Source organism: Escherichia sp. MOD1-EC5189 (genome assembly GCF_002966045.1).
In the GTDB taxonomy this organism is placed as follows: Bacteria; Pseudomonadota; Gammaproteobacteria; order Enterobacterales; family Enterobacteriaceae; genus Escherichia; species Escherichia coli_F.
Map to the genome: position 1 here is coordinate 1 of NZ_PTRX01000022.1, position 57,671 is coordinate 57,671.

At 51.9% G+C, this 57,671-nt stretch carries 54 protein-coding genes (1 of these 54 running past the window's edge); 18 read left to right on the top strand and 36 right to left on the bottom strand.

From position 1 onward, the window contains the following. Positions 1–293: 293 nt before the first annotated feature. Entirely contained in the window at positions 294–869 is a 576-nt protein-coding gene (gene gmhB / locus ATB02_RS17920; RefSeq protein WP_001140175.1) for a D-glycero-beta-D-manno-heptose 1,7-bisphosphate 7-phosphatase, read from the bottom strand. Positions 870–1,056: 187 nt separating this feature from the next. Here gmhB and metN point away from each other — a divergent pair, with 187 nt between their 5' ends. From metN to ATB02_RS17955, 7 genes are all read left to right on the top strand, one after another. Beyond that, positions 1,057–2,088 (top strand): methionine ABC transporter ATP-binding protein MetN, encoded by a 1,032-nt coding sequence (gene metN / locus ATB02_RS17925; protein WP_000593991.1) that lies wholly within the window; start codon positions 1,057–1,059, stop codon positions 2,086–2,088. Beyond that, positions 2,081–2,734, top strand: coding sequence for a methionine ABC transporter permease MetI (locus tag ATB02_RS17930; RefSeq protein ID WP_001294600.1), 654 nt, complete (start codon positions 2,081–2,083; stop codon positions 2,732–2,734). The genes metN and ATB02_RS17930 overlap by 8 nt, the downstream gene beginning before the upstream one ends. A gap of 39 nt (positions 2,735–2,773) precedes the next feature. Beyond that, positions 2,774–3,589: a methionine ABC transporter substrate-binding lipoprotein MetQ gene (metQ, locus tag ATB02_RS17935; protein ID WP_000874226.1), complete on the top strand. Its 816-nt coding sequence runs from the start codon at positions 2,774–2,776 to the stop codon at positions 3,587–3,589. Positions 3,590–3,706: 117 nt separating this feature from the next. Continuing rightward, the gene (rcsF, locus tag ATB02_RS17940) at positions 3,707–4,111 is read left to right on the top strand and encodes an Rcs stress response system protein RcsF (protein ID WP_001202329.1); all 405 of its coding nucleotides are present in this window, start codon (positions 3,707–3,709) and stop codon (positions 4,109–4,111) included. After that, positions 4,108–4,815 carry a tRNA (N6-threonylcarbamoyladenosine(37)-N6)-methyltransferase TrmO gene (tsaA, locus tag ATB02_RS17945; protein WP_024224770.1) on the top strand — a complete coding sequence of 236 codons (708 nt, stop codon included), beginning with the start codon at positions 4,108–4,110 and terminating at the stop codon, positions 4,813–4,815. Before rcsF ends, tsaA begins: the two co-directional genes overlap by 4 nt. Before the next feature lie 110 nt (positions 4,816–4,925). Continuing rightward, complete coding sequence (gene proS, locus ATB02_RS17950) at positions 4,926–6,644, top strand: proline--tRNA ligase (protein ID WP_105272011.1); 1,719 nt, start codon at positions 4,926–4,928, stop codon at positions 6,642–6,644. A gap of 52 nt (positions 6,645–6,696) precedes the next feature. Then, positions 6,697–7,521 carry a YaeF family permuted papain-like enzyme gene (locus tag ATB02_RS17955; RefSeq protein ID WP_105272012.1) on the top strand — a complete coding sequence of 275 codons (825 nt, stop codon included), beginning with the start codon at positions 6,697–6,699 and terminating at the stop codon, positions 7,519–7,521. A 155-nt stretch (positions 7,522–7,676) separates the two neighbouring features. Here ATB02_RS17955 and nlpE read toward each other — a convergent pair whose 3' ends face one another. The 3 genes from nlpE to ATB02_RS17970 are packed head-to-tail and all read right to left on the bottom strand — an operon-like array spanning position 7,677 to position 9,365. After that, positions 7,677–8,387, bottom strand: coding sequence for an envelope stress response activation lipoprotein NlpE (nlpE, locus tag ATB02_RS17960; RefSeq protein ID WP_105272013.1), 711 nt, complete (start codon positions 8,385–8,387; stop codon positions 7,677–7,679). 13 nt (positions 8,388–8,400) lie between these two features. After that, positions 8,401–8,823 carry an alternative ribosome rescue aminoacyl-tRNA hydrolase ArfB gene (arfB, locus tag ATB02_RS17965; protein WP_105272014.1) on the bottom strand — a complete coding sequence of 141 codons (423 nt, stop codon included), beginning with the start codon at positions 8,821–8,823 and terminating at the stop codon, positions 8,401–8,403. After that, positions 8,820–9,365 carry a YaeQ family protein gene (locus tag ATB02_RS17970; protein ID WP_105272015.1) on the bottom strand — a complete coding sequence of 182 codons (546 nt, stop codon included), beginning with the start codon at positions 9,363–9,365 and terminating at the stop codon, positions 8,820–8,822. Before ATB02_RS17970 ends, arfB begins: the two co-directional genes overlap by 4 nt. 165 nt (positions 9,366–9,530) lie before the next feature. On the opposite strand from ATB02_RS17970, the gene ATB02_RS17975 reads away from it, so the two are divergent. Both ATB02_RS17975 and rof read left to right on the top strand, forming a co-directional pair. Further along, positions 9,531–9,731 (top strand): YaeP family protein, encoded by a 201-nt coding sequence (locus ATB02_RS17975; protein ID WP_000417058.1) that lies wholly within the window; start codon positions 9,531–9,533, stop codon positions 9,729–9,731. After that, entirely contained in the window at positions 9,718–9,978 is a 261-nt protein-coding gene (rof, locus tag ATB02_RS17980; RefSeq protein WP_000062318.1) for a Rho-binding antiterminator, read from the top strand. Before ATB02_RS17975 ends, rof begins: the two co-directional genes overlap by 14 nt. Positions 9,979–10,026: 48 nt before the next feature. Here rof and tilS read toward each other — a convergent pair whose 3' ends face one another. The 20 genes from tilS to rpsB all read right to left on the bottom strand — a co-directional run bounded on the left by tilS (position 10,027) and on the right by rpsB (position 33,781). Next, positions 10,027–11,325, bottom strand: coding sequence for a tRNA lysidine(34) synthetase TilS (gene tilS / locus ATB02_RS17985; protein WP_105272016.1), 1,299 nt, complete (start codon positions 11,323–11,325; stop codon positions 10,027–10,029). A gap of 64 nt (positions 11,326–11,389) precedes the next feature. Continuing rightward, positions 11,390–11,779: a VOC family protein gene (locus tag ATB02_RS17990; RefSeq protein WP_000901098.1), complete on the bottom strand. Its 390-nt coding sequence runs from the start codon at positions 11,777–11,779 to the stop codon at positions 11,390–11,392. Between the two features lie 56 nt (positions 11,780–11,835). Next, positions 11,836–13,977 carry a lysine decarboxylase LdcC gene (ldcC, locus tag ATB02_RS17995; protein ID WP_105272017.1) on the bottom strand — a complete coding sequence of 714 codons (2,142 nt, stop codon included), beginning with the start codon at positions 13,975–13,977 and terminating at the stop codon, positions 11,836–11,838. A gap of 97 nt (positions 13,978–14,074) precedes the next feature. Continuing rightward, positions 14,075–15,034, bottom strand: a complete 960-nt coding sequence (gene accA, locus ATB02_RS18000) for an acetyl-CoA carboxylase carboxyl transferase subunit alpha (RefSeq protein ID WP_000055746.1) — start codon at positions 15,032–15,034, stop codon at positions 14,075–14,077. A 12-nt stretch (positions 15,035–15,046) separates the two neighbouring features. Next, positions 15,047–18,529, bottom strand: a complete 3,483-nt coding sequence (dnaE, locus tag ATB02_RS18005) for a DNA polymerase III subunit alpha (protein ID WP_001294736.1) — start codon at positions 18,527–18,529, stop codon at positions 15,047–15,049. Between the two features lie 36 nt (positions 18,530–18,565). Next, positions 18,566–19,162, bottom strand: coding sequence for a ribonuclease HII (gene rnhB / locus ATB02_RS18010; RefSeq protein ID WP_000569424.1), 597 nt, complete (start codon positions 19,160–19,162; stop codon positions 18,566–18,568). Continuing rightward, positions 19,159–20,307: a lipid-A-disaccharide synthase gene (lpxB, locus tag ATB02_RS18015; RefSeq protein ID WP_032183243.1), complete on the bottom strand. Its 1,149-nt coding sequence runs from the start codon at positions 20,305–20,307 to the stop codon at positions 19,159–19,161. The genes rnhB and lpxB overlap by 4 nt, the downstream gene beginning before the upstream one ends. Further along, positions 20,307–21,095, bottom strand: a complete 789-nt coding sequence (gene lpxA, locus ATB02_RS18020; RefSeq protein WP_000565958.1) for an acyl-ACP--UDP-N-acetylglucosamine O-acyltransferase — start codon at positions 21,093–21,095, stop codon at positions 20,307–20,309. The genes lpxB and lpxA overlap by 1 nt, the downstream gene beginning before the upstream one ends. Positions 21,096–21,098: 3 nt before the next feature. Then, positions 21,099–21,554 carry a 3-hydroxyacyl-ACP dehydratase FabZ gene (gene fabZ, locus ATB02_RS18025; protein ID WP_000210739.1) on the bottom strand — a complete coding sequence of 152 codons (456 nt, stop codon included), beginning with the start codon at positions 21,552–21,554 and terminating at the stop codon, positions 21,099–21,101. 104 nt (positions 21,555–21,658) lie between these two features. Then, complete coding sequence (lpxD, locus tag ATB02_RS18030) at positions 21,659–22,684, bottom strand: UDP-3-O-(3-hydroxymyristoyl)glucosamine N-acyltransferase (RefSeq protein WP_001139282.1); 1,026 nt, start codon at positions 22,682–22,684, stop codon at positions 21,659–21,661. Between the two features lie 3 nt (positions 22,685–22,687). Then, positions 22,688–23,173: a molecular chaperone Skp gene (gene skp, locus ATB02_RS18035; RefSeq protein ID WP_000758956.1), complete on the bottom strand. Its 486-nt coding sequence runs from the start codon at positions 23,171–23,173 to the stop codon at positions 22,688–22,690. Between the two features lie 121 nt (positions 23,174–23,294). Further along, positions 23,295–25,727 (bottom strand): outer membrane protein assembly factor BamA, encoded by a 2,433-nt coding sequence (gene bamA, locus ATB02_RS18040; RefSeq protein ID WP_001240896.1) that lies wholly within the window; start codon positions 25,725–25,727, stop codon positions 23,295–23,297. Between the two features lie 29 nt (positions 25,728–25,756). Further along, positions 25,757–27,109, bottom strand: a complete 1,353-nt coding sequence (rseP, locus tag ATB02_RS18045; RefSeq protein WP_001295561.1) for a sigma E protease regulator RseP — start codon at positions 27,107–27,109, stop codon at positions 25,757–25,759. An 11-nt stretch (positions 27,110–27,120) separates the two neighbouring features. After that, positions 27,121–27,978 carry a phosphatidate cytidylyltransferase gene (gene cdsA, locus ATB02_RS18050; RefSeq protein ID WP_000922437.1) on the bottom strand — a complete coding sequence of 286 codons (858 nt, stop codon included), beginning with the start codon at positions 27,976–27,978 and terminating at the stop codon, positions 27,121–27,123. 12 nt (positions 27,979–27,990) lie between these two features. Further along, positions 27,991–28,749 (bottom strand): (2E,6E)-farnesyl-diphosphate-specific ditrans,polycis-undecaprenyl-diphosphate synthase, encoded by a 759-nt coding sequence (ispU, locus tag ATB02_RS18055; protein ID WP_001295562.1) that lies wholly within the window; start codon positions 28,747–28,749, stop codon positions 27,991–27,993. Positions 28,750–28,937: 188 nt separating this feature from the next. Next, positions 28,938–30,134: a 1-deoxy-D-xylulose-5-phosphate reductoisomerase gene (gene ispC, locus ATB02_RS18060; RefSeq protein WP_032183242.1), complete on the bottom strand. Its 1,197-nt coding sequence runs from the start codon at positions 30,132–30,134 to the stop codon at positions 28,938–28,940. A gap of 91 nt (positions 30,135–30,225) precedes the next feature. After that, on the bottom strand, positions 30,226–30,783 hold the full coding sequence (frr, locus tag ATB02_RS18065) for a ribosome recycling factor (RefSeq protein WP_000622418.1): 558 nt from the start codon (positions 30,781–30,783) through the stop codon (positions 30,226–30,228). A gap of 291 nt (positions 30,784–31,074) precedes the next feature. Beyond that, a complete protein-coding gene (pyrH, locus tag ATB02_RS18070) occupies positions 31,075–31,800 on the bottom strand; it encodes a UMP kinase (protein WP_000224573.1) in 726 nt (241 codons plus the stop codon). Positions 31,801–31,946: 146 nt separating this feature from the next. After that, a complete protein-coding gene (tsf, locus tag ATB02_RS18075) occupies positions 31,947–32,798 on the bottom strand; it encodes a translation elongation factor Ts (RefSeq protein ID WP_000818114.1) in 852 nt (283 codons plus the stop codon). A gap of 257 nt (positions 32,799–33,055) precedes the next feature. Further along, positions 33,056–33,781: a 30S ribosomal protein S2 gene (rpsB, locus tag ATB02_RS18085; RefSeq protein ID WP_000246882.1), complete on the bottom strand. Its 726-nt coding sequence runs from the start codon at positions 33,779–33,781 to the stop codon at positions 33,056–33,058. A 367-nt stretch (positions 33,782–34,148) separates the two neighbouring features. Between rpsB and map the strand changes: the two genes are divergently transcribed. The 5 genes from map to ATB02_RS18115 all read left to right on the top strand — a co-directional run bounded on the left by map (position 34,149) and on the right by ATB02_RS18115 (position 39,946). Beyond that, a complete protein-coding gene (map, locus tag ATB02_RS18095; protein WP_001018199.1) occupies positions 34,149–34,943 on the top strand; it encodes a type I methionyl aminopeptidase in 795 nt (264 codons plus the stop codon). Between the two features lie 61 nt (positions 34,944–35,004). Beyond that, positions 35,005–37,677, top strand: coding sequence for a bifunctional uridylyltransferase/uridylyl-removing protein GlnD (gene glnD / locus ATB02_RS18100; protein WP_105272018.1), 2,673 nt, complete (start codon positions 35,005–35,007; stop codon positions 37,675–37,677). A gap of 30 nt (positions 37,678–37,707) precedes the next feature. Beyond that, positions 37,708–38,532 (top strand): 2,3,4,5-tetrahydropyridine-2,6-dicarboxylate N-succinyltransferase, encoded by an 825-nt coding sequence (dapD, locus tag ATB02_RS18105; RefSeq protein ID WP_001186656.1) that lies wholly within the window; start codon positions 37,708–37,710, stop codon positions 38,530–38,532. Positions 38,533–38,585: 53 nt separating this feature from the next. Then, positions 38,586–39,398: a phosphodiesterase YaeI gene (yaeI, locus tag ATB02_RS18110; protein WP_105272019.1), complete on the top strand. Its 813-nt coding sequence runs from the start codon at positions 38,586–38,588 to the stop codon at positions 39,396–39,398. 161 nt (positions 39,399–39,559) lie between these two features. Beyond that, positions 39,560–39,946, top strand: coding sequence for a DUF3461 family protein (locus ATB02_RS18115; RefSeq protein WP_000272188.1), 387 nt, complete (start codon positions 39,560–39,562; stop codon positions 39,944–39,946). Positions 39,947–39,999: 53 nt separating this feature from the next. Here the strand turns inward: ATB02_RS18115 and cdaR are convergent, their stop codons facing one another. From cdaR to dgt, 3 genes are all read right to left on the bottom strand, one after another. Continuing rightward, a complete protein-coding gene (cdaR, locus tag ATB02_RS18120; protein ID WP_097445074.1) occupies positions 40,000–41,157 on the bottom strand; it encodes a DNA-binding transcriptional regulator CdaR in 1,158 nt (385 codons plus the stop codon). Between the two features lie 154 nt (positions 41,158–41,311). After that, positions 41,312–42,736, bottom strand: coding sequence for a serine endoprotease DegP (gene degP, locus ATB02_RS18125; RefSeq protein ID WP_000753942.1), 1,425 nt, complete (start codon positions 42,734–42,736; stop codon positions 41,312–41,314). Between the two features lie 129 nt (positions 42,737–42,865). Next, entirely contained in the window at positions 42,866–44,383 is a 1,518-nt protein-coding gene (dgt, locus tag ATB02_RS18135) for a dGTPase (RefSeq protein WP_105272020.1), read from the bottom strand. An 83-nt stretch (positions 44,384–44,466) separates the two neighbouring features. On the opposite strand from dgt, the gene mtnN reads away from it, so the two are divergent. The 3 genes from mtnN to ATB02_RS18150 are packed head-to-tail and all read left to right on the top strand — an operon-like array spanning position 44,467 to position 46,619. Then, complete coding sequence (gene mtnN, locus ATB02_RS18140) at positions 44,467–45,165, top strand: 5'-methylthioadenosine/S-adenosylhomocysteine nucleosidase (protein ID WP_000689844.1); 699 nt, start codon at positions 44,467–44,469, stop codon at positions 45,163–45,165. After that, positions 45,158–45,958, top strand: a complete 801-nt coding sequence (gene btuF / locus ATB02_RS18145) for a vitamin B12 ABC transporter substrate-binding protein BtuF (RefSeq protein WP_001306218.1) — start codon at positions 45,158–45,160, stop codon at positions 45,956–45,958. Before mtnN ends, btuF begins: the two co-directional genes overlap by 8 nt. 37 nt (positions 45,959–45,995) lie before the next feature. Then, positions 45,996–46,619 (top strand): TRIC cation channel family protein, encoded by a 624-nt coding sequence (locus tag ATB02_RS18150; RefSeq protein ID WP_000964221.1) that lies wholly within the window; start codon positions 45,996–45,998, stop codon positions 46,617–46,619. Between the two features lie 46 nt (positions 46,620–46,665). Here ATB02_RS18150 and erpA read toward each other — a convergent pair whose 3' ends face one another. From erpA to yadX, 4 genes are read right to left on the bottom strand one after another with little or no spacing between them, the layout of a single operon-like run. Further along, positions 46,666–47,010 carry an iron-sulfur cluster insertion protein ErpA gene (erpA, locus tag ATB02_RS18155; RefSeq protein ID WP_001295564.1) on the bottom strand — a complete coding sequence of 115 codons (345 nt, stop codon included), beginning with the start codon at positions 47,008–47,010 and terminating at the stop codon, positions 46,666–46,668. Next, on the bottom strand, positions 47,003–47,068 hold the full coding sequence (yadW, locus tag ATB02_RS26170; protein ID WP_120795373.1) for a small protein YadW: 66 nt from the start codon (positions 47,066–47,068) through the stop codon (positions 47,003–47,005). The genes erpA and yadW overlap by 8 nt, the downstream gene beginning before the upstream one ends. Positions 47,069–47,091: 23 nt before the next feature. Beyond that, positions 47,092–48,513 (bottom strand): H(+)/Cl(-) exchange transporter ClcA, encoded by a 1,422-nt coding sequence (gene clcA / locus ATB02_RS18160; protein ID WP_000845394.1) that lies wholly within the window; start codon positions 48,511–48,513, stop codon positions 47,092–47,094. Positions 48,514–48,524: 11 nt separating this feature from the next. Then, a complete protein-coding gene (gene yadX, locus ATB02_RS26730) occupies positions 48,525–48,572 on the bottom strand; it encodes a protein YadX (RefSeq protein WP_211180485.1) in 48 nt (15 codons plus the stop codon). A 165-nt stretch (positions 48,573–48,737) separates the two neighbouring features. Between yadX and hemL the strand changes: the two genes are divergently transcribed. Next, positions 48,738–50,018, top strand: a complete 1,281-nt coding sequence (hemL, locus tag ATB02_RS18165) for a glutamate-1-semialdehyde 2,1-aminomutase (RefSeq protein ID WP_032302414.1) — start codon at positions 48,738–48,740, stop codon at positions 50,016–50,018. 157 nt (positions 50,019–50,175) lie between these two features. Here hemL and fhuB read toward each other — a convergent pair whose 3' ends face one another. The 5 genes from fhuB to mrcB all read right to left on the bottom strand — a co-directional run. Continuing rightward, complete coding sequence (gene fhuB, locus ATB02_RS18170) at positions 50,176–52,158, bottom strand: Fe(3+)-hydroxamate ABC transporter permease FhuB (protein WP_105272021.1); 1,983 nt, start codon at positions 52,156–52,158, stop codon at positions 50,176–50,178. Continuing rightward, a complete protein-coding gene (gene fhuD, locus ATB02_RS18175) occupies positions 52,155–53,045 on the bottom strand; it encodes a Fe(3+)-hydroxamate ABC transporter substrate-binding protein FhuD (protein WP_105272022.1) in 891 nt (296 codons plus the stop codon). The genes fhuB and fhuD overlap by 4 nt, the downstream gene beginning before the upstream one ends. Continuing rightward, the gene (gene fhuC / locus ATB02_RS18180; RefSeq protein WP_105272023.1) at positions 53,045–53,842 is read right to left on the bottom strand and encodes a Fe3+-hydroxamate ABC transporter ATP-binding protein FhuC; all 798 of its coding nucleotides are present in this window, start codon (positions 53,840–53,842) and stop codon (positions 53,045–53,047) included. The genes fhuD and fhuC overlap by 1 nt, the downstream gene beginning before the upstream one ends. Positions 53,843–53,892: 50 nt before the next feature. Continuing rightward, positions 53,893–56,082, bottom strand: a complete 2,190-nt coding sequence (gene fhuA / locus ATB02_RS18185) for a ferrichrome porin FhuA (RefSeq protein ID WP_046082495.1) — start codon at positions 56,080–56,082, stop codon at positions 53,893–53,895. Positions 56,083–56,301: 219 nt separating this feature from the next. Next, a protein-coding gene (gene mrcB, locus ATB02_RS18190) for a bifunctional glycosyl transferase/transpeptidase (protein ID WP_105272024.1) crosses the window boundary here: on the bottom strand, positions 56,302–57,671 show its 3' portion. 1,165 nt of this gene lie beyond the right edge of the window; 1,370 of the gene's 2,535 nt are visible here — the last part of the coding sequence; its start codon lies off the right edge, out of view — the gene reads right to left on this strand; it ends in the stop codon at positions 56,302–56,304.

The following is a 57,671-nucleotide window of genomic DNA, read 5'->3' on the forward strand; positions in this document are numbered from 1 at the left end:
TTTTTCGTCTTGCGACGTTAAGAATCCGTATCTTCGAGTGCCCACACAGATTGTCTGATAAATTGTTAAAGAGCAGTTGCGACGCGGCTTTCAGCTCACTGTCGCGAGGTGGCGTATATTACGCTTTCCTCTTTCAGAGTCAACCCTGAATTTCAGGATTTTTCTCTTCAACCGAACCGGCTGTTTGTGTGAAGTGATTCACATCCGCCGTGTCGATGGAGGCGCATTATAGGGAGTCGTTTCAGGAAGACAAGCGGAAAAATGCATTTTTATTTCAACCGCTCATCTTTTAATCATTGCGCCGGTTTTTGCTGCTTTTTTATCGCTTGCGGCAGATCTGCCAGGCTATTTAACACCCAATCTGCTGCATTTTCGGCTTCAGGCGTAATAGGTTTCCCTGTACGCACCAGCACTTTTGTTCCCACGTTCGCCGCAGCCGCAGCCTGCATATCTTCTAATTTATCGCCCACCATATAAGAAGCAGCCATATCAATATGTAAATAATCGCGTGCTGACAAAAGCATCCCCGGATGTGGTTTGCGGCAATCGCAGACCTGGCGAAACTCTTCAACACTACCCTGCGGATGATGCGGGCAATAATAGATGCCATCCAGATCGACATCGCGGTCCGCCAGCGACCAGTCCATCCACTCGGTCAGCGTTTCAAACTGTGCTTCAGTAAATTTACCGCGAGCAATGCCAGACTGGTTGGTTACTACCACCAGCGCAAAGCCCATTTTTTTTAGCTCGCGCATGGCGTCAATGACACCGTCGATAAATTCAAAGTTGTCGATCTCATGGACATAGCCGTGATCGACATTAATGGTGCCATCACGGTCAAGAAAAATTGCGGGTACGCTCTTCGCCACCTTTTATAGCTCCTTAATAAGGCATGTGACGCTAGTATCGCATGTTTCGACCTGCAAGAAAGTGCTCTTCGCATAAACCTGATTGATTTAGACGTCTGGATGCCTTAACATCCATTTCATTGACGGCTTTGACCGTTTCAGGCATTCGAAATGCCACGACTAACTTAATGACGATAATAAATAATCAATGATAAAACTTTCGAATATCACCAAAGTGTTCCACCAGGGCACCCGCACCATCCAGGCGTTGAACAACGTCAGCCTGCATGTGCCAGCTGGACAAATTTATGGCGTTATCGGTGCCTCAGGCGCGGGTAAAAGTACGCTTATCCGTTGTGTAAACCTGCTGGAGCGCCCAACCGAGGGTAGCGTGCTGGTCGATGGTCAGGAACTGACCACGCTGTCAGAATCCGAGTTGACCAAAGCTCGCCGCCAGATTGGTATGATTTTCCAGCATTTTAACCTGCTCTCTTCGCGCACTGTTTTTGGCAACGTGGCACTGCCGCTGGAGCTGGACAACACGCCGAAAGACGAGATTAAACGTCGCGTGACAGAATTACTGTCATTGGTTGGTCTTGGCGATAAGCATGATAGTTACCCGTCTAACCTTTCCGGTGGGCAGAAACAACGTGTGGCGATTGCCCGTGCGTTAGCCAGCAATCCCAAAGTATTGCTGTGTGATGAGGCCACCAGCGCGCTGGACCCGGCAACAACACGTTCTATTCTCGAACTGCTGAAAGACATCAATCGTCGTCTGGGTTTGACGATTCTGTTGATCACCCACGAAATGGACGTTGTGAAGCGCATTTGTGATTGCGTGGCGGTGATCAGTAATGGCGAGTTGATCGAGCAGGACACGGTAAGTGAAGTGTTCTCGCATCCGAAAACGCCGCTGGCACAGAAGTTTATTCAGTCGACCCTGCATCTGGATATCCCGGAAGATTATCAGGAACGTCTGCAAGCGGAACCATTCGCTGACTGCGTGCCGATGCTGCGTCTGGAGTTTACCGGTCAATCGGTCGATGCCCCGCTGCTTTCTGAAACCGCGCGTCGTTTCAACGTCAACAACAACATTATTAGTGCGCAGATGGATTACGCCGGTGGCGTTAAGTTCGGCATCATGCTGACTGAAATGCACGGCACACAACAAGATACGCAAGCCGCCATTGCCTGGCTGCAGGAACACCATGTAAAAGTAGAGGTACTGGGTTATGTCTGAGCCGATGATGTGGCTGCTGGTTCGTGGCGTATGGGAAACGCTGGCAATGACCTTCGTATCCGGTTTTTTTGGTTTTGTGATTGGCCTGCCGGTTGGCGTCCTGCTTTATGTCACGCGTCCGGGGCAAATTATTGCTAACGCGAAGCTGTATCGTACCGTTTCTGCGATTGTGAACATTTTCCGATCCATCCCGTTCATTATCTTGCTGGTATGGATGATTCCGTTTACTCGCGTTATTGTCGGTACATCGATTGGTTTGCAAGCAGCGATTGTTCCGCTGACAGTTGGTGCAGCACCGTTTATTGCCCGTATGGTCGAGAACGCTCTGCTGGAGATCCCAACCGGGTTAATTGAAGCTTCCCGCGCAATGGGTGCCACGCCAATGCAGATCGTCCGTAAAGTGCTGTTACCGGAGGCGTTGCCAGGTCTGGTGAATGCAGCAACTATCACCCTGATTACTCTGGTCGGTTATTCCGCAATGGGTGGCGCAGTCGGTGCCGGTGGTTTGGGTCAGATTGGCTATCAGTATGGCTACATCGGTTACAACGCGACGGTGATGAATACGGTACTGGTATTGCTGGTCATTCTGGTTTATTTAATTCAGTTCGCAGGCGACCGCATCGTCCGGGCTGTCACTCGCAAGTAACGTTCAACACAACATAAATAATTGAAGAAGGAATAAGGTATGGCGTTCAAATTCAAAACCTTTGCGGCAGTGGGAGCCCTGATTGGATCACTGGCACTGGTAGGCTGCGGTCAGGATGAAAAAGATCCAAACCACATTAAAGTCGGCGTGATTGTTGGTGCCGAACAGCAGGTTGCAGAAGTCGCGCAGAAAGTCGCGAAAGACAAATATGGCCTGGACGTTGAGCTGGTCACCTTCAACGACTATGTTCTGCCAAACGAAGCATTGAGCAAAGGCGATATCGACGCCAACGCCTTCCAGCATAAACCGTACCTTGATCAGCAACTGAAAGATCGTGGCTACAAACTGGTCGCAGTAGGCAACACGTTTGTGTATCCGATTGCCGGTTACTCCAAGAAAATCAAATCGCTGGATGAACTGCAGGATGGTTCGCAGGTTGCCGTGCCAAACGACCCGACTAACCTTGGTCGTTCACTGCTGCTGCTGCAAAAAGTGGGCTTGATCAAACTGAAAGATGGCGTTGGCCTGTTGCCAACAGTTCTTGATGTTGTTGAGAACCCAAAAAACCTGAAAATTGTTGAGCTGGAAGCACCGCAGCTGCCGCGCTCTCTGGACGATGCGCAAATCGCTCTGGCGGTTATCAACACCACCTATGCCAGCCAGATTGGCCTGACTCCGGCGAAAGACGGTATCTTTGTCGAAGATAAAGAGTCTCCGTACGTAAACCTGATCGTGACGCGTGAAGATAATAAAGACGCAGAGAACGTGAAGAAATTCGTCCAGGCTTATCAGTCTGACGAAGTTTACGAAGCAGCAAACAAAGTGTTTAACGGTGGCGCTGTTAAAGGCTGGTAATTTTTAGGCTGTTTCCACAATTTGTAATATCATTCAGGACGGGCGCTTGCCCGTCTTGTCATTTTTACAAGCTCCTGATTCAATATTGACGTTTTGATCATACATTGAGGAAATACTATGCGTGCTTTACCGATCTGTTTAGTAGCACTCATGCTAAGCGGCTGTTCCATGTTAAGCAGATCCCCTGTCGAACCCGTTCAAAGCACTGCACCCCAGCCGAAAGCGGAGCCTGCAAAACCGAAAGCGCCGCGCGCCACGCCGGTCCGAATCTATACCAATGCAGAAGAATTAGTCGGCAAACCGTTCCGCGATCTCGGTGAAGTCAGTGGCGATTCTTGCCAGGCCTCCAATCAGGACTCTCCGCCGAGCATTCCAACCGCACGTAAGCGGATGCAAATCAACGCCTCGAAAATGAAGGCCAATGCGGTATTACTGCATAGCTGCGAAGTCACCAGCGGTACGCCAGGCTGCTATCGTCAGGCTGTATGTATCGGTTCTGCGCTTAACATTACGGCGAAATGAGCAGTTTCCAGTTCGAGCAAATAGGCGTTATTCGCTCGCCCTATAAAGAAAAATTCGCCGTTCCGCGCCAGCCAGGTCTGGTAAAAAGCGCCAACGGTGAACTGCATCTCATTGCTCCCTACAACCAGGCCGACGCCGTTCGCGGCCTGGAAGCGTTTAGCCATTTATGGATCCTTTTTGTCTTTCATCAAACAATGGAAGGCGGCTGGCGTCCGACTGTGCGTCCACCGCGCCTCGGCGGTAACGCCAGAATGGGCGTTTTCGCCACACGCTCTACTTTCCGCCCTAACCCGATTGGTATGTCGCTGGTAGAGCTGAAGGAAGTTATTTGTCATAAAGATAGCGTGATTCTGAAGCTCGGCAGTCTGGATCTGGTCGATGGTACGCCGGTGGTAGATATCAAACCGTATCTTCCCTTTGCCGAATCGCTTCCTGATGCCAGTGCCAGCTATGCGCAAAGTGCACCAGCGGCAGAGATGGCGGTGAGTTTTACCTTAGAGGTCGAAAAGCAGCTTTTGACATTGGAGAAGCGCTATCCGCAGTTAACGCTGTTTATCCGCGAAGTACTGGCGCAGGACCCGCGTCCAGCCTATCGTAAAGGTGAGGAAACGGGCAAAACCTATGCCGTCTGGCTGCATAATTTTAACGTTCGCTGGCGCGTCACCGACGCTGGTTTTGAAGTCTTTGCGCTGGAACCGCGTTAAATTCGCGCCCTTCTCTTTTGACATTTCTTTTGCACTGGTAAACTAAATCACTTTTTTTGTCCCAGGCTCGCCTTGAGCCTGCTCTACCTTCCAACTGGAACCGTAACAACATGCGTACTAGCCAATACCTGCTCTCCACTCTTAAGGAGACACCTGCCGACGCCGAGGTGATCAGCCATCAGCTGATGTTACGCGCCGGGATGATCCGCAAGCTGGCCTCCGGGTTATACACCTGGCTGCCGACCGGCGTGCGCGTTCTGAAAAAAGTCGAAAACATCGTGCGTGAAGAGATGAACAACGCCGGTGCGATCGAGGTGTTAATGCCGGTGGTTCAGCCATCTGAACTGTGGCAAGAGAGTGGTCGTTGGGAACAGTATGGCCCGGAATTGCTGCGTATTGCTGACCGTGGTGACCGTCCGTTCGTACTTGGCCCAACTCATGAAGAAGTGATTACCGACCTGATTCGTAACGAGCTGAGCTCTTACAAACAGCTGCCGCTGAACTTCTATCAGATCCAGACCAAGTTCCGTGATGAAGTGCGCCCGCGTTTCGGCGTCATGCGTTCCCGCGAATTCCTGATGAAAGATGCTTACTCTTTCCATACCTCTCAGGAATCCCTGCAGGAAACCTACGATGCAATGTATGCGGCCTACAGCAAAATCTTCAGCCGCATGGGGCTGGATTTCCGCGCCGTACAGGCCGACACCGGTTCTATCGGCGGTAGCGCCTCTCACGAATTCCAGGTGCTGGCGCAGAGCGGTGAAGACGATGTGGTCTTCTCCGACACCTCTGACTATGCAGCGAACATTGAGCTGGCAGAAGCTATCGCGCCGAAAGAACCGCGCGCTGCTGCTACCCAGGAAATGACGCTGGTTGATACGCCGAACGCGAAAACCATCGCGGAACTGGTTGAACAGTTCAATCTGCCGATTGAGAAAACGGTGAAGACTCTGCTGGTTAAAGCGGTTGAAGGCAGTAGCTTCCCGCTGGTTGCGCTGCTGGTGCGTGGTGACCACGAGCTGAACGAAGTTAAAGCAGAAAAACTGCCGCAGGTTGCAAGCCCGCTGACTTTCGCGACTGAAGAAGAAATTCGTGCCGTGGTTAAAGCCGGTCCGGGTTCACTGGGTCCGGTAAACATGCCGATTCCGGTAGTAATTGACCGTACTGTTGCGGCGATGAGTGATTTTGCTGCTGGTGCTAACATCGATGGCAAACACTACTTCGGTATCAACTGGGATCGCGATGTCGCAACCCCGGAAGTTGCGGATATCCGTAACGTAGTGGCTGGCGATCCAAGCCCGGATGGACAGGGTACGCTGCTGATCAAACGTGGTATCGAAGTCGGTCACATCTTCCAGCTGGGTACTAAGTACTCCGAAGCACTTAAAGCCTCCGTTCAGGGTGAAGATGGCCGTAATCAGATCTTGACTATGGGTTGCTACGGTATCGGCGTAACGCGCGTAGTAGCGGCGGCAATTGAGCAGAACTACGACGAACGCGGCATCGTATGGCCTGACGCTATCGCACCTTTCCAGGTGGCGATTCTGCCGATGAACATGCACAAATCCTTCCGCGTACAGGACCTGGCTGAGAAACTGTATAGCGAACTGCGCGCACAGGGTATCGAAGTGCTGCTGGATGACCGCAAAGAACGTCCGGGCGTGATGTTTGCTGACATGGAACTGATCGGTATTCCGCACACTATCGTGTTGGGCGACCGTAACCTCGACAACGACGATATCGAATACAAATACCGTCGTAACGGTGAGAAACAGTTAATTAAGACCGGTGACATCGTCGATTATCTGGTGAAACAGATTAAAGGCTGATGCCAGAAAGGGTCCTGAATTTCAGGACCCTTTTTTACATGGATTGTATAAAATGGATAAACCAAAGGCGCACTGGTGCCTGCTTCTCCCCTGCTTTCTTTCACTTTCGGCCTGTACCGTTGATATCAGCCAGCCAGACTCATCAGCCACAGCGGTAGATGCCGAGGCAAAAACATGGGCAGTCAAATTCCAGCATCAAAGCTCTTTCACCGAACAATCAATAAAAGAAATAACAGAACCTGATCTCAAACCCGGCGATTTACTGTTCTCCTCAAGCCTCGGGGTAACCTCATTTGGGATTCGCGTCTTCAGCACTTCCTCTGTGAGTCACGTTGCAATCTTTTTGGGAGATAATAACGTTGCAGAAGCGACAGGAGATGGCGTCCAGATTGTTTCCCTTAAAAAAGCGATGAAGCATAGTGATAAGCTTTTCGTCTTACGAGTTCCGGATCTTACCCCGCAACAAGCCACAGAAATTACCGCGTTTGCCAATAAAATCAAAGATAGCGGTTATAACTATCGCGGCATTGTCGAATTTATTCCATTTATGGTGACTCGTCAGATGTGCTCACTGAATCCGTTCTCCGAGGATTTTCGCCAACAGTGCGTCAGCGGCCTGGCGAAAGCGCAGTTAAGCAGTGTGAGCGAAGGAGACAAAAAGTCGTGGTTTTGTTCGGAATTTGTCACTGATGCATTTGCCAAAGCCGGACATCCGCTTACGCTGGCACAGTCTGGCTGGATTAGCCCTGCCGATCTGATGCATATGCGTACTGGCGATGTCTCTGCGTTTAAGCCAGAAACGCAATTAGAGTATGTCGGGCACTTGAAGCCAGGGATTTATATCAAAGCGGGTCGCTTCGTTGGGTTGACTCAGTGATAAAAGCCAGCCTCGTCCACAAAATACCGGATGAGGCGTGAGCGCCTTACCCGGCTTACAAAATCGTGCTAATACAAAATATTGCATTATATGCTGTAGGCCAGATAAGCGCAGCGCATCAGGCAATTTTTCGTTTGTTTCTGTCTCAAGACGGATTACTGCCCCAAACTACTGCAATCCTGGTTTGGGTAAAATTTACCTGCCGTATCGGGCACAAATACTTTGGTCGGCGCACCAGTATCCGGATTAGCCTCAAGCGTAAAGTGACCTTCTACTGACAGTAACACTGGTTTCTCGCTGTTGCCACGGGCAGCCAAATAGCCCCGTTCCAGCTCAGCGTTATTCGCTACCATGAAACGTTTTCCGGTCGCGCAATCAGTAAAGGTCGCCGCATCAGCCATATAAAAATACATGCCGCGTAGAGTCATCGGCGTCACTGGCAGGCTGGACTTTGCCGGTTCCAGTGTATAGTTGAACTGCGATTCGATCGGATTGCCTTCACGATCGAGCATCTCCAGCGCATCTCCTTTCGCCCGATAATATGACTTTTCACCTTTACTGTCGGTTAATACCAGTTTGTCAGCGGTTCGCGCCCATGTACCGTAGGAGGCGAAAGAGGAAGGTTCTTCACGAGCCCCCAGATAACGCTCATTCATCACCCATGTTCCGTCTTTTTCGAGGAACAGAGAGGTTTCGATACCTTCGCAATCAGCACACGGCAGTACGCCGCGCCAGCTTTGCGGCATCGGCTTCAGTTCAGCGGCCTGCGCCGGGGAAAGCGTATCGACTTCGGCCCGATTATTACATCCCATCAGTGTAAAGAGGCTGATTACAGCCATCGCTGTCACTATCGCTTTTTTCACCATCCATTCCTTCTTTTTATTCCCGACCGCCGCGCACTTTGCCGCGCAACGCCTTCACGCTTGATTTTTGTGCTTTCGATACCAGCCTGCGCTCTTTTGATGCGCGGGTAGGTCGTGTCGGTCGCCGGGTTTTTTGTTCTGTTGTTAATTCTTTAATCACTGCCACCAACCGTGCCAGCGCCGCTTCGCGGTTCAGTTCCTGGCTGCGATATTCCTGTGCCTTGATGACAATCACTCCATCACTGCTGATCAAATGATGGCTGGCGGCTAGCAGTCGCTCTTTGTAATACTCTGGCAGGCTGGACGCTCGAATGTCAAAACGCAGATGAATAGCCGTTGAGGTCTTATTAACATGCTGTCCGCCCGCGCCCTGTGCACGAATAGCAGTGATCTCAAACTCGCCATTGGGGATAGCAACATGTCGGGAAATCACAATCATGAAGGTTGTTGCCAGACGGTTAAGTCCACTTCCAGATTATTCTTGTCATCCGATAACCAAATCACCCCATCCTGAATCGTTGCCTGCAGCGTCATGGTACGATCGGCAAAGGCGCTCACTTTTGCCAGTTGCTCATCGTCCAGATACCAGACGGAAAGATTGGCAAACTGCGCACATTTGCTCTGATTTTGCTGCCACCAGATTTGCGCCGCCCGACTATTATAGGCAAACAGCGCCACTTCTGCGGCCTGGGTGCAGGCTTTCTTAATCCGCCGCTCATCCGGCAATCCCAGTTCAATCCACAAATCAATGCCCAGATGATCATTACGCAGCCACGCTTCCGGCTCATCATCGGCACACAAACCTCGGGTAAATTGCAGACGCTCATCGGCATATTTCAGCCACGCCAGCAGGCGCAGCATCATGCGCTCCTGTGTTTCTGAAGGATGGCGCGCCAGCGTCAGAGAGGCATCGAGAAACTGGTTGCGGTCGAGATCGGCCACATTAACCGTCGCTTTATAAATTGTCGCTTTAAGCGCCATAAGAAAACTCCTTTCGAATCAGGAGGCCATTGTAACGGAATACGTGCAGTTGCGACGCTGATATTGCAGAAATGAGTGTGGTATAGTCACCTTGCGAAACAGAGTTTATCTTCGTAGGCTTAGACTTGCATCCACGGTTAAGTCAGAGTGCTGACAGGAGGGCATGTGGAAAAATATTGTGAGTTAATACGCAAGCGGTACGCGGAAATCGCCAGCGGAGATTTAGGATACGTTCCGGACGCGCTGGGCTGCGTTTTGAAAGTGCTGAATGAAATGGCTGCCGACGATGCCCTTTCTGAGGCTGTCAGGGAAAAAGCAGCATACGCTGCGGCAAACTTACTGGTGAGCGATTATGTCAATGAATGATACGTATCAACCAATCAATTGTGATGATTACGATAATCTTGAGCTCGCCTGCCAGCATCATTTAATGCTGACACTTGAGCTGAAAGATGGCGAAAAACTGCAGGGGAAGGCCAGCGATTTAGTCTCCCGCAAAAATGTGGAATATCTGGTCGTCGAAGCTGCTGGCGAAACCCGCGAGCTACGTCTGGATAAAATTACCAGCTTTAGCCACCCGGAAATTGGTACGGTGGTGGTGAGCGAGTCCTGATTGACTTTCGCCGGATGCGACGTTTGAAGCGTCTTATCCGGCTTTCACTTAACTAAGCGTTTTCTTCCAGACAAAACTTACGCCATTCTCACCTTCGGCCACACCTTCTTGCGTCACAAATACCTCTGCCGCTGCAATCAGCGTTTCGCCATAAAACAGCAGTGGCGTGGTGTCACGCAGCCACGGCGGTACGCCCAGTTCCTGCCAGATTTTCTTTAGCTTACGTCCGCCGTTGCGCCCGACAATATGCAGCAATCCTGGCGCTTTGAAACGCACGCTGACCGCTTCGTCTGCACGCGGAGGGCGAATATCGCCTCCCGCAGTAAGTTGTACACTTCCCAGCGCCGCCGGTAATTCCAGCGGTTGTAGCCACGTCTGCCACGGCACAATGGTTTCGCTTTGCCCAGTGACGGATTTAATCCACCACAGTTGCGATTGATAGCGGCGGATTTCAAACGCCCCCAAACGTAAACAGGGGGAAGCATCTTCTCGCGCCAGCGCCACTTCCTGCCAGATCCTCACCAACGCGTCGCGGGAAGGCATCGGTGCATTCTGCCCTGCCAGCCAGCGGCGGATAATCGCCGCGCGACGGGCATCACTCATCGCCAGCATTGGCGCAATCTGCAGCGTCCCCTGCGGCGTTTGACAGTGTGCTAAATCATCTGCCAGCAGTTCATCCAGCAGGCTCTCTTGCTCAGCACAAAGTGCAGCGCTGCGGGCCGTTGCTTCGGCAAAATGCGGCCAACGCTGCTGCAATAACGGCACTACGCGCAGGCGCAGGAAGTTACGATCGTATGAGTCGTCCTGATTACTTTCGTCTTCAATCCAACGTAAACCATGCGCCAACGCCCACTGCTCCAGTTCTCCCCGTGTGCGGGCGAGCAACGGTCGGATCAGCCGCGTTCCGGCAAACTCCGAGACTTCCGCCATAGCCGAAAGCCCTGCAGGGCCGCTACCGCGTTTTAACGCCAGCAGAAACGTTTCACATTGATCGTCGAGATGTTGCGCTGTAACCAGCACTTCACCAGGTAACAGGGTACGAGCAAATGCCTGATAACGTGCCTGCCGCGCCTGAGCCTCAATACCTAGCCCCTCTTGCGCAAGTTGCACACGCTCAACCACCAGCGGCACCTGCCACTGCTGGCAGATATTTTCACAATGTTTCACCCAAGCATCAGCGTTGGCACTTAAACCGTGATGCACATGAATAGCGCGCAGGGTGACGCCCGGATTTTCCGTCCGCCACTGCACCAACTGATGCAGCAGAACGGTGGAGTCAAGCCCGCCGCTAAAGGCCACCAGAATCTGGCGTGAGATGAGAAGTTGTCTATTGAGAGTGAGTGTCATGATGGTGCGATTTTACAGTAGCAATGCCCGGCACGTTACCGGGCAAATATGGCGATGACAAGCCTTACTGCTCATACAGTTCCAACGGCAGTCCGTCCGGATCGTTAAAGAATGTGAAGCGCTTTTGCGTGTAGGGATCGACACGTATGGCTTCACATTTCACGTTATGGCTTTCAAGATGCGCCACTGCCGCATCGATATCATCAACGCTAAAAGCCAGATGACGCAGGCCGCAAGCTTCCGGTCGGCTGGGGCGCTCCGGCGGGAACGGAAATGAGAAAAGCTCAATCACATATTGCCCATTAAGCGCCAAATCCCCTTTCCACGAATCGCGCGCTTCGCGATAGACTTCGCTTTGCAGCGTGAAACCGAGAATATCGCAGTAGAAAGCTTTGCTCACCGCATAATCCGTCGCAATAATCGCAATATGATGAACTTGTTTTAAACCCAGCATAACGTCTCCTTTATTTGTTAACAGCACGTTACTCGCCCGGAAGCCGCTCTGGCAAGTTATCCCGCCATTTTTAGGACTCGTACGCGGTAAACGCCATCTTCGTCCTGTTTCGCGCCGTGAATATCCGTTTCAAAGCCGGGGTAGCGCTGGCCCACTGAACAGAGCATCAGCAGAAAATCGAGTACCGTGCGGCTCTCCTCGGTCAGCATTTCTCCAGGCATCAGTAGCGGTACGCCAGGCGGATAAGGCAGGATCATATTTGCCGATACCCTACCGACCAGTTGTTCCAGCGCAATGGTTTCTACTTCGCCTTTAATCTGTCGTTGCCATGCCTGATGTGGCGTCATGATCATCTCCGGCAAAGTATCAAATGCCCGCAACATCAAACCGGGAAGATCGTGTTTACGAATCAGCTTATGGATGCCTTGCGCCAGATCCTGAATACGCATATTGCGATAAAAATCGGGATCTTCTGCATAGAGATCGGGCAGCATATTTTTGATCCGCAGGTTGAGATCGTAAGAGCGCTTAAATTCCGTCAACCCACGCAATAATCCCATTGCTTTGGTTTTATCGATACCAATACTAAAGAGAAACAGCAGGTTATAAGGGCCGGTTTTCTCTACTACGATCCCACGTTCGTCGAGGAATTTTGCCACCAGCGCCGCCGGGATCCCCTCATCGCTCATATTGCCCTGCTCGTCCATCCCCGGTGTCAAAATAGTGACTTTAACCGGATCGAGAAACATATGATCGGCATCCGCATCGTTAAAGCCGTGCCACTGTTCGCCAGGCGCAACGGGCCAGCATTCGGCTTCATCCACCTGCGGCGGTTGCCAGATATCGAAAAACCAGCTGTCAGACTCTTCCCGCAGCCGCTGGACCTCTTTGCGAAAATGCAGCGCTCGTTCTACTGAACGGTTAATCAGCCGTTTGCCCGGATTACCACGCAGCATCGCCGCCGCTGTCTCAACCGAAGCAACAATGGGATAACTGGGCGAGGTGGTGGTATGCATCATAAAGGCTTCATTAAACGCCTCTTCGTCGTACTCACCTTTAATGTGGATCAGTGATGCCTGCGACAACGCCGCCAGCATTTTGTGGGTCGATTGCGTTTCGAAGAAAACTTTTCCTGCCACCCGATCGCCACTCATACCACTTTTGCCCTGATAGATCGGATGAAAATGAGTATACGGGACCCAGGCGGAATCGAAGTGGATCGAGGGGACATCCAGCGTCTGTTTGATCCAGTCGGTGTTGTAGAGCAAGCCATCATAGGTTGAGTTGGTGATCACCGCATGAACCGGCCATTGTGCCTGCGTGGTAGCAGCGACTTTCTCTTCGATACTGTCGCGGGTAAATTCTCGTCGCGGGATCCCACCCAGAATCCCCAACGCATTACGCGTCGGTTTCAGCCAGACCGGCACTATATCGTTCATCATCAACAGATGCGCCAGTGATTTATGGCAGTTGCGGTCAATTAACAGCGTACTGCCGGATGGCGCGGCGTACATACCCACAATTTTGTTCGACGTCGATGTTCCGTTGGTGACGATATAACTCTGTTCCGCGCCGAAAGTCCGTGCGATGTACTCTTCCGCTTCCAGATGTGGCCCGGCGTGGTCGAGCAACGAACCTAGCTCGGTTACCGAAATAGAGACGTCCGCCTTGAGGGTATTACCGCCGAAAAAATCATAAAACAGACAGCCTACCGGGCTTTTCTGATACGCGGTGCCGCCCATATGCCCCGGCGTACAAAAGGTGTACTTCCGCTCTTTGACATAAGTAAACAAGGCTTTAGTGAATGGCGGGGTAATGTTATCGAGATATTCGTTGGTGTACTGACGCATACGAATGGCGATATCTTCTGCCTGCCCCAGCGCATATTCAAAGAACCAGAGCGCCATCCGCATATCCTGCACGCTGACATCCATCGTCGAGTGAGTATTGATGAAGGCATAAAGCGGGAGATATTCATTAAGTTGATTGATATCGCTACATAAATCGAGACTGTATTCATCCCAGTCAAAAATCACGCCGCATATTCGTGGGTTGTGTTCGATAAATTTCAGCAAATCAACGCTGTTTTGTGGCCAGATAATCTGAAAACCTTGCGCCACCAGCGCCGACTCCAGTTCTTTGATGGGCTCATCTTTATAAAAGACGCCATGCGGTCCCATAATGGCAATGATATTCATGTGTTCCTCCTGGAAAATCCTTCCTTAATCATAGCCTGCTCAAACCGTGGCGATAAAAAAGGGCCACCGAAGTGACCCTTTTCAGAACATTTGCGAATTACGCGTAACCGTAGCTCATCAGGCGCTGATAACGACGATTTTTTAAATCTTCAGTGCTTAACACGTCGAGATCGGCCAGATCCGCCAGCAGCTGCGCTTTCAGAGACGCCGCCATCGCTTCCGGGTTACGGTGAGCACCACCCAGCGGTTCCGGGATGATGGAGTCAATCAGTTTCAGTTCTTTCAAACGCGGAGCGATGATCCCCATCGCTTCAGCCGCCAGCGGTGCTTTGTCGGCGCTCTTCCACAGAATGGACGCACAACCTTCCGGCGAGATAACGGAATAGGTGCTGTATTGCAGCATATTCACTTTATCGCCCACGCCAATCGCCAGTGCGCCGCCAGAACCACCTTCACCGATAACGGTGCAGATAGTCGGTACGCTAAGGCGAGACATTTCACGCAGGTTGCGTGCAATGGCTTCAGACTGACCGCGTTCTTCTGCGCCCACGCCAGGATAAGCCCCCGGGGTGTCGATAAAGGTGATGATTGGCATCTTAAAGCGTTCAGCCATTTGCATCAGACGCAGTGCTTTGCGGTAACCTTCTGGCGCTGGCATACCAAAGTTACGGCGAATTTTTTCTTTGGTTTCACGACCTTTTTGATGACCAATGATCATCACCGGACGACCATCGAGACGGGCGATACCCCCGACGATAGCTTTATCGTCTGCATACGCGCGGTCGCCAGCCAGTTCGTCAAATTCATCAAAGGCCAGACGAACGTAATCCAGGGTATAAGGACGCTGTGGATGGCGTGCCAGTTGCGCAATCTGCCATGCACCGAGATCGGCGAAGATTTTACGCGTCAGTTCTACGCTTTTTTCACGCAGACGATGCACTTCTTCATCGATATTAATATCCAGTTTCTCATCCTGGCGGCTAACCGCAGTCAGAGAATCGATTTTCGCTTCCAGCTCTGCAATCGGCTGTTCAAAATCAAGGAAATTCAGACTCATAGTATTCCTGTATTAGTCAAACTCCAGTTCCACCTGCTCCGAACCAATGAGGCCACGGAGATCGTTTAATAAACGATCGCTCGGAGAGACACGCCACGTCGCGCCAAAACGCAACCGCGCGCGTGCATCCGCCCTCTGATAGTAGAGATGTACTGGAATTGTCCCAGAGCGGTGGGGTTCCAGAGACTGACGGAGTCGGTTTAAAAGCTGGTCATCAATTTGCCTGTCCGTCAGCGAGATAGCAAGCCCGCGAGCATATTTTTCCCGGGCTTCGTCAATATCCATCACTTCGCGAGCGGTCATTTTAAGCCCACCGCTGAAGTCATCAAAGCTGACCTGTCCGCTGACGATAAGTATGCGGTCTTTTTCCAGCAATTGCTGGTATTTATCCAGGGCGTCAGTAAACAACATCACTTCCAGCCGCCCGGAACGGTCATCCAGCGTGCAGATACCGATACGATTGCCGCGCTTGGTGACCATAACCCGCGCAGCAACAACGAGCCCCGCAGCCGTGGTGACTTTACCACGTTCTGTCGGGTGCATGTCTTTCAGCCTTACGCCTCCGACATAACGCTCAATCTCTTTTAAATACTGGTTGATAGGGTGTCCCGTCAGATACAGACCTAACGTTTCACGCTCCCCATCTAACACCACCTGCTCCGGCCACGGTTGGCAACTGGCGTAGGATTGTTCAATTTGTTCCGGCTCTTCTGCCAGCACGCCGAACATATCAGCCTGACCGATGGCTTCTGCTTTCGCGTGTTGATCAGCCGCCTTTAACGCATCGCCCAGCGAGTTCATCAGCGCCGCGCGGTGTGGCCCAAGACGGTCAAACGCCCCGGACATGATCAGTTTTTCCAGCACTCGCCGGTTTAACTTTTTGGTGTCTGTACGGGCGCAGAGATCAAACAATTCACGGAAATAGCCGCCTTTATTACGGGCTTCAATGATCGCCTCAATCGGACCTTCACCTACCCCTTTGATCGCGCCAATACCATACACGATTTCGCCGTCGTCGTTGACGTGGAAATGGTAAAGACCGGAGTTTATATCTGGTGGCAGGATTTTCAGCCCCATCCGCCAGCACTCATCCACCAGGCCCACCACCTTCTCGGTGTTGTCCATATCGGCGGTCATTACTGCCGCCATAAACTCCGCTGGATAGTGCGCTTTCAGCCATAACGTTTGATATGAAACCAAAGCATAGGCCGCAGAGTGCGATTTGTTAAATCCGTAACCAGCGAATTTCTCCACCAGGTCGAAGATTTTCATCGCCAGTTCGGCGTTGATCCCGTTCTTTTCTGCGCCTTCAGCAAATACAGAACGCTGCTTGGCCATCTCTTCCGGCTTTTTCTTACCCATCGCACGACGCAGCATATCCGCGCCACCGAGGGTATAACCAGAAAGCACCTGGGCAATCTGCATGACCTGTTCCTGATACAGGATAATGCCGTAGGTTGGCTCCAGTACCGGTTTCAGGCTTTCATGCTGCCACTGCACATCCGGATAGGAGATCTCTTCGCGACCATGTTTACGGTCGATAAAGTTATCCACCATCCCTGATTGCAACGGGCCGGGGCGGAACAGTGCCACCAGTGCGATCATATCTTCGAAGCAGTCAGGTTGCAGACGTTTGATCAGGTCCTTCATGCCGCGCGATTCAAGCTGGAATACCGCCGTGGTTTCCGAGCGTTGCAGCATGTCGAAACTTTTCTTGTCATCCAGCGGGATCGCGGCGATATCCAGCGGCGGCTCGCCATTCTTCGCCCGCCGCTTGTTGATCATCTCCAGCGCCCAGTTGATGATGGTGAGCGTACGCAGGCCGAGGAAGTCGAACTTCACCAGCCCGGCGTATTCAACGTCGCTTTTATCAAACTGGGTAACCGGATGTTTGCCCTCTTCATCGCAATAAAGCGGCGCAAAATCGGTAATTTTGGTCGGCGCGATAACCACCCCACCGGCGTGCTTACCAGCGTTACGGGTGACCCCTTCCAGTTTGCGCGCCATGTCGATCAGCGCCTTAACTTCTTCATCCGCTTCGTAGATTTCCGGCAGTTGCGGCTCGGCTTCAAACGCTTTCGCCAGCGTCATCCCCGGATCTGGCGGGATCAGTTTCGAGATACGATCGACAAATCCGTACGGATGCCCCAGTACACGACCTACGTCGCGGATCACCGCTTTCGCCGCCATCGTACCGAAGGTGATGATCTGCGATACCGCATCGCGACCGTACATGTCCGCCACGTGTTCGATAACCTGGTCACGTTTCTCCATACAGAAGTCAACGTCGAAGTCAGGCATGGAGACACGTTCCGGGTTAAGGAAACGTTCGAACAGCAGGTCAAACTCCAGCGGATCGAGGTCGGTAATTTTCAGCGCGTAGGCCACCAGTGACCCTGCACCGGAACCACGGCCAGGCCCTACCGGTACGCCGTTATCCTTCGACCACTGGATAAATTCCATAACGATGAGGAAGTAACCCGGGAAACCCATCTGGTTGATAACCTGAAGTTCAGTATCCAGACGCTCGTCATACTCCGGGCGACGCTTAAGACGTTCTTCCTCGTCAGGGAATAAAAACGCCAGACGCTCTTCCAGGCCTTCTTTTGCACGCTTGACCAGATAATCTTCGGTGCTCATGTCCCCGGTCGGGAACTGCGGCAGGAAGTATTCACCGAGACGCACTGTCACGTTACAGCGTTTGGCGATCTCAACAGTGTTGGCAAGGGCTTCGGGGATGTCGGCAAACAGCTCGCACATCTCCTCTTCGCTGCGCATATATTGCTGCGGCGAATAATTACGCGGGCGTTTGGGATCGTCGAGAGTAAAGCCGTCATGGATCGCGACGCGGATTTCGTGCGCGTCAAAGTCACTGCTGTCGATAAAGCGCACGTCATTGGTCGCCACGACGGGCAAACCGCGCGCTTCCGCCAGTTCCACTGCCGCGTGCAGATAACTTTCTTCGTCCGGCCTGCCGGTTCGGATCAGCTCGAGAAAATAGCGATCCGGGAAGTGCTCTTCATAAAACGCAACGCACTCATCTACCAGCGCGCTGTTACCACGCAAAAGACTGCGCCCGACGTCGCCCATGCGCCCGCCGGAAAGGAGGATCAGCCCTTCGTTTAATTCGATAAGCCAGTCGCGATCGATGATCGGCCCGGCGGCACCGTACCCGCGCTGATACGCTTTTGAGATCAGCAACGTCAGATTCTGATAGCCGATATTGTTCGCCGCCAGCACCGTCAGGTGGGTTAACTCATCACCCAGCAGGTCGCACTGGACATTAAAATCTGCCCCGACGATGGGCTTAATCCCTGCGCCATGTCCCGCTCCGTAGAACTTCACCAGACCGCAAAGGTTGGTGAAATCGGTGATCGCCAGTGCTGGCATACCCAACGCCGCCGCCTTTTTTACCAGCGGCGCGGTTTTGGCCAGGCCATCGATCATCGAGTAGTCGCTGTGCACCCGCAGGTGTACGAAACGTGGTTCAGACATCTTCAGATTCCGGTTTACTTAATCTCGACACAAGAATCAGGACGCAAGTCCCAGTGCGCGTTTGACAGGCCCAAAGCTGCGACGATGATGTTCAGTCGCGCCATATTCAGCCAGTTTTTCCAGATGAAAAGCGGTTGGATACCCTTTGTGCTGGGCAAAACCATATTGCGGGAAAACAATATCCAGCGCCGCCATTTCAGCGTCGCGCGTCACTTTCGCCAGGATAGACGCAGCACTGATTTCCGGTACGCGGCTATCGCCTTTCACCACTGCCATCGAAGGCATCGGTAATTTTGGGCAGCGGTTACCATCAATCAACACATATTCTGGCGCAATATGCAGCCCCGCGACGGCGCGCTGCATCGCCAGCATGGTCGCATGAAGAATGTTCAGTTCGTCGATTTCGTGGGGTTCCGCGCGGCCCAGACTCCAGCTTAACGCTTTCTCTTTGATCTCTTCACAGAGCGCCAGACGGCGTTTTTCGCTCAGCTTTTTGGAATCATTCAGCCCGGCAATCGGGCGCGCCGGGTCAAGGATTACAGCAGCGGTAACCACCGCGCCAACCAACGGCCCGCGTCCGACTTCATCCACACCCGCAACCAGCTGCGTGTGTGGATAAACAAATTCGATCATTGTGCTAACTCCAGAACGGCTTGTGCCGCCTGCTCATCGGCATTGCAGCGGATCTGCTGATGCAGTTCACGGAAGGTATCGTGCATCGCGTGACTGGTTTTCCCATTCGCCAACAGCGGTAACAGCGCCGCAGCCAGTTTTTGCGGCTCACACTCTTCCTGCAATAACTCTTTGACTAACTCTCTGCCCGCCAGCAAATTTGGTAGCGAGACATACTCGGTTTTCACCAGCCTCTTCGCCAGCCAGAAGGTAAAAGGCTTCATGCGATATCCCACCACCATCGGGCATTTCGCCAGCATGCACTCCAGGGCTGCCGTACCCGACGCCAGTAGCGCCGCATCACTGGCGACCATCGCCTCACGGCCCATTCCATCCAGCAGATGAACAGCAAGGTCCGGTGCGACTTCAGCTTTGATACGCTCAAACTGCTCGCGGCGTTTGGCATTCACCAGCGGCACCACGATCTCGAGATCGGGATATGTCTGACGCAAAAGCTGGGCCGTTTTCAGGAAATCGGCACTCAGCATCTCCACTTCCGCACCACGGCTTCCCGGCAGCAACGCAAGACAGTGAGCATCGTGAGGGATCCCCAGCACATCACGCGCGGCGTTTTTATCTGGATCTAACGGCATGGCATCAGCCATGGTGTGACCGATAAAACGGCACGGCACGTTGTATTTGTCATAAAACGCTTTTTCGAAAGGCAGAAATGCGAGCACCAGATCGGTGGCTCTGCCTATTTTGAAAACGCGTTTCTGTCGCCACGCCCAGACGGACGGACTGACGTAATGAATGGTTTTGATACCCTGCTTTTTAAGATTACCCTCGAGGGTAATATTGAAGTCAGGTGCATCAATGCCGACAAAAACATCTGGCTTCAGTTCGCCAAAACGCTTTGTCAGATCGGCACGAATATGCAGTAAGCGACGCAGACGACCGAGCACTTCAACAATGCCCATCACCGCCAACTCTTCCATTTCGTACCAGGCTTCGCAGCCTTCGGCCTGCATTCGTGGCCCGGCAACGCCAACAAAGCGAGCGTTGGGCACACGTTCTTTCAGAGCACGGATTAAACCGGCCCCCAGGATATCGCCGGAGGTTTCTCCGGCGACCAGGGCAATCGTTAATGGACGCTGTTCAGTCATTAACGAATCAGACCGCGCGTTGAGCGTGCAAAGAAATCGGTAAAGGCTTTTACTTCCGGATATGTTTCCGCCAGTTCGGCAATTTCCGGTTTCACTTCATCGAGCGTTTTACCGCTGCGATAAATCAGCTTATACGCATTGCGGATAGCGGTAATCGCCTCACGGCTGAATCCGCGGCGCTTCAGCCCTTCGATGTTGACACCGAACGGCGTTGCGTGGTTACCCTGCGCAATGACATAAGGAGGGACGTCCTGCGCCACACCGGAACAGCCGCCAACCATCACGTGCGCACCAATGATGCAGAACTGATGGACTGCGGTCATGCCGCCGATGATCGCGAAGTCGTCTACCGATACATGACCCGCCAGCGTTGCGTTGTTGGCGAGGATGCAGCGGTTACCTACCGTACAATCGTGCGCAATGTGCGCGTTGATCATCAGTAAGTTGTCGCTGCCCACCTTCGTCAATCCACCGCCCTGGACTGTGCCACGATGAATGGTGACGCTTTCGCGAATGCGGTTACGATCGCCGATTTCCACACGGGTCGGTTCGCCAGCATATTTAAGATCCTGGTTGACTTCGCCGATGGAGGCGAACTGATAAATCTCATTGTCGCGGCCAATTTTAGTATGACCATTCACGACAACGTGAGATTTCAGTACGGTACCCTCACCAATTTCGACATGGGGTCCAACGATACAAAAAGGACCAATGTGAGCATTGGCGGCAATCGATGCGCCCTCTTCCACAATGGCGGTTGGATGCACAAAGGCGGATTTATCAATCACGTATCAGGCCTCCCGGCTACGAGCACACATCATCGTTGCTTCGCAAACTACTTTACCGTCGACCAGAGCAACCCCTTTAAAACGGGTCAGGCCGCGGCGCGTTTTTTCGAAAGTGACTTCCATGATCATTTGATCGCCTGGCACGACCGGGCGCTTGAAGCGCGCTTCGTCAATACCGGCGAAGTAGTACAGCTCGCCCGGTTCCAGTTTTCCTACGCTCTTAAACGCCAGAATACCTGTTGCCTGTGCCATTGCTTCCAGAATAAGCACACCCGGGAAAATCGGTTTTCCAGGAAAATGGCCCTGGAAGAATGGCTCATTGACAGAGACATTTTTTACTGCGCGCAGAAAACGACCTTCTTCAAAATCCAGCACGCGATCCACCAGTAAGAACGGGAAACGGTGCGGCAGAAGTTCTAAAATCTCTTCAATCTGCAGAGTATGAGTGTTAGTAGTCAAGATACTCTTCCTGTCAAAATATAAGAAACGACAATAATAACACGGCCTGCCGCAATCGTAAGAATGAGACAGGCCGTAAAGTTTGGCGAACAAAAGATGGAACGTTAGTCTTGTTGATTAACCTTGCGCTCAAGCGATTTTAAACGCTTGCTCATGTCATCAATGTTCATCACCAGTGCAGCGGTTTTGCGCCAGACTTTGTTGGGTTGCAGCGGAATGCCTGAGGAATAGACGCCTGGTTCAGTGATGGGACGCATCACCATACCCATGCCCGTAACCGTCACTTTGTCGCATATTTCCATATGCCCATTGATTACGCTGGCTCCGCCGATCATGCAGTAACGACCAATTTTCAGGCTTCCCGCCATAATGACGCCACCGGCAACCGCCGTATTGTCGCCAATCACGACGTTATGTGCAATCTGGCACTGGTTATCAATGATCACACCATTGCCAATAACAGTGTCATCCAGCGCGCCGCGATCGATGGTAGTACATGCGCCGATCTCCACGCGATCGCCAATAATTACGCGACCAATCTGCGGGATCTTCACCCAGTTACCCCGATCGTTGGCATAACCAAAGCCGTCTGCGCCTACCACTGTTCCAGACTGGATCAGGCAATTCTGACCGATCTGGATCTCATGGTAAATGGTTACGTTCGCCCAGAGACGCGAACCTGCACCTATTTTGCTGTTTTTACCTACGAAGCAACCGGCACCGATAATCACGTTATCGCCCAGTTCAACGCCGGACTCAATCACCGCGTTAGCGCCAATCGATACGTTGTTACCCAGCTTCGCCGTCGCGTCAATCACTGCACTGGGTGCAATGTTCTGCGCAGGCTGCGGCGTGGTATCTAAAATTTGCGCCATGCGCGCGTAAGTCAGGTAGGGGTTCTTCACTACCAGCGCGGCACTTTTCGCGAAAGGAAGATCGTCCTGGGTCATGACAACCGCGGACGCCTGGCACAAGCCTAAATGCTCACGGTATTTTGGGTTAACCATGAACGTGATGTGACCTGTTTGTGCAGATTGCATGGACGCAACGCCGGTGATGACGATATCGCCATCACCGTGTAGTTCTGCATCCAACTGCTGCGCTAAATCAGCCAGTCGAATTGAAGGCATTACTTATTTAACCTGTTTCAGTACGTCAGCAGTGATGTCTTTTACATCGCTGCTGTTGTAAGCAACGGCGTTTGCATCAACAACCAGATCGATATCCTGGCTGTTGGCAACGGATTTCACAGCAGTCTGGATACGAGTAACCAGTTTGCCGCGTTCTTCGTTGGAACGACGAGCGCGATCCTGCTCAAAAGCCTGCGCTTTCTGAGCAAAAGTCTGGCGCTGAGCCATCACGTCTTTTTCCAGTTTGGTACGATCGCTGCCCGCTTTCATGGACTGCAGCTTTTTCATTTTAGCCTGCAGATCGGTTTCCATACGCTGCAGTTCGCTGGCACGGCCTTTGAACTCATTTTCCAGCGTGTTAGAAACACCGGTTTTCTGCGCTACCTGCTGGAACAGGCTGCCCATATTGACGATTGCAATTTTGTCAGCCGCCTGAGCAGAAGTTGCCAGTGCTAAACCGAGACCTGCAGCTAATAACCACTTTTTCACAATAAACTCCTTACCATCCCATTTGCACCGGAGGGTGCAGTTCTTTGCGTGGCCCGGCGATCTTATATTGATCGCCTAAAGTCATCGCTACACTACCACTACATTCCTTTGTGGAGAACACTTACCAGGTTTTACCGATGTTAAACTGGAACTGTTCTGCCTTGTCTCCATCGTACTTTTTGAACGGCTGGGCGTAGGAGAACACCAACGGCCCCAATGGGGACATCCATTGTAATGCGATACCCGCAGACATACGGATATTGCTTGGATCACTATAGTCCGGATATCCAGAATATTGGCTGGAATCCCAGTTTGTATCCCAAACGGTACCCATATCCCAGAAGAAGGAAGTACGAACCGAGTTAGCATACTTGTCGCTAATGAACGGCGTCGGGGTGATGAACTCGAGGCTGGCAACCGCCATAGCGTTACCGCCTACAGCATCATCCGATTTACACAGGTCTTTCGCGCCGTCCTGAGTCGCACATTCGTAATCATAGTCCGGATCATAATTACTAGCCTGATGCGGGAAGTAAACTGCTTTCGGACCAATGGTATTGGACTGGAAGCCACGCACGGTGCTGGAACCACCGGCATAGAAGTTCTCGTAGAACGGCATCTCTTTGCCGCCTAAACCATCACCATAACCCCAGCGGGTACGACCCAGAACAACCCATTTGTGATCGTCATCGATCGGCACATAAGTCGCCGTGTCTAACGTCACTTTGTAGTATTCGTTATCCGATCCCGGAATGGTCACTTTACCGGTCAGGTTGACACGTGAACCATCTGTCGGGAAGTAACCACGATCAAGCTTGTTATAGGTCCAACCATAGTTGAACGTGAAGTCGTCCGTTTTGAAGCTGTTATCCTGATCAGAGGTACTCGGATGTTCACCCATAGAGTACAGATAACGCCACATCGCAACCTGAGGCTGCATGTTGGACAAGGAGTTATGTACATAACCCAGACCTGCACGCAGCGAGTTATATTCGTTGATCGGGAAGCCCAACGTCACGTCTGTACCATAACTCTTGTTGGTATAGTCGGACAGGTCGGCGTCATCTGCCTGGAAGTCATTATAGAAGAGACGACCACCGAGGCTTACGCCATCTACGGTGAAGTACGGGTTGGTTACCGACAGTTCAGCATAGGTCTGGTAATCGTTTTTGGTCCCGTTGATACCAACAGCATAACCCGTACCTAACCAGTTATCCTGTTGCACACCAGCCTGGAAGCTCACGCCACTTTCAGTACCGTAACCAATCCCGAAGTTGAAGCTACCGGTGTTACGTTCTTTCACCTTGTAGACTACATCAACCTGGTCCGGGCTACCCGGAACACGTTGGGTATCGGTATCGACAGTTTCAAAGAAGCCCAGACGATTCAGACGCTCCTTACCCTGATCGACCAGATCGCTCCCCAGCCATGCACCTTCCATCTGACGCATTTCGCGACGCAGGACGGCATCTTTCGAGGTATCGTTACCTTCAAAACGGATCTTACGCACGTAGAAACGGTTACCCGCATCAACGTTCACGCGTAATTTAACGGTTTTGTCGGCATCGTTAATTTCAGGCATCGACTGTACGCGCGGATAGGCATAACCATAGCGACCAAGAAGCTTTTTAATGTCATCTTCCATTTTGGTCACTTTGGTGCCGTTATACAGCTCGCCCGGCTCGATCTTAGTCAGCTGCTCAATTTCAGCGGAGTGCCCGGCAAGGTTGCCGCTCACTTCAACGCCAGAAAGCTTGTACTGATCGCCTTCGGTGATGTTCACCGTGACGTAAATACCTTTTTTATCTGGCGTCAGACTGACCTGGGTAGAGTCGATGTTGAAACGGGCATAACCGCGATCCAGATAGTAACTGCGCAGGGTTTCAAGGTCGCCCGCCAGTTTCTGTTTCTGGTATTTACGATCGCCTACCACGTTCCACCACGGCACTTCGTCACGCAGTTGGAAATGAGAGATCAGTTCGTCGGTGGTGAAAGCATGGTTACCAACAATGTTAATTTGCTGGATTTCAGCTGACACACCTTCCTGGAACACCAGCTTGAGGTCAACACGGTTGCGCGGCAGCGGGGTCACGACAGCTTTAACGCTGGCGCTATATTTACCGACGCTGTAGTAGAAGTCTTCCAGACCTTTCTCGATATCGGCAATGGTGGTGCGATCGAGGGATTCGCCCACACGCACGCCAGAAGCCTCGAGGTTTTGCTTCAGCATGTCATCTTTCACCGATTTGTTACCGGAGAAAGTAATGCTGGCAATGGTCGGACGTTCTTTTACCTGAACCAGAAGGGTATCACCATCACGAAGGACGCGAACATCCTCAAAGTTGCCGGTAGCAAACAGAGCGCGAATGGTATTACTGATATCTTCATCATTAACCGTGTCGCCTGTGCGCACCGGCATACTGAGGAGGGCCGCACCAACGGCGACACGCTGAAGGCCTTCGAAATGAATATCTTTCACTACGAACCCTTCAGCACCGTATACGGTGGCGCTGCTAAACAGCAGCGACGCTATGAGCAACTTTTTCATCGCCATCGTTATTATGCGTTCTTCCTAACTAACTCTCATAACCGAGAGAAATCATTGAAAAGTGCAAGCCCCATTAACAGCACCAGCAGAATCGAGCCAATGCGATAACAAAAGTCTTGAACCCGCTCGGATACCGGTCCGCCCTTGATCTTTTCGATCGCAAGGAACAGCAGATGCCCCCCGTCAAGTACGGGCAACGGAAACAGGTTAATTATCCCTAAGTTCACGCTAATAAGCGCAAGAAACGGCAGGTAATAAACAACCCCGAGTTCCGCTGTCATCCCAGCCCCCTTGGCGATAGAGATCGGCCCACTGAGGTTGTTCAGTTTCACATCACCGGTGATCAATTTTCCCAGCATACTGACCGTCAGCTTCATCAGCTGCCACGTTTTGTCCGTGGCTTCGACGATAGCGTTGAACGGCCCATACTGGCGTACAACTTTATACTCATCTGGCAAAGGAATGACTTTCGGCTCAATACCGACAAAACCAATCGCTTTACCATTACCCGGTTTACTCTCCGGGATTAATGTCAAAGACAAGGGACTCCCCTGTCTTTCGATTTCTAACGCTAAGGATTTACCCGGGTTATCCCGGACAAGCATCACAAAGGTCACCCACTGCGTTAAGGGCTGACCATCGACTTTAACGATCCTGTCGCCTGCTTGCAAACCTGCCTTGCTTGCGGCCGAGTTTGGCTGCACATTTTCCAGTACAGGTTCAATTTGCGGGCCACGAGGACGAATCCCCAGCGAAGATACCGGATCTTCTTTATCAGGCTCAAACGCCCAGTGACGTAAATCGAGCTTTACATCCCGTCGTTGGTCGCTGCCAAATGGCGCTACCGTAATGGTGGTGCTTTCATCGCCAATTTTATCGACCAACTGCAAACGCACGGCATCCCAATCAGGCGTTTCGATACCATCTACGGCTTTTAGTTCCGTACCTGGTGCAATTTGTGCTTCCGCAGCTATCGAATTGGCTGCTATTTCGCCAACCACCGGACGTACGCCAGGCACACCAATAATAAAAACCAGCCAGTAGGCAAAGATAGCAAAAATGAAGTTTGCAACCGGACCTGCGGCAATAATCGCCGCACGTTGGCCGACAGATTTATTATTGAAGGCATGGTGGCGGAGTTCCGGAACAACCGGTTCTGCGCGCTCATCCAGCATTTTGACATAACCGCCCAACGGGATCAGGGCGATGACATATTCGGTGCCTAGCTTATCAGTTCGGCGCCAGAGCGCCTTGCCAAAACCTATTGAGAAACGCTCAACGCGAACACCACAACGCCGGGCAACCCAGAAATGACCAAATTCATGCACGGTGATAAGTACACCCAGTGCAACGATGAACGAAGCCAAATCCCAGAGAAAACTCAGCATATTACCTTCCGTTAAAGCGTCCTGAATACCAGTAACAACAAGCAAGCAAAGACCGGTACCGCAGCCGTCAGACTATCAATACGATCTAAAATACCACCGTGTCCTGGAATTAAATGACCGCTGTCCTTAATTCCTGCTTCACGCTTAAACATACTCTCGGTCAGATCGCCGAGCACTGAGGCTAACGCTGCGACAATAGAGCAAATGAGTAAGGTGACGGGAGCGACGTCGAGATTCGCCCACATGCCATAACCCCATGAGATTACCGCTGCAGTCGCGAGTCCACCGATAAAGCCTTGCCAGGTTTTACCCGGAGAAACCTTCGGTGCCAGCTTATGTTTACCAAACAATTTGCCAAACATATATGCGCCAGAGTCAGCGCCCCATACCAGGATCATGACATAGAGCAGCCATATTGCGCCACTGTAATGATTCTCGTCGTAGTGCCAGGCCCGTAACGCCAGCATGCCCCAGAAGAAGGGAACAATGGTTAGCACGCCAAAAATAATGCGCAATGTTTTAGAGTTACGCCAGATTGCTGCGGAACCTGGGTAAAACAGCACCAGCAATAGCGCGACAATCCACCAACCCAGCGAAGCCCAAAGTGAGATTTCAACCAGCGGTTGATGAATATTTCGGTGATATTCCGGCAACAGAAAAAGCATCAGCGCCAACAATAACCCACATAACACCGCCAACCATACTCGCTGCGAGCGAGTGGTAAAACCGCTAAGCTGTCCCCATTCCCACGCTGCCAGCATGCAGACCACCAGCGTTACAATGGCGAACCCCACCGGCGGCAACAGAAACAACGCCGCGATGACGACGGGTATTAACACAAAAGCAGATATCAGGCGATACTTCAGCAAAAGCGACCCCCATCAGGCTGTTTCATCACCGGGCTCGGTGCCGCCGAAACGACGCTCTCGATTAGCAAAGGCATTTAACGCCCCTTCAAAGTCTTGTTCATCGAAATCGGGCCAGAGAACATCTGTAAAGTAAAGTTCGGCATAGGCAATTTGCCAAAGCAAAAAGTTACTAATGCGATGCTCCCCCCCAGTCCTAATTACTAAATCTACAGGGGCCAGTTCATGCATACAGACATGCTGGTTTAGCATCTCTTCATCTATCTGATCTGGTTGCAGGTTTCCTTGCTGCACCTTTTCAGCCAGTTGCCTGACTCCCTGGACTATATCCCAACGTCCACCGTAGTTCGCCGCAATATTCAGCGTTAGACCGGTATTTCCGGCTGTTAGCGCTTCCGATTTACGAATACGTTCTTGCAAACGCGAGTTAAAGCGACTGGTATCGCCAATAATACGCAGACGCACGTTATGTCGGTGCAGACTCTTTACTTCGCTATCAAGCGCCCACACAAACAGTTCCATTAACGCACTGACTTCCTGCGCTGGTCGGTTCCAGTTTTCACTACTAAAGGCATACAGCGTTAACGCCTCAATACCGTTGTTGGCCGCAAAAGAGACAGCCCGGCGGACGGATTTTGCCCCGGCTTTATGCCCAAAGGCACGAATCTTCCCTTGCTTTTTTGCCCAGCGACCATTGCCGTCCATAATGATCGCAACATGACGACAGCCATGCGCTGGCAATTTTTCGCTAAGTGGTTGAGTAGCAGACAACATCACGCGTTTCTTATTCCCTGACAGGGTTTACGGTACTCAGGAATACTGAAGCCTATACAAAAAAAAGCCGTGTAAAACCACGGCATACCTGACCTTATAAAGCCAACTACTTATGGTCAGATGGCGCAGACTATATCACTGAAGCCCTACGCTAACAAATAGCACGACTCTCTGTAGCCGGATTATCCTCAGCTTGCGAGACGCGTCACCTCTTTTCTGGCGACTTCACGCGCGTTCGTATCAACAGATAACACATCGTCCACGCATTGTGGTTCGCGCATATCCATTTTTTCCAGTACGGATAAATTCAACGCGGCGATATCCGTAAAGCGGATTTGTTGCGCAAGAAAGGCTGCAACGGTGATTTCGTTTGCGGCATTCAATGCAGTCGTCGCAGCCTGGCCTTGTTCGAACGCGTCCATTGCCAGTTTAAGGCATGGATAGCGATCATAATCCGGTGCGGCAAATGTCAACGCACTGAGTTTGCAAAAATCGAGCGGCTTCACACCAGAGTTCACGCGATTCGGCCAGGCCATGGTGTGGGCAATTGGCGTACGCATATCCGGTTCACCCAACTGCGCCAGAACACTGCCGTCCTGATAGCGCACCATTGAGTGAATCACTGACTGCGGGTGAATCAGCACTTCCATCTGGCTGGCGCTGGCGTTAAACAGCCAACGCGCTTCAATGTATTCCAGACCTTTATTCATCATGGTAGCCGAATCGACAGAAATTTTACGCCCCATCGACCAGTTCGGATGACGGCAGGCTTGATCCGGCGTCATTGTTGCCAAATCGCGCAATGGCGTCTCACGGAAAGGGCCACCAGACCCGGTAAGTAAAATGGACACCACGCCATTTTGCTCAAGGTCAGCGTATCCCAGATTATGCTGGATAGGTTGCGGTAAACTCTGAAAAATGGCGTTATGTTCGCTATCGACTGGTAACAATTGCGCTTTGCTCTGCTTTACGGCGTCCATAAACAGACGTCCGCAAGTGACCAGTGATTCTTTATTGGCCAGCAAAATGGTTTTACCCGCGCGGATCGCAGCAAGCGTAGGTAACAGGCCAGCTGCGCCAACAATGGCTGCCATCACCTGATCAACATCCTCAAGCGCTGCCATATCGCAAGCGGCTTGTTGCCCACTTAAGACTTCGGTGCGGCTACCCTGTTGCTGTAGCATCGTTTTAAGAAGTTTCGCACTCGCTTCATCGTCCATTACAGCATAGCGGGGAGAGAATTCCAGGCACTGTTCTACCATGCGAGTGACATTTTTGCCTGCCACCAGCGCAACTACGCGGAAGTGTTCGGGATTATGGCGCACCACGTCCAGCGTGCTGCAACCAATCGAGCCGGTCGAGCCCAGAATGGTGAGTTGCTTCATGAAACATCCAGAGTTGAGACAGAATAAAAAGCAAAACGCCGCCAGCCGATCCACAAGGATCTACTGAGCGGCGTTTTTGTCGTTCAAGAAATCAGAACTGCATCAGTTCTGCTTCTTTGTCTGCCAGCGCCGCTTCAATTTTCTTGATTGCAGCATCAGTCAGTTTCTGTACATCGTCCTGAGAACGGCGATCGTCGTCTTCGCTGATCTCTTTATCTTTCAACAGTGCTTTCACTTTGTCGTTCGCGTCACGACGCACGTTACGTACTGCAACACGCGCTTGTTCTGCTTCACCACGAACGATTTTGGTCAGATCTTTACGACGTTCTTCCGTCAGCGGTGGCAGCGGAACACGGATGTCGCTACCCGCAGAGTTCGGGTTCAGGCCAAGATCGGACGCCATAATCGCTTTTTCAACGGCCGGAGACATTGAACGATCAAACACGTTGATTTTCAGAGTACGGGAATCTTCTACCGTTACGCTTGCCAGCTGACGCAGCGGCGTCGGCGTGCCGTAATATTCCACGACAATGCCATCCAGCAGGCTGGGAGAAGCACGACCCGTGCGTATTTTGCTGATTTGGGTTTTGAACGCTTCTACGCATTTGTCCATGCGTACTTCAGCATCTTTTCTGATATCGCTAATCACGTTACGAATCCTTGAAAACTTGTCTCAGTCAGACCAGACAGTCACACACAGTGGAAGTGTGCTAAGTATAGCCCTGATTAAACATATTACGGGTAATCGTCTGGATTATTAGGCTATTTTATTTGCCATTTTGGCCACGGGCAGTGCTCGCCATCCTCACGTACTTTTGTACGCTCCGGTTGCTGCGCGCTGGCCGTGACCAAACTGCCTGCAACAATAACGCCTTATAACCAGACTTACGCCCCCGCGATACTTGTGCGGAATCTTACCCTTATTTATCCATCACGGGAATTATTCCGTGATTAAAGTCCCTTCTTTTTCACCCATTACCACACGGCGCAGCGCACCCGGTTTGTTCATGTTGAAAACACGAATCGGTAATTTATGGTCACGAGCCAGCGTGAAGGCCGCCAGGTCCATGACTTTCAGCTCTTTTTCCAGCACTTCGCTGTAAGTCAGTTGCTCGTACATGGTTGCGGTTGGATCTTTCGCCGGATCAGCGGTAAACACGCCGTCAACTTTGGTTGCTTTCAGCACCACATCAGCTTCAATTTCGATACCACGCAGGCAAGCTGCTGAGTCGGTGGTAAAGAACGGGTTACCTGTACCGGCGGAGAGGATCACCACACGGTTGTTGCGCAACAGGCTGATAGCTTCTGCCCAGCTGTAGCTGTCGCACACGCCATTCAATGGAATAGCGGACATCAGACGAGCGTTCACATAGGCGCGGTGCAGTGCATCACGCATTGCCAGGCCGTTCATTACGGTCGCCAGCATCCCCATGTGGTCGCCCACAACGCGGTTCATACCCGCTTTCGCCAGACCAGCGCCACGGAACAGGTTACCCCCACCAATCACCACACCAACCTGAATACCCAGTTCAACCAGTTCTTTGATTTCCTGAGCCATGCGATCCAGTATGCTTGCATCAATACCGAAGCCTTCCGTGCCCTGCAGAGCTTCGCCACTCAACTTAAGCAGAATGCGTTTATAGACGGGTTTTGCATTGGTAGCCATGTTTCTTTCCTGAGACTGTCAACGATTGAAATGAATTAATACCGGCGACATTGTACGTCGCTTTTCAGCGCAGCCCCATAAGGGTTAGCTGAATTTACAAGATGGGCGCAAAAAGAAGCCGCCCTCAGGCGGCTCCTTTTCGATAATTAAGACTGCTTGGACATCGCAGCAACTTCTGCTGCAAAGTCAGTCTCAACTTTCTCGATGCCTTCACCTACTTCGAAGCGGATGAAGCCAGTCACTTCAGCGTTATGCTCTTTCAGCAGCTGACCAACAGTTTTGCTTGGTTCCATAACGAACGGCTGACCGGTCAGAGAAACTTCGCCGGTGAATTTCTTCATGCGGCCTTCAACCATTTTCTCTGCGATTTCTTTCGGCTTACCAGACTGCATCGCGATATCCAGCTGAACCTGGTATTCTTTCTCTACCACTTCAGCGGAAACGTCTTCCGGTTTGATGAATTCTGGTTTGCTTGCAGCAACGTGCATAGCGATGTGTTTAACCAGCTCTTCGTCAGCGCCTTTAGCAGCAACCAGAACGCCGATACGCGCACCGTGCTGATAAGAACCCAGAACGTCGCCTTCCAGCGCAGCAACGCGGCGAATGTTGATGTTTTCACCGATTTTCGCTACCAGCGCAACACGTTCTTCTTCGAACTGTGCTTTCAGAACTTCAACGTCAGTGATTTTGCCAGCAACAGCTGCGTCCAGAACTTTGTCTGCGAACGCCTGGAAACCAGCGTCTTTTGCAACGAAGTCAGTCTGGCAGTTAACTTCCAGAATGATGCCGTAGTTGCCGTCGATTTTGGTTTTGATCACGCCGTCAGCAGCAACGTTGCCTGCTTTTTTCGCTGCTTTGATAGCACCGGACTTACGCATGTTTTCGATTGCCAGCTCGATGTCGCCGTTAGCTTCAGTCAGTGCTTTTTTGCAATCCATCATGCCTGCGCCAGTACGCTCACGCAGCTCTTTTACCAGGGATGCGGTAATTTCAGCCATTCTAAAATCCTCGGAGATGTGATCTGCCCGGCATTAAACCGCACAGATATAAAAGTGAAAAAGGGGGCCATATGCAGGCCCCCTAACCAAACGTGTACTACCTGGTCTATAAGGGCTCTCCCCCTTCATATTTCGCGCCGCAGATGCGTTGTCTTCGCTCGCTCATCCCGGTCACTTACTGATGTAAGTTCCCGGGAATTCTCGAGCTTGCCGCCTTTCTGCAACTCGAACTATTTTGGGGGAGTTATCAAGCCTTATTACTCAGCTTCTACGAAGCTTTCTTCCGCCTGGGAAGCCAGATCCTGAGAACGGCCTTCACGTACGGTTGCAGCAACAGCGCCCAGGTACAGGGTCACAGCACGGATTGCGTCGTCGTTACCCGGGATAACGAAGTCAACACCGTCCGGATCAGAGTTGGTATCAACGATAGCAAATACCGGAATACCCAGGTTGTTTGCTTCTTTGATAGCAATGTGTTCGTGGTCAGCATCGATTACAAACAGAGCGTCCGGCAGACCGCCCATGTCTTTGATACCGCCCAGGCTGTTTTCCAGTTTCTCCAGCTCACGAGTGCGCATCAGCGCTTCTTTCTTGGTCAGCTTGTCGAAAGTACCGTCCTGAGACTGAGTTTCCAGGTCTTTCAGACGTTTGATGGACTGACGAACGGTTTTCCAGTTAGTCAGCATACCGCCCAGCCAGCGATGGTTCACGAAGAACTGGTCGCAGCTCAGAGCAGCGTCTTTCACCGCTTCGCTTGCAGCGCGTTTAGTACCAACGAAAAGGATTTTACCTTTGCGAGAAGCAATCTTGTTCAGTTCAGCCAGAGCTTCGTTGAACATCGGTACAGTTTTCTCAAGGTTGATGATGTGAACTTTGTTACGCGCACCGAAGATGAACGGCTTCATTTTCGGGTTCCAGTAACGGGTCTGGTGACCGAAGTGAACACCAGCCTTGAGCATATCGCGCATGGAAACAGTTGCCATGATTAAAACCTCTATATAAAAGTTGGGGTTATGCCTCCACGTATCCCATATTACCGACCCTAAAGGGCACCCCGGAATATGTGCCGATACGTGTGTGTTGTTACACAAAGTGAGATTGTCGCTTCCGTCCAGTCTGTGTATATGAAATGGATCGGAAGTCCGGCGCGCTTTATACCACAAATACGTCGTGGACACCAATAATTGTTGGCGCTGTGTACAGCATCAGACGTTGAATTTTCTATTATAGAAAACCTTCAGTGGCACGTTTGGCGAAATTCAGAATGATTCTCAATTTGCCCGGGTGTGATACCATTGACGACACTTACATATATATTGTCGGTATCACCGACGCTGATGGACAGAATTAATGGCTATCTCAATCAAGACCCCTGAAGATATCGAAAAAATGCGCGTCGCTGGCCGACTGGCTGCCGAAGTGTTGGAGATGATCGAACCGTATGTTAAACCGGGCGTCAGCACCGGCGAGCTGGATCGCATCTGTAATGATTACATTGTTAATGAACAACACGCGGTTTCTGCCTGCCTCGGCTATCACGGCTATCCGAAATCCGTTTGCATCTCTATTAATGAAGTGGTGTGCCACGGTATCCCGGACGACGCCAAGCTGCTGAAAGATGGCGATATCGTTAACATTGATGTCACCGTAATCAAAGATGGTTTCCACGGCGATACCTCAAAAATGTTTATCGTCGGTAAGCCAACCATCATGGGCGAACGTCTGTGCCGCGTAACGCAAGAGAGCCTTTACCTGGCGCTGCGCATGGTAAAACCGGGCATTAATCTGCGCGAAATCGGTGCGGCGATTCAGAAATTTGTCGAAGCAGAAGGCTTCTCCGTCGTTCGTGAATATTGCGGACACGGTATTGGTCGCGGCTTCCACGAAGAACCGCAGGTGCTGCACTATGACTCCCGTGAAACCAACGTCGTGCTGAAACCGGGGATGACCTTCACCATCGAGCCAATGGTCAACGCGGGCAAAAAAGAGATCCGCACCATGAAAGATGGCTGGACGGTAAAAACCAAAGATCGCAGCTTGTCTGCACAATATGAGCATACTATTGTGGTGACTGATAACGGCTGCGAAATTCTGACGTTACGCAAGGATGACACCATCCCGGCGATAATCTCGCACGACGAATAAGATGAAGCCGGCGAATGCCGGCTTTTTTAATGCGATAATTTAATCTTATGGGTGGCGCACAATGAATACCCTTCCAGAACAGTACGCAAACACCGCTCTCCCCACCCTGCCTGGTCAACCGCAAAATCCATGCGCCTGGCCCCGTGATGAATTAACCGTTTGTGGGATAAAAGCCCATATTGATACTTTCCAGCGTTGGCTGGGTGATGCCTTTGACAATGGGATCTCTGCAGAACAGTTGATTGAGGCGCGTACCGAGTTTATCGACCAGCTCCTGCAACGGTTATGGATTGAAGCGGGATTCAGCCAGATTGCCGACCTGGCATTGGTCGCCGTCGGTGGCTACGGTCGTGGCGAGCTGCATCCACTTTCTGACATCGATTTACTGATTTTAAGCCGTAAAAAGCTCCCGGACGATCAGGCGCAAAAAGTGGGCGAGCTGTTAACGCTGCTCTGGGATGTAAAGCTGGAAGTGGGTCATAGCGTGCGCACGCTTGAAGAGTGCATGCTGGAAGGGTTATCGGATTTAACCGTCGCCACCAATTTAATCGAATCCCGCTTATTAATTGGCGATGTTGCGCTGTTCCTCGAACTGCAAAAACATATTTTTAGCGAAGGATTCTGGCCTTCCGACAAGTTCTACGCGGCGAAAGTTGAAGAACAGAACCAGCGCCATCAGCGTTACCACGGCACCAGCTACAACCTTGAACCAGACATCAAAAGTAGCCCCGGCGGCTTGCGCGATATCCACACTCTGCAATGGGTTGCCCGCCGTCATTTTGGCGCAACATCGCTGGATGAGATGGTTGGATTTGGCTTCTTAACCTCAGCGGAACGGGCGGAATTAAACGAATGTCTGCATATATTGTGGCGTATTCGCTTTGCCCTGCATCTGGTCGTCAGCCGTTACGATAATCGCCTGCTGTTTGATCGCCAACTTAGCGTCGCCCAGCGTCTGAATTACAGTGGCGAAGGTAACGAACCCGTCGAGCAGATGATGAAGGATTACTTCCGCGTTACACGCCGCGTCAGCGAACTCAACCAGATGCTGCTGCAACTGTTCGATGAAGCCATCCTCGCCCTGCCCGCCGACGAAAAACCACGTCCAATCGACGATGAGTTTCAGCTACGCGGTACGCTAATCGACCTGCGCGATGAAACACTGTTTATGCGCCAGCCGGAAGCCATCTTGCGTATGTTCTACACCATGGTGCGCAACAGTGCGATCACTGGCATTTACTCCACCACGCTGCGCCAGTTGCGCCACGCCCGTCGCCATCTGCAACAACCACTGTGCAATATTCCGGAAGCGCGAAAACTGTTTTTGAGCATTCTACGCCACCCCGGAGCGGTGCGACGCGGACTATTGCCAATGCATCGCCATAGCGTGCTCGGCGCGTATATGCCGCAATGGTCGCATATCGTCGGGCAGATGCAGTTTGACCTGTTCCACGCCTACACGGTGGATGAACATACTATCCGCGTGATGTTGAAACTGGAGAGTTTTGCCAGTGAAGAAACGCGACAGCGCCATCCGTTGTGTGTGGACGTCTGGCCGCGCCTGCCGTCAACTGAGCTGATTTTCATCGCCGCGCTGTTTCACGATATCGCCAAAGGACGCGGCGGCGACCACTCCATTCTCGGTGCTCAGGATGTAGTGCATTTTGCCGAACTCCACGGGCTGAACTCACGCGAAACACAGCTGGTCGCCTGGCTGGTTCGCCAGCACTTGCTGATGTCGGTGACAGCTCAGCGCCGCGATATTCAGGACCCGGAAGTCATCAAGCAGTTTGCCGAAGAAGTGCAAACGGAAAATCGTCTGCGCTATCTGGTATGCCTGACAGTGGCTGACATTTGCGCCACCAACGAAACACTGTGGAATAGCTGGAAGCAAAGTCTGTTGCGCGAACTCTATTTTGCCACCGAAAAGCAGCTACGACGCGGAATGCAAAACACGCCGGATATGCGCGAACGGGTTCGCCATCACCAACTCCAGGCGCTGGCACTACTGCGCATGGATAACATCGACGAAGAGGCGCTGCACCAAATTTGGTCACGCTGTCGCGCTAACTATTTTGTCCGTCATAGCCCAAATCAACTGGCCTGGCACGCACGCCATTTATTACAGCATGATTTAAGCAAACCGCTGGTACTGCTTAGCCCGCAGGCTACGCGTGGAGGCACCGAGATTTTTATCTGGAGCCCGGACCGCCCCTATCTGTTTGCCGCCGTCTGTGCCGAATTAGACCGCCGCAATTTAAGTGTCCACGACGCACAAATTTTCACCACTCGTGACGGTATGGCGATGGATACCTTTATAGTGCTGGAACCCGATGGCAGCCCGCTGTCCGCCGATCGTCATGAGGTTATTCGGTTTGGTCTGGAGCAAGTACTGACACAAAGTAGCTGGCAGCCACCGCAGCCGCGTCGCCAGCCTGCCAAATTGCGCCATTTTACTGTTGAAACCGAAGTGACGTTTTTGCCGACCCATACCGACCGCAAATCGTTCCTCGAACTGATCGCTCTCGACCAACCTGGACTGCTGGCAAGAGTCGGGAAAATTTTTGCCGATCTGGGAATTTCGCTTCATGGCGCCCGAATTACAACCATTGGCGAGCGAGTAGAAGATTTATTCATAATTGCCACCGCTGACCGGCGTGCGCTTAATAACGAGTTGCAGCAGGAAGTGCATCAGCGGTTGACAGAGGCCCTCAATCCAAACGATAAAGGGTGATGTGTTTACTGATATGAAAAGAGTTTAACAATGCAGCAGTTACAGAACATTATTGAAACCGCTTTTGAACGCCGTGCCGAGATCACCCCAGCCAATGCAGACACCGTTACCCGCGAAGCGGTAAATCAGGTGATCGCCCTGCTGGATTCCGGCGCACTGCGTGTTGCGGAAAAAATTGACGGTCAGTGGGTGACGCATCAGTGGTTGAAAAAAGCGGTGCTGCTCTCTTTCCGTATTAATGATAATCAGGTGATCGAAGGGGCAGAAAGCCGCTACTTCGACAAAGTGCCGATGAAATTCGCTAACTACGATGAAGCACGTTTCCAGAAAGAAGGCTTCCGCGTCGTGCCACCAGCGGCAGTGCGTCAGGGCGCGTTCATTGCCCGTAACACCGTGCTGATGCCGTCTTACGTCAACATCGGCGCATATGTTGATGAAGGCACCATGGTTGATACCTGGGCGACCGTCGGTTCCTGTGCGCAGATTGGTAAAAACGTCCACCTTTCCGGTGGCGTGGGTATCGGCGGCGTGCTGGAGCCGCTGCAGGCTAACCCGACCATTATTGAAGATAACTGCTTCATCGGCGCACGCTCTGAAGTGGTTGAAGGGGTGATTGTCGAAGAAGGTTCCGTCATCTCTATGGGCGTATACATTGGTCAGAGCACCCGTATTTACGACCGTGAAACCGGCGAAATCCACTACGGTCGCGTTCCGGCTGGTTCGGTGGTTGTGTCAGGTAATCTGCCGTCGAAAGATGGCAAATACAGCCTCTACTGTGCGGTTATCGTTAAGAAAGTTGACGCGAAAACTCGCGGCAAAGTCGGCATTAACGAACTGCTACGCACCATCGACTAAAAGTATGTACACGGGCAGCACGACGCTGCCCGATTTTTTTGCAGGGATGAACGATGATTTCACGCCGCCGATTTTTGCAGGCTACTGCCGCGACGATAGCCACGGGCTCAGGTTTCGGTTATATGCATTACTGGGAGCCAGGCTGGTTTGAATTAATCCGTCACCGCCTCGCCTTTTTTAAAGACAACGCAGCACCATTCAAAATTCTTTTTCTGGCCGATCTCCATTACTCTCGTTTTGTTCCTTTAAGCCTGATTTCTGACGCGATTGCTCTTGGCATAGAACAAAAGCCCGATTTGATATTACTGGGCGGCGATTACGTATTATTTGATATGCCGCTGAATTTTTCGGCGTTTAGTAACGTACTCTCCCCCCTTGCCGAATGTGCGCCGACGTTTGCCTGCTTCGGCAACCACGATCGCCCTGTTGGTACAGAAAAAAATCACTTAATTGGCGAGACGTTAAAATCAGTGGGCATCACGGTGTTGTTTAACCAGGCTACGGTGATCGCCACGCCGAACAGGCAATTCGAACTGGTTGGCACTGGTGATTTATGGGCCGGACAATGCAAACCACCTCCCGCCAGCGAAGCAAACCTGCCTCGTCTGGTGCTGGCACATAATCCCGACAGCAAAGAAGTCATACGTGATGAACCCTGGGATCTGATGCTGTGCGGCCATACTCATGGCGGGCAACTGCGCGTACCGTTGGTTGGTCAACCTTTTGCCCCTGTCGAAGATAAACGTTACGTCGCCGGATTAAATGCCTTTGGCGAACGACACATCTACACAACCCGTGGCGTGGGCAGTTTGTATGGTTTGCGTCTGAACTGCCGCCCGGAAGTAACGATGCTGGAACTGGTGTAGAACGTGAATTTTATCGCCAGAATAAAGCAGGTAATTTTTTGATTTTTACGCCATGATAGAAGTCTGGAAGAAAAAGGCTTTCTGCGATCACAGTCGAGCCGGGCGGGCCAGGCCAAATGCTAAAATAAGCACAATTTACTGACTCATTTTGAGGTAACGCTATGTACGACAATCTGAAAAGTCTGGGTATTACCAATCCTGAAGAAATTGATCGTTACAGCCTCCGGCAGGAAGCCAACAACGATATTCTGAAAATCTATTTCCAGAAAGACAAAGGCGAGTTTTTCGCCAAGAGCGTGAAGTTTAAATATCCGCGTCAGCGTAAAACGGTCGTCGCTGATGGTGTGGGTCAGGGTTATAAAGAAGTCCAGGAAATCAGCCCGAATCTACGGTATATCATTGATGAGCTTGATCAAATCTGCCAGCGTGACCGCAGCGAAGTTGATCTTAAGCGTAAGATCCTCGACGACTTACGTCACCTGGAGTCAGTAGTAACCAATAAGATCAGCGAGATTGAAGCCGATCTGGAAAAACTGACGCGTAAATAATGTCATTCTGTGGGCCGGGTAAAGTCTCACCCGGCTGTAATTTTGTAATCGACCTACCGCTCTTCATCCAGTTGTAACGCCACATACAGCAGCAACCTGTCATCAAAATTGCCCAAATCAAGCCCGGTCAGTTCCGATATACGATTAAGCCGATACTCAAGAGTATTACGATGAATAAACAACGCCTTTGACGTTGCCAGCGGTTGCACATTGTGGTGAAACCACGCCGCCAGCGTTCGCCGCAGCAAGCCGTTATTGTCCATCGCTTTCAGCCGCGCCAGCGGTCGCGCCAGTTCGTTGGCCTGCCAGTCGCCACGCAAACTGTCGAGCAACACAGGCAACATCAAATCCTGATAAAAATAGCAGCGACTTTCGGGCATCCGCTGTTTACCCACCACCATCGTCGTTTTCGCCGTACGATAGGATCGGGCAATACTGCCAGGACCGGTAAAATAGTTGCCCAGCGAAACGCGAAAACGCAGCTGGCCGTACTCTTTCATGCGGGTAATCAGTTGTTCAACTCGCTTACGATGATCTTCTGCATCCCAGCGCCCAAAAGAGTTCAACGCCGGTTTCAACACCACCATTTCGGTCAGCGAGACAATCGCCACCAGATTATTACGCTCGGGCGTAGTCAGCGCGTTTTGCAGTTGCTGTAACTCCGCCATTGCGCTATCCACGCCAAGTTGACCGCTATCGACCTCAACAATAGCCACCACTCGCGGTTGATTGAGATCGATCCCCAACCGTTGCGCCCATTCAGTGAGTGCGGGAGTATTCTCCTCCGCCTGAATCAGGTTCATCACCAACTCTTCCCGCAAACGGCTATCCTGCGCCAACAGATGCATCAACCGCGACTGTTCCAGCATCATTTCAGCCGTCATGCAGACCAGTTCGCCATATTTACGCAGATTCTCTGGTTCACCAGTCAGGCCGATTACGCCGACAATTTCACCTTCCAGCCGTAATGGTAGATTAATCCCCTGCCGCACACCGTGCAGATGACGTGCCACCGCGTCATCGATATCGACGACTCGTCCCTGTGAAAGTACCAGCAATGCACCTTCGTGCAATTCACCAATACGCTCACGATCGCCGCTGCCGATAATACGCCCGCGGGCATCCATTACGTTAATATTGGTATCAATGATGCGCATGGTGCGCGCCACGATATCCTGCGCCATTTTGGTATCAAGATGCCAGCCAGCCATAAGTCCTCCGTTATGCACGGCTTAGCATAAGGAAGTACGTAACGTACGGCATTGTGCAAATGCCCAAAGGATGAGGAAGATGTATGGAGTTGTGGTGAAGTTCACAGATTGTAAGGAGAACCCCTTCCCGTTTTCAGGAAGGGGTTGAGGAAGATTACTGCATTAACAGATAGATGGTGCTGTCGCCGCGCTGAATATTCAGTGCCAGCACAGACGGTTTGCTGTCGAGAACTTTACGCAGTTCAGCGATGTTTTTCACTGCCTGCTGGTTCGCACCAATAATCACATCACCTTTCTTCAGGCCGATCTGCGCAGCCGGAGTGCCCGTTTTCACGTTGTTCACCACCACGCCCTGATCTTTGCCTTTGTTGCTCATCTCAGCGCCTTCAATGCCGTTGAAGATGGTGCTGGAATCAACCTGATTCTGGCTGCTCTGCTGCAGTTCCAGGTTCACGTTAACCTGCTTCCCGTCGCGCAGTAAGCCCAAGGTCAGTTTGCTGCCTACCGGCATAGTGCCCACCTGAGCACGCAGTGCGGCAAAGCTGCTGATTGGCTTACCGTTCAGTGAGGTGATCACATCACCCGCTTTAATGCCCGCTTTCGCGGCGGAAGAGTTCGGCAGAACCTGGCTTACGAAAGCACCGCGCTGGGCGTCAACTTTCATCGCTTTCGCCAGATCGGAGTTCAGCTCAGTGCCCATAATACCCAGCTCACCACGTTTCACCTGGCCGTATTCCACCATCTGCGAGGTCAGGTTTTTCACCATGTTGCTCGGGATAGCAAAACCGATACCGATGTTTCCGCCGTCCGGTGCGAGGATCGCGGTGTTGATACCAATCAGTTCGCCGTTCAGGTTAACCAGCGCGCCACCGGAGTTACCCCGGTTGATCGCTGCATCGGTCTGGATGAAGTTTTCGTAGTTTTCAGCGTTCAGGCCGCTACGTCCCAGCGCAGAGACAATCCCGGAAGTTACTGTCTCGCCCAGGCCGAACGGGTTACCAATTGCTACGGTGTAATCACCCACGCGCAGTGCATCAGAATCCGCCATCTTAATTGCGGTCAGGTTTTTCGGATTCTGGATCTGGATCAGCGCGATATCAGAGCGCGGATCTTTGCCAACCATCTTCGCGTCGAACTTACGACCATCGCTCAGCTGGACTTTAATCACCGTCGCGTTATCAACAACGTGGTTGTTGGTGACGACATAGCCTTTATCGGCATCAATGATGACGCCGGAACCCAGCGCCATGAATTTCTGTTGCTGGCCGCCGCCATTACCGCCCTGGCCCCCCTGGCAGAACGGAGAGCTCTGGAACGGAGAACCTTCCTGGCAGAACGGAGAATCATCACCGAAGAACTGCTGGAAATTACGCGGCATACGCGGCGTATTAACGGTTGTGCTACCTTCTACGTTAATGCTGACCACTGAAGGCATCACCTTTTCGAGCATCGGTGCAAGGCTTGGCATCTGCTGGGCTGTCGTTGCTGAAGAAGTCTCAGCCGCCGTTGCAGAGAGCGGAGATAACGCCAAACCTAAACTCAGAGCCAGTGCACTCAGTGCTAATGTGGTTTTTTTCATGTATTTCAGTCTCGATTAACAGATAACGCAAAATTGCTGTGTTCTTCAGATTCGTTTTATAGCGCGAAGTTCCGAACTAAAGTTTCTGCAAAAGGTAAAAATTTATTGTTCGTCTTTACAAAAGCCTGGTTATTGTTCTACGGCCATCAGACGTCGGTATTCATCCCAGGCATAGAGGTCGGTCATACCGCTGATATAATCCTGCAGCAGGCGGCAACGGTAATAATATTCCCATAGCGGAAACTCAGGAGAATCTGACGGTAATTTACTGACAGCCTCGACATAGGCCAGCCGATGGCGCGTCGAGAGTTTGTGGAATAAGCGCGATTCAATAGGGAAACGTTTCACCCGTTCTTTTTCTACCAGTTCAGTAAAGTCTGATAACGACAGGCTTAATAAAGGGCGATAAATCTCTAATAATCCGCTAATGACCCGATAGCCCTGCAATTCAAGCTGCTCGACATCTTGATGGCTAAACACATGTTTTACAGCGACATTTTTATATAGCTTTAGAAGATCGCTGCATTCGCTGGCATCTTCCAATAATGCATGATTAAACGTTCCGGCGAAAATCGCAGGCAGATTATCAATAAATCGTTGTGCCGCGTAGGGTACCAGTTTATTTAGGGTGTTTACCCGTAAATACATAAAAAACTGATCTTCCGTACTGCGGCTTAAACTATTTGAGCGTGATTTTTCCCAGGCATTTTCAACCACCAGCGAAAAGAGCGAACCTTTCTCATGCTGGCCCCACGCTTCGTGCAAATGATGATAAAGCTGCTCAACGCTGAATATTCTTTTCTCTACCGCATCTTCAAGATCTGCCACACAATAGGAGATGTCGTCGGCAGCTTCCATAATCCACGTTAATGGAAAACGACTGTAAAGCGCCAAATTAAGTTCTTTACGCAACCGGGCAATATAGGCTTCTTCAGAAAGATAATAACCCGGCTTTTTCATTAAATAGTGATGTGTCTCAGGCGTTTCACCACGCCACCACGCCGGACGAGTATATTTTAAAATACCGCCAACCTGTGCCCAGGTGAGATTCATCCGCATCAATGTATGCACCAGACGAATACCTTGTGCATTCCCCTCAAAATGACATAAGTCCTGACGTATTTTGCGCCGCAGCTCGTTAAGCGGTTCTTCCCCGTCCCGTAAACGTAGTGCTGCCACGCTGCAGCGATCGTCAGTCAGAGGCTGGCTTTCGGCATCTTCCGGGTGCAAACGCTGGCGAAACCAGTCATTTATCGCCGCTTCGCCAAAATGACCAAACGGCGGATTGCCGATATCGTGCATCAGGCATGACATCTCAACAATACTTTCAAAGGGGCCGGTCAGTTCATCCAGACCATACTCTTCCAGCAATTTAAGCTCTTTCAGACGGCTTAAAATTTCTTTGGCGATGTAGCGCCCCACCTGCTGGACTTCCATCGAGTGGGTAAGACGCGTGCGCACGGCGGCATTGCGCTCCAGTGGAAAAACCTGGGTCTTTTGTTGCAGACGACGAATTGCCGGAGAGTTGATGATACGCCCGCGATCGCTCTCGAAGATTCGCAGGATCTCATGTTCGGTTTTAACGCCCTGCGGTGAACGGTAACGACGATGCCAGTTTATTTTTTTTCGGAAATCAATCTGTGCCATGTCCTCTCCCGCGTGAGAAATACGCTTCCCCGTAAGCGCATGGTAAACTATGCCTTCAAATCGGGCTTATCGCGAGTAAATCTATGAAAATCGGCATCATTGGTGCAATGGAAGAAGAAGTTACGCTGCTGCGTGACAAAATCGAAAACCGCCAAACTATCAGTCTGGGCGGTTGCGAAATCTATACCGGCCAACTGAATGGAACCGAGGTTGCGCTTCTGAAATCGGGCATCGGTAAAGTCGCTGCGGCGCTGGGTGCCACTCTGCTGTTGGAACACTGCAAGCCAGATGTGATTATTAACACCGGTTCTGCCGGTGGCCTGGCACCAACGCTGAAAGTGGGCGATATCGTTGTCTCGGACGAAGCACGTTATCACGACGCGGATGTCACGGCATTTGGTTACGAATACGGTCAGTTACCTGGCTGCCCGGCTGGCTTCAAAGCTGACGATAAACTGATCGCTGCCGCTGAGGCCTGCATTGCCGAACTGAATCTTAACGCTGTACGTGGCCTGATTGTTAGCGGCGACGCTTTCATCAACGGTTCTGTTGGCCTGGCGAAAATCCGCCACAACTTCCCGCAGGCCATTGCTGTAGAGATGGAAGCGACGGCAATCGCCCATGTCTGCCACAATTTCAACGTCCCGTTTGTTGTCGTACGCGCCATCTCCGACGTGGCCGATCAACAGTCTCATCTTAGCTTCGATGAGTTCCTGGCTGTTGCCGCTAAACAGTCCAGCCTGATGGTTGAGTCACTGGTGCAGAAGCTGGCACATGGCTAAGTCACTGTTCAGGGCGCTGGTCGCCCTGTCTTTTCTCGCGCCGCTGTGGCTCAACGCCGCGCCGCGCGTCATCACGCTTTCTCCCGCCAACACTGAACTCGCCTTTGCCGCCGGGATCACGCCGGTTGGGGTCAGCAGCTATTCCGACTATCCTCCACAAGCGCAAAAGATTGAGCAGGTTTCCACCTGGCAGGGGATGAATCTGGAACGCATTGTGGCGCTGAAACCCGATCTGGTGATTGCCTGGCGTGGAGGTAATGCCGAGCGGCAGGTTGACCAGCTGGCTTCGTTGGGAATAAAAGTGATGTGGGTCGATGCGACAAGCATTGAACAAATTGCCAATGCGTTACGTCAACTGGCCCCCTGGAGTCCACAACCAGACAAGGCCGAACAAGCCGCACAATCCTTGCTGGACCAATACGCGCAATTGAAAGCGCAATATGCTGATAAACCTAAAAAACGTGTTTTTCTGCAATTCGGCATTAATCCGCCATTTACCAGTGGAAAAGAGTCGATTCAAAACCAGGTACTCGAAGTTTGTGGCGGAGAAAACATCTTTAAAGACAGCCGGGTTCCCTGGCCGCAAGTTAGCCGCGAACAGGTGTTAGCACGCGCGCCACAGGCGATTGTTATTACCGGCGGACCGGACCAAATTCCTAAAATCAAACAATACTGGGGTGAACAGCTCAAAATTCCCGTTATTCCTCTCACGAGTGACTGGTTTGAACGTGCAAGCCCACGTATTATCCTCGCTGCACAACAGCTCTGTAATGCGCTTTCACAGGTAGATTAGCGCCTGACCTTTTCAGGTGCTCAGTGGGGATTGAACAATGCTCGTCTATTGGCTGGATATAGTCGGCACAGCGGTATTTGCCATCTCCGGCGTTTTGTTAGCCGGAAAATTGCGTATGGACCCTTTTGGTGTTCTGGTACTGGGCGTGGTTACCGCAGTAGGCGGCGGAACAATTCGCGACATGGCGCTGGATCACGGCCCGGTATTTTGGGTGAAAGATCCCACCGATCTGGTCGTTGCAATGGTAACCAGCATGCTGACCATCGTGCTGGTGCGCCAGCCAAGACGCTTACCAAAATGGATGTTGCCGGTGCTGGACGCCGTTGGTCTGGCGGTGTTTGTCGGCATTGGCGTAAATAAAGCCTTTAATGCGGAAGCCGGTCCGTTAATCGCGGTTTGTATGGGCGTCATTACTGGCGTTGGCGGCGGGATCATTCGTGATGTACTGGCCCGCGAAATCCCCATGATTTTACGTACAGAAATCTACGCAACTGCCTGTATTATCGGCGGTATTGTCCACGCTACGGCTTATTACACATTTTCCGTACCACTGGAAACAGCCAGTATGATGGGCATGGTCGTGACGCTATTGATTCGGCTGGCGGCTATTCGTTGGCATCTTAAGCTACCGACGTTTGCGCTGGATGAGAATGGGCGTTGAAGAGTGAAGATGTGCCGGATAGTTTATCCGGCACATGAACAACAGATTAGATGCTGAAGGAAGAACCGCAACCGCAGGTGCTTTTCGCGTTCGGGTTGGTCACGATGAAACGAGAACCTTCCAGACCTTCGGTATAGTCAACGGAACCGCCGACCAGATATTGCAGGCTCATCGGGTCAACCACCAGGCCAACGCCCTGTTTTTCGATGGTCATATCGCCTTCGTTCACCTGATCATCAAAGGTGAAACCATACTGGAAGCCGCTACAACCGCCACCGGTGATATACACGCGTAATTTCAGATTCGGGTTATCTTCGTCAGCGATCAGGCTTTTAACTTTGTTGGCTGCTGCGTCGGTAAACTCCAGCGGCAGTGCTACGTCATCACTCATATTTTGCTCCAAACGACATCGGCAATTGGGCAAATTCTAACCCAATAATAATCGCCATTATCTAATACCCTGGTACTTCGTTCAAGTATTCTCGCTGGCTGATGCGGCCTTGCTTCGCGCCAGTTGCTCAGCTTCCTGTTTCGCCAGCGTGCGTGCAAGAATCGCCGAGTATAGCGGTTTCCCGCCGGTAAATTGCGCTAATAGTGTTGCGCCAAGACCGGTAATAATCATTGGCAAAATGAGCTGGTAGTTATCGGTCATCTCCAGAACCAGGATGATACCCGTTAACGGCGCGCGAATAGATGCCGCCAGTAACGCCCCCATTCCGGCAATAGCAAACGTCCCCGCCTCAAGGTGATATTGCGGAAACAGCTCAACGGCAACCATTCCGAAAGCGGTTCCCAGCACAGTACCCAGCGCCAGCATAGGGGCAAAAATACCGCCCGGCGCACCGGAAGAGAAGCAGAGTAAGGTAGTAATGACGCGCGCGACGAAGATAAACACCAGCATTCCCATGCTGAAATTCCCTGCCGTAGCGATAGGAATCAGGTTAAAACCGCCGCCCGAAGTTGCTGGTGCCACAAACCCCAGCAATCCACACAGACCGCCAATCGCACCGCCCATCAGTACCCATTTGGTAATATTGCCGCCGTGCACTCGGTGCAGCAAATCCTGCATCCCCAGCACCCATTTATTAAAAATAGGGCCGAAAATGCCAAAAATAATACCGAGGATCAGATAAAGCCATAGCGTATTAAGCGGCGCGTCAGAAAGTTTACCGACGTCAATCAGCGCAACTTCATGATTAAAAATCCGGTACATAATGGTCGACATAATGACGCCAATAAATACCGCTTTAATCGAAATTAATGTATAGCGAAACTGCGGACGCATCTCTTCGATAATAAACAAAATACCCGCCAGCGGCGCATTAAAGGCCGCAGCCAGACCCGCTGCTGCACCGGTTGCCAGCAGCGTATGGCGAGCTTCGTCACCTTTCAGGCGGAAAATATCAAGTACCATGCGACCGATATTACCGCCGATCTGCACGGTTGGCCCTTCGCGCCCCAGCACCATGCCTCCGCCGAGTGTCCCCAGCCCGCCAAAGAATTTCACCGGCAATACACGCCACCAGCGAACGGGGCGTTGATCTTCCAACGCCCCTTCAATTTCCGGGATCCCCGAACCACCTGCTTCTGGCGCGTATTTGCGCACCAAAAAGTAGCCGAACATCGCCAGCACCGCCGAACAGAGAAAAGCGACGGTTAACAGAAGCGGATAATTATCAGCCGTATGGACCAGCGCCCCCATACGTTGGTTCTGCAACCAGGCGACGCCTTTGTCAAAAGCAACCGCTGCCAGCCCGACAAGCGTGCCGACGACTGCCGCCATAAACAAAATGGCTAACGGGGTTTTATCGCGCTCAAGAAGTTGGCGAATCAGTTGTCTGCGTCGCAGGCGCGCAGCCTGTGGTGTTTCTAAAGAGGGAGTATCAGTTTTCATCCAATGATCACTTATTGGTCATACAAATAAGATGACGGCATTTTACTCGCACGTTCCATGAAAATCCTTTGCAAAGCGTAATGTTTCAAATGTACAAAACTTTTATACTCTACGAAATCAGGATTGCACCAGCAGAAGCAACCTGACGTTTGACGAGTATTTAACTTGTTATGAATAACATAGAATAGCAGCCATTCACTTTTTCTACGAATCAGGAACCCTCCATGAGTAAGTCTGAAAATCTATACAGCGCAGCGCGCGAGCTGATCCCTGGCGGTGTGAACTCCCCTGTTCGCGCCTTTACCGGCGTGGGCGGCACTCCACTGTTTATCGAAAAAGCGGACGGCGCTTATCTGTACGATGTTGATGGCAAAGCCTATATCGATTATGTCGGTTCCTGGGGGCCGATGGTGCTGGGCCATAACCATCCGGCGATCCGCAATGCCGTGATTGAAGCCGCCGAGCGTGGTTTAAGCTTTGGTGCACCGACCGAAATGGAAGTGAAAATGGCGCAACTGGTGACCGAACTGGTCCCGACCATGGATATGGTGCGCATGGTGAACTCCGGCACTGAAGCGACAATGAGTGCCATCCGCCTGGCCCGCGGTTTTACCGGTCGCGACAAAATCATTAAATTTGAAGGTTGTTACCACGGTCACGCTGACTGTTTGCTGGTAAAAGCCGGTTCTGGCGCACTCACTTTAGGCCAGCCAAACTCACCGGGCGTTCCGGCAGATTTCGCCAAACATACCTTAACCTGTACTTATAACGATCTGGCTTCTGTACGCGCCGCGTTTGAGCAATACCCGCAAGAGATTGCCTGTATTATTGTCGAGCCAGTAGCAGGCAATATGAACTGTGTTCCGCCGCTGCCAGAGTTCCTGCCGGGTCTGCGCGCACTGTGCGACGAATTTGGCGCGTTGCTGATCATCGATGAAGTGATGACCGGTTTCCGCGTAGCGCTGGCTGGCGCGCAGGATTATTACGACGTGGTGCCAGACCTCACCTGCCTGGGCAAAATCATCGGCGGTGGAATGCCGGTAGGCGCATTCGGTGGTCGTCGTGATGTGATGGATGCGCTGGCCCCAACCGGTCCGGTCTACCAGGCGGGTACGCTTTCCGGTAACCCGATTGCGATGGCAGCCGGTTTCGCCTGTCTGAATGAAGTCGCGCAGCCGGGCGTTCACGAGACGCTGGATGAGCTGACAACACGTCTGGCAGAAGGTCTGCGGGAAGCGGCAGAAGAAGCCGGAATTCCGCTGGTGGTAAACCACGTTGGCGGCATGTTCGGTATTTTCTTTACCGACGCCGAGTCCGTGACGTGCTATCAGGATGTGATGGCCTGCGACGTCGAGCGCTTTAAGCGTTTCTTCCATATGATGCTGGATGAAGGTGTGTATCTGGCACCGTCGGCGTTTGAAGCGGGCTTTATGTCTGTGGCGCACAGCATGGAAGATATCAATAACACCATCGATGCTGCACGTCGGGTGTTTGCGAAGTTGTGATCCAGCATGGTTTGTCGGATGCGGCGTAAACGCCTTATCCGACCTACAGATCAGGACCGTTTGTAGGCCCGATAAGACGCCACAGCGTCGCATCGGGCATCCGTTGCCGCGTAAAAGCTTTATCCATCCAGGAGTTAAGGGCCGTTATATGGAAAAATTAACGGCTCTGCTTTCTCAACAAATAGATAAAATACGGCGCGCCGATAAAGGTCGACAGCAGCCCCGCTGGGATCTGGAATGGAAACAGCACCATCCGCCCACACCAGTCAGCGAACACCAGCAGTAAACCACCCACCAGCGCCGAAATTACGATGTGTGGCATCGTCCGTCGAAAGCCCATCATCCGCGCAATATGCGGTGCCATTAAACCAACAAAACTCAACGGTCCAATGGTCATTGTCGCGGTCGCCGTCAGGCAAGCCGCTAACAGCAGTAGCGCAATTCGCGTCGGCGTCAGCGCCATTCCCACAGCTCGTGCGGTATCACCGCCCAGCGGTAAAATGGTCAGCCAGCGGCGGCACAGCGGGGTAATCGCCAGCAAAATCACCATCACAATTCCGGTGCGCCAGACCTGCGCCTCGGTCGCGTTGTAGGTCGAACCGGAAATCCACGTCAGCACTTGCGCCATTCGCGGGTCACCACTTGCCTGCAACATCATCAAAAGCATGGTGAACGCGGTACTTAACGCCATCCCCGCCAGTAACATGCGGTGTGGAGAAAATCCACCGCGTCCGGCGGCGATCATAATGATCAACAGCGTCACCGCCGCGCCGAGACTGCCCGCGGGTAACAGCCAGCCAAAGGCATTACCCGGCACCAAAAACAGCATTAACACCACGCCAAACGCCGCGCCGGAGCTAATCCCCAGCACTTCCGGGCTTGCCATCGGGTTGCCGGTCAGCCGCTGAATAATACAGCCCGCCACCGCCAGCATGACGCCCGTAAACAGCGCCGCCATAATTCGCGGCCAGCGCCAGGGCATCAAATCCTCGAGCAGCGCCCCGCTCGCCCACGTCCAGCCGTGCGCATCACGACCAAACGACAGCGCCACCACCACAGCAATTATCAGCAGCACACCGCCAGCAAGGGCAAACGCCAGCACATGTTGGCGTTCAGTCGCGACACGATCGTTAGCCTTCATATCCGGCGCACTGATGCTGCGTAAACGCGGCAGCAGCCACAGTAACAGCGGCGCACCTATCAACGCCGTCACCGAACCGGTAGAAACTTCCATCCACACGCGAGTCAGCCAGAGGATGATTTGATCGGAAAGCCAGAGGATCAGCGCACCAATCAGCGACGCCAGCAGCAGTCTTGGCAGCAGACGCCGCGCCCCCAACATTTTTGCCAGCAGTGGCGCGAACAACCCGATAAAGCCGATAATCCCCACCGCGTTCACCAACAGAGCACTGATGACTATCGCCAGCGACAGCGCCGCCAGACGCGCGAGCGATAAGGCCAGCCCGAGATTACGCGCCACGCCATCATCAAGCCCCATCAGGGTTAATGGACGAAGTAGCAGTAACGTCAGCATCACGCCGCCCAGCAGCTGTGGCCATAAACGCTCAACGCCGCCCCAGTCGGTTTGCGTTAGCGTTCCGGTACTCCACAAGAACATGCTTTGCAGCTGGTCGTGATGGAAGATTACCAGTAGCTGATTAATTGCCCCACAATAAAGGCTCACCACCAGCCCCGCGAGGATCAGTGTTACCGGCGAAAGCCGTTTCCCCCACGCGACGCCAAAAACGATTAAGCCAACAACGCAAGCGCCCGCAAGCGCAGCAAACTGGCTCGCCATCGCATCAGGGATCGCCCAAAGCGTCGTGACGGTAATCCCCAGTTGCGCGCCTGTTGCAACGCCCAGCGTGGTCGGCTCCGCCAGCGGGTTACGTAACACTTGCTGAAACAGCACGCCCACCAGTCCCAGACCCGCGCCCACCAGCAGCGAAATCGCCAGACGTGGCAGCAAGCTGTAGTGAAAAATCATCTGCTCGATGACATCGATATCCGGCGACCAGATGGCCTGCGCCCACTGACTACGCGGCAGCGCCTGAGAGAAGTTCATCCAGGTAAGCACCGCTGCGGCAACCACCAACAGCGCCAGCAATAATGCCGGGAAAAGCGCAATACGTTTACTCACGCTTTACCTCCGATGGCGTTATCCAGAATACGCACAAAGTGCATTGCCGAGAGCGTCGCACCATAAAACCAGACTGCAGGTACGCGCTGAAAGCGTCCGGCGCGGACAAACGGCATAGCCTGCCACAGCGGCGTCGCCATTAGGGTGTCCATGTCTTTGCTGTTGTCGTGATCAAAACAGAGCACATCAACGTCTTTATACGCTGCCAGACGATCGATACTGACGGCGGTACTGCCCCAGAAGTTGGTTTCCCCTTGCCAGGCATTTGGGATGCCGTACTCATCAAGAATTTCCTGGAACAAGCTGTTTGGACCGAACACCAGCATATGGCGCGGATCGATAAGTGTCGTCAGTAATAACGGACGCGCACCACGCTTCACAAAGCGGGGTTTCATGCTGCGGATAAAGTCTTCATAGTGCGCTAAATGCGTTTCTGCTGCGCTTTGCAGGTTAAGCAAATCTGCCATTTCCGTCAGCGATTTACGCGCCATCGCCAGCGGCTGTTTGCCGTCGCTGAAGTTAAATCCGCGCCCAGGCGCAATGCGTGCCAGCATTTCTGGTGAAGGGCCATACCCTGCCGACCAGACCATAAACGACGGTTTCATTTCGGTCAGCAGTTCAAGGTTAGGTTCTGTACGCAAACCAACGTCAATCACTGAATCCGGCAATGGTGGCTCGCTGACCCACAGGCGATAGTTGATGGTATCCGCCACGCCGTAAGGCACGATGCCGAGCGCCAGCAGTAATTCCACCGGCAACCACTCCAGCGCCACAATACGATTGGGATCAATAGCCGCCGCGCGGGCGGTATTCATCTGCCATAACAACGGAGAAAGCGCCATCGCCGTTAACAGTCGACGGCGCGAAATAAGAGGTAAGCCGCTCATCAATAAACAAAACTCACAGGTGCAGCACCCGCCGGATGCGGCAAAATACCCATCGGGATGCCATAAATCATTTCGAGGGTTTCGCCGCGCATAATTTCCGCAGGCGTTCCCTGAGCAATCATTTCACCGCCGCGCAGGGCGACCAGATAATCACAGTAACGCGCAGCCATATTGATATCGTGCAGCACGGCAATGACCGTCAGGCCACGCTCCTGACTTAAACGATGCACCAGCGCCAGCACATCAACCTGGTGGGCGATATCCAGCGCCGAGGTCGGTTCGTCCAACAACAGACAACGGCTATCCTGCGCCACCAGCATGGCGATCCACGCCCGCTGACGTTCACCGCCTGAGAGGCTATCGACCAGCCGATGCGCCAGCGGTTTTAAGCCAACCAGCGCGATAGCCTCTTCGACCTTTTCGCGATCTGCCGCGCCAAAGCGCCCCAGCGCGCCATGCCATGGGTAACGACCAATCGCCACCAGTTCACACACCGTCATCCCTTCTGCCGGAGGAAGCTGCTGCGGCAAATAAGCCACTTTGCGAGCAAACGCTTTGCTGCTCCAGCTTTCCAGCGGCTGGGCATCAAGAAGAATCTCCCCTTCTGACGGTGGCTGATGGCGGCCCAACATTTTTAACAGCGTGGATTTACCAGAGCCGTTGTGACCAATCAGACCGGTCACTTTCCCGGCAGGAAAGGTTAACGACAGCGGATGCAAAAGCGTGCGCCCGGGCACACGAAAGGAGATATTACGCAGTGCAAAAGTGGTATCGGAATGATTCGTGTATTCCTGCATAACAGCCAACTTGTGAAACGGGCACGGAAATCCGTGCCCCAAAAGAGAAATTAGAAACGGAAGGTTGCGGTTGCAACGACCTGACGTTCTGCGCCCCAGAAGCAGCCATAGGTCTGGAAGCAACTGGCAACATACTCACGATCGAGCAAATTGTTGACGTTAACAGCAAGGCTGGATCCCGCCATACCAAAGCGTGCCAGATCATATTTTACAACAGCATCCATTACAGCTGCGCTACCCACTTTAAAAGTGTTTGTCGGATCACCATAGCTGGAACCAATAAAACGACCACCTGTTCCCAATGTTAAACCAGAAAGCGGCCCTTCATTGAAGGTATAATCCCCCCAGAGAGATGCCATATGCTCCGGTACTTGTTCTGGAGTTTTACCTTTGAGATTAGTATCTTTGGTGTATTCCGCATCGGTGTAAGTATAAGAAGCCGTCAAGTTAATATTGGCATTTAACGCGGCTTTTGCTTCAAGTTCCACACCACGAGCGCGAATCTCACCTGCTGGGACTTGCGCTAACGGGTTTGTTGGGTCTGCTGTCAGGTTATTTGTTTTCGTCAATTGATAGACTGCGCCCGTAACAACGACCGGCATATCATTCGGAACATATTTTACGCCAGCTTCATACTGTTCACCTTTCGATGGCTTATAGGAAACGCGCGGGTTGCTCCATAGATCGAAAGCACTCGGTTCAAAGGACTGGCTATAGCTAAAGTAAGGTGAAATACCATTATCGAATAAGTAATTTACACCACCGCGCCAGGTGAACTGATGATCATTGCGCTCAATATAACCTTCAGTCGGCGTATAAGAGTTTTCACGAACAGTAGTCGCTTGCTTAGACCAATCGTAACGTCCCCCTAGAGTGAATACCCATTTATTCCATTCCGCCTGATCCTGAACATAAATACCTGTTTGTTTGCTTTCATTCATCTGGTATGGCTCTGCGCTACCAAATGCAAAGTATTCAGGATAATATTTGTTATAAAGATCGATGGATGGTGCGGATCCAAAGCTGGCATTGATATCATTGCGCATACGCATGAAGTCAACCCCTGTCAGCAAAGTATGCTCGACTTCACCTGTGGCAAATTTACTTTCAAGTTGGGTATCAACGCTAAAGTTCTGCAGACGCTCATTATCCACCACTGTCCCGCGGTTTAGGGTATGACCATCGGCGGCGATCCCTGTGCCATAAACACTTTTCTGTGAGGTTTTCATTTCACTGAAACGCAGATTCTGACGCACGGTGAAGGTGTCATTAAAACCATGTTCAAAACTATATCCCACCATTTTCTGGTTACGGGAGTATGTATTATTCGACGCACCTTCATTGAAGTCAGTCGGTAGACGCTTACCATTAGGCAATGGCTCAACGGTCCCCTCTTTCGGCAACCAACCGTAATAACCCGTTTCAGGTTCATTCTGGAAATAGGACAGGAAAGTAAAATTAGTTTTGTTGTCCGGACGCCATGAGAATGATGGAGCAATGGTATAACGCTGAGATTCAGAGTTTTTCTGCTGTTCGTTTGTTGAGCGTGCGAGGCCAGTCAAACGGTAGGAGAACTCACCGTTATCATCCAGTGCATCACTGAAATCGAATCCGGTCTGAAACAGATTATCCGTCCCCATTTTAAACTGAATTTCTTTCAGGGGTTCAGTTGTCGGACGCTTACTCACCATAGAAATAATCCCACCAGGATTACTTTTCCCATAGAGAACAGACGTCGGACCACGCATCAGTTCAACCCTCTCGAGCATGTAAGGATCAATCACAGCATCGTTATAAAAGTTGCCCTGAAGTTTTAGCCCATCAAGGTAGTTATTTTGATTCAGACCAACAGATGAGAAACCACGAATGATAACAAAATCATATGTATTAGAAGCACCACGACTGCTAACCGTAACACCAGGTGTATAACCTAATGCTTCTTTTACAGACTGAAATTGATGCATCTGCATCTCTTCATTTGTCACAACCGAAATAGACTGCGGCGTTTTTTCAATTGGTGTATCCGTTTTAGTCGCAGTAGCAGAGTGCTTCGCCGCAATAGTTGCAGCTGGCCCCCATGCGCTTTCTTGCGGCGCTGGTGCAGCGGTAACGGTGATAGTGTCTTCTTTCGGTTCAACCGCTGCCTGTGCGTAAACAGACATGCCGCTAACCGCTGTGGCTACTACAACTGCAATTTTACGCAGTGAGTGTTTTGGCTGAGCAGTTTTGGAACGCGCCATTGGTATATCTCTGATGTAAAGTGAATGATAACGTAAACGAGAATGATTATTATAAAGATGAGATAATATTCGAAACGCTGGCGGGTTCGCAAGCGGTACGCAATCTGAGCATTCCTGAGGGGTTAATAAACAATCAGATGAAAAGAAAGGGTTAATACTTTGGGTAGGATGTTATTTTACCGGATGGCGACTCGCCATCCGGTATGTCACGCTTAGACGTTAATTACTACCAAACATATCCTTGATCCAACCTGCTACGCCGTCACTGTCTTTCTGCTCTTGCTGAGCAGGTTGCTGTTGCGGTTGTTGCTGCGGCTGAGAAGACTGATCAAACGGATTGCCTGACGGTTGCTGCTGAATCTCACTCTGCTGGCACAGCGATTGCGGATCGCTGGTCCAGACCGGCAAGACACGCATGCCACCGCTGCAAACAAAGTTGCCGTCGTAGTCCACGCCCATATCTGCAATATCTTCTGGTGGAACAAGATTCAGCGGTGTTGGTGTCTGGTTAGCCAGATAACGCTGATAAATCGACATTGCCCCGCTGGCTCCATACAGTTTGGTCGGCTGGTTGTTATCACGGCCTACCCAGGTGATGGTCACCGTGCTGCCGTCAATGCCCGCAAACCAGGTATCCACGTTGTTGTTGGTAGTACCCGTTTTCCCTGCCAGATGCAGACTTGGATATTTCGCCCCAAGCTGACGACCGGTACCGCGTTGTACCACCTGCTGCATGGTCCATAGTGTCAGATACGCCGCCTGCGCCGGAACAGCGCGTTCCGCCTGCGGGAAGCTCTGATACAACACCTTGCCATCTTCCGCGATTACTGAACGCAGCGCAGAAAGTGGTGCACGGTTACCGCCGCTGGCGATGGTCTGGAAAGCCTGCGCCACTTCGATTGGCGTTAAGTTCAACGCCCCCAGCAGCATTGCCGGAACCGGATGCAGCTGATCTTTCGGTACGCCCAGTTTAATCCAGGTATCCGTAACCGCAGGCAGCCCCAGCGCCATCCCCAGATTTACCGTCGGCACGTTCATCGAACGGGTCAACGCATCCACCAGCATCACTCTGCCACTTTCGCTATAACGACGGTCATCGTTCTGCGGTGACCAGACCTGGCCATTCGGCTGACGCAGCGCGATTGGCGCATCGGCAATCCACGTGTTCAGGCGATAGATTTTCGGCTGGCTTAAGGCCGTCAGATAAGTCGCTGGTTTTGCAAGAGAACCAATAGAACGACGCGCCTGCATCGCACGGTTGTAACCCGCAAACTGCGGCTCAGAACCACCGACCATCGCACGAACTTCACCACTAAAGCGGTCGACGACCACAATCGCGGTTTCAAGATCGCTCAACTTACGCTGTTTCTTCAGTGCCGGAATGCCTTCCACGGCGGCTTTTTCTGCCGCGTCCTGGGCCACCGAGTCAAAGGTTGTGAAGATCTTCACGCCGGAGAGATCTTTTACCTTATCGCCCAGTTTTGCCTGCAACTCCTGACGCACCAGCTGCATAAAGGCTGGCTGTGGAGAGATTACCCCACCGCGCGGCTGAACGCCCAGTGGACGTGCACTTAACATGTCATAGAGCT

Excerpts from the sequence above, each read along its gene's own strand:
- metN (WP_000593991.1), top strand. The coding sequence starts at position 1,057 with ATGATAAAACTTTCGAATATCACCAAAGTGTTCCACCAGGGCACCCGC.
- ATB02_RS17930 (WP_001294600.1), top strand. The coding sequence starts at position 2,081 with ATGTCTGAGCCGATGATGTGGCTGCTGGTTCGTGGCGTATGGGAAACG.
- metQ (WP_000874226.1), top strand. The coding sequence starts at position 2,774 with ATGGCGTTCAAATTCAAAACCTTTGCGGCAGTGGGAGCCCTGATTGGA.
- rcsF (WP_001202329.1), top strand. The coding sequence starts at position 3,707 with ATGCGTGCTTTACCGATCTGTTTAGTAGCACTCATGCTAAGCGGCTGT.
- tsaA (WP_024224770.1), top strand. The coding sequence starts at position 4,108 with ATGAGCAGTTTCCAGTTCGAGCAAATAGGCGTTATTCGCTCGCCCTAT.
- proS (WP_105272011.1), top strand. The coding sequence starts at position 4,926 with ATGCGTACTAGCCAATACCTGCTCTCCACTCTTAAGGAGACACCTGCC.
- ATB02_RS17955 (WP_105272012.1), top strand. The coding sequence starts at position 6,697 with ATGGATAAACCAAAGGCGCACTGGTGCCTGCTTCTCCCCTGCTTTCTT.
- nlpE (WP_105272013.1), bottom strand. The coding sequence starts at position 8,387 with ATGGTGAAAAAAGCGATAGTGACAGCGATGGCTGTAATCAGCCTCTTT.
- arfB (WP_105272014.1), bottom strand. The coding sequence starts at position 8,823 with ATGATTGTGATTTCCCGACATGTTGCTATCCCCAATGGCGAGTTTGAG.
- ATB02_RS17970 (WP_105272015.1), bottom strand. The coding sequence starts at position 9,365 with ATGGCGCTTAAAGCGACAATTTATAAAGCGACGGTTAATGTGGCCGAT.
- rof (WP_000062318.1), top strand. The coding sequence starts at position 9,718 with ATGTCAATGAATGATACGTATCAACCAATCAATTGTGATGATTACGAT.
- tilS (WP_105272016.1), bottom strand. The coding sequence starts at position 11,325 with ATGACACTCACTCTCAATAGACAACTTCTCATCTCACGCCAGATTCTG.
- ATB02_RS17990 (WP_000901098.1), bottom strand. The coding sequence starts at position 11,779 with ATGCTGGGTTTAAAACAAGTTCATCATATTGCGATTATTGCGACGGAT.
- ldcC (WP_105272017.1), bottom strand. The coding sequence starts at position 13,977 with ATGAATATCATTGCCATTATGGGACCGCATGGCGTCTTTTATAAAGAT.
- accA (WP_000055746.1), bottom strand. The coding sequence starts at position 15,034 with ATGAGTCTGAATTTCCTTGATTTTGAACAGCCGATTGCAGAGCTGGAA.
- dnaE (WP_001294736.1), bottom strand. The coding sequence starts at position 18,529 with ATGTCTGAACCACGTTTCGTACACCTGCGGGTGCACAGCGACTACTCG.
- rnhB (WP_000569424.1), bottom strand. The coding sequence starts at position 19,162 with ATGATCGAATTTGTTTATCCACACACGCAGCTGGTTGCGGGTGTGGAT.
- lpxB (WP_032183243.1), bottom strand. The coding sequence starts at position 20,307 with ATGACTGAACAGCGTCCATTAACGATTGCCCTGGTCGCCGGAGAAACC.
- lpxD (WP_001139282.1), bottom strand. The coding sequence starts at position 22,684 with ATGCCTTCAATTCGACTGGCTGATTTAGCGCAGCAGTTGGATGCAGAA.
- bamA (WP_001240896.1), bottom strand. The coding sequence starts at position 25,727 with ATGGCGATGAAAAAGTTGCTCATAGCGTCGCTGCTGTTTAGCAGCGCC.
- rseP (WP_001295561.1), bottom strand. The coding sequence starts at position 27,109 with ATGCTGAGTTTTCTCTGGGATTTGGCTTCGTTCATCGTTGCACTGGGT.
- ispU (WP_001295562.1), bottom strand. The coding sequence starts at position 28,749 with ATGTTGTCTGCTACTCAACCACTTAGCGAAAAATTGCCAGCGCATGGC.
- ispC (WP_032183242.1), bottom strand. The coding sequence starts at position 30,134 with ATGAAGCAACTCACCATTCTGGGCTCGACCGGCTCGATTGGTTGCAGC.
- pyrH (WP_000224573.1), bottom strand. The coding sequence starts at position 31,800 with ATGGCTACCAATGCAAAACCCGTCTATAAACGCATTCTGCTTAAGTTG.
- tsf (WP_000818114.1), bottom strand. The coding sequence starts at position 32,798 with ATGGCTGAAATTACCGCATCCCTGGTAAAAGAGCTGCGTGAGCGTACT.
- rpsB (WP_000246882.1), bottom strand. The coding sequence starts at position 33,781 with ATGGCAACTGTTTCCATGCGCGATATGCTCAAGGCTGGTGTTCACTTC.
- map (WP_001018199.1), top strand. The coding sequence starts at position 34,149 with ATGGCTATCTCAATCAAGACCCCTGAAGATATCGAAAAAATGCGCGTC.
- glnD (WP_105272018.1), top strand. The coding sequence starts at position 35,005 with ATGAATACCCTTCCAGAACAGTACGCAAACACCGCTCTCCCCACCCTG.
- dapD (WP_001186656.1), top strand. The coding sequence starts at position 37,708 with ATGCAGCAGTTACAGAACATTATTGAAACCGCTTTTGAACGCCGTGCC.
- yaeI (WP_105272019.1), top strand. The coding sequence starts at position 38,586 with ATGATTTCACGCCGCCGATTTTTGCAGGCTACTGCCGCGACGATAGCC.
- ATB02_RS18115 (WP_000272188.1), top strand. The coding sequence starts at position 39,560 with ATGTACGACAATCTGAAAAGTCTGGGTATTACCAATCCTGAAGAAATT.
- cdaR (WP_097445074.1), bottom strand. The coding sequence starts at position 41,157 with ATGGCTGGCTGGCATCTTGATACCAAAATGGCGCAGGATATCGTGGCG.
- degP (WP_000753942.1), bottom strand. The coding sequence starts at position 42,736 with ATGAAAAAAACCACATTAGCACTGAGTGCACTGGCTCTGAGTTTAGGT.
- dgt (WP_105272020.1), bottom strand. The coding sequence starts at position 44,383 with ATGGCACAGATTGATTTCCGAAAAAAAATAAACTGGCATCGTCGTTAC.
- mtnN (WP_000689844.1), top strand. The coding sequence starts at position 44,467 with ATGAAAATCGGCATCATTGGTGCAATGGAAGAAGAAGTTACGCTGCTG.
- btuF (WP_001306218.1), top strand. The coding sequence starts at position 45,158 with ATGGCTAAGTCACTGTTCAGGGCGCTGGTCGCCCTGTCTTTTCTCGCG.
- ATB02_RS18150 (WP_000964221.1), top strand. The coding sequence starts at position 45,996 with ATGCTCGTCTATTGGCTGGATATAGTCGGCACAGCGGTATTTGCCATC.
- erpA (WP_001295564.1), bottom strand. The coding sequence starts at position 47,010 with ATGAGTGATGACGTAGCACTGCCGCTGGAGTTTACCGACGCAGCAGCC.
- clcA (WP_000845394.1), bottom strand. The coding sequence starts at position 48,513 with ATGAAAACTGATACTCCCTCTTTAGAAACACCACAGGCTGCGCGCCTG.
- hemL (WP_032302414.1), top strand. The coding sequence starts at position 48,738 with ATGAGTAAGTCTGAAAATCTATACAGCGCAGCGCGCGAGCTGATCCCT.
- fhuD (WP_105272022.1), bottom strand. The coding sequence starts at position 53,045 with ATGAGCGGCTTACCTCTTATTTCGCGCCGTCGACTGTTAACGGCGATG.
- fhuC (WP_105272023.1), bottom strand. The coding sequence starts at position 53,842 with ATGCAGGAATACACGAATCATTCCGATACCACTTTTGCACTGCGTAAT.
- fhuA (WP_046082495.1), bottom strand. The coding sequence starts at position 56,082 with ATGGCGCGTTCCAAAACTGCTCAGCCAAAACACTCACTGCGTAAAATT.